42 protein-coding genes, 1 tRNA gene and 1 pseudogene are annotated in these 40468 nt (G+C 67.6%); 25 read left to right on the top strand and 19 right to left on the bottom strand.

What is annotated here, in order from left to right; translation table 11 throughout:
• The 3 genes from WS89_RS28290 to WS89_RS28280 form a co-directional block, all read right to left on the bottom strand.
• A partial coding sequence (locus WS89_RS28290) for an aldehyde dehydrogenase family protein (protein ID WP_156440623.1) occupies nt 1-338 on the bottom strand: 338 nt, incomplete at its 3' end.
• A 112-nt stretch (nt 339-450) separates the two neighbouring features.
• A complete protein-coding gene (locus WS89_RS28285; RefSeq protein WP_059502446.1) occupies nt 451-2157 on the bottom strand; it encodes an AMP-binding protein in 1707 nt (568 codons plus the stop codon).
• Between the two features lie 165 nt (nt 2158-2322).
• On the bottom strand, nt 2323-3456 hold the full coding sequence (locus tag WS89_RS28280) for an acyl-CoA dehydrogenase family protein (RefSeq protein WP_059795346.1): 1134 nt from the start codon (nt 3454-3456) through the stop codon (nt 2323-2325).
• A gap of 136 nt (nt 3457-3592) precedes the next feature.
• On the opposite strand from WS89_RS28280, the gene WS89_RS28275 reads away from it, so the two are divergent.
• The 3 genes from WS89_RS28275 (at nt 3593) to WS89_RS28265 (ending at nt 7039) form a co-directional block, all read left to right on the top strand.
• Complete coding sequence (locus WS89_RS28275) at nt 3593-4624, top strand: AraC family transcriptional regulator (RefSeq protein WP_059795343.1); 1032 nt, start codon at nt 3593-3595, stop codon at nt 4622-4624.
• A 121-nt stretch (nt 4625-4745) separates the two neighbouring features.
• Complete coding sequence (locus WS89_RS28270; protein ID WP_059795358.1) at nt 4746-6269, top strand: NfeD family protein; 1524 nt, start codon at nt 4746-4748, stop codon at nt 6267-6269.
• On the top strand, nt 6266-7039 hold the full coding sequence (locus WS89_RS28265; protein WP_059502441.1) for a slipin family protein: 774 nt from the start codon (nt 6266-6268) through the stop codon (nt 7037-7039). Before WS89_RS28270 ends, WS89_RS28265 begins: the two co-directional genes overlap by 4 nt.
• 81 nt (nt 7040-7120) lie before the next feature.
• On the opposite strand, the gene WS89_RS33315 is transcribed toward WS89_RS28265, so the two are convergent.
• Nucleotides 7121-7411 (bottom strand): type II toxin-antitoxin system RelE/ParE family toxin, encoded by a 291-nt coding sequence (locus WS89_RS33315; RefSeq protein ID WP_082741996.1) that lies wholly within the window; start codon nt 7409-7411, stop codon nt 7121-7123.
• A complete protein-coding gene (locus tag WS89_RS28255) occupies nt 7399-7671 on the bottom strand; it encodes a CopG family ribbon-helix-helix protein (protein ID WP_059502436.1) in 273 nt (90 codons plus the stop codon). Before WS89_RS28255 ends, WS89_RS33315 begins: the two co-directional genes overlap by 13 nt.
• A 279-nt stretch (nt 7672-7950) precedes the next feature.
• Between WS89_RS28255 and WS89_RS28250 the strand changes: the two genes are divergently transcribed.
• The 5 genes from WS89_RS28250 to WS89_RS28230 all read left to right on the top strand — a co-directional run bounded on the left by WS89_RS28250 (nt 7951) and on the right by WS89_RS28230 (nt 12630).
• Entirely contained in the window at nt 7951-8850 is a 900-nt protein-coding gene (locus tag WS89_RS28250) for a M24 family metallopeptidase (protein WP_059502434.1), read from the top strand.
• Nucleotides 8851-8894: 44 nt separating this feature from the next.
• Entirely contained in the window at nt 8895-10682 is a 1788-nt protein-coding gene (locus WS89_RS28245; RefSeq protein WP_059795339.1) for an SDR family oxidoreductase, read from the top strand.
• A 29-nt stretch (nt 10683-10711) separates the two neighbouring features.
• Complete coding sequence (locus WS89_RS28240; protein ID WP_059795336.1) at nt 10712-11614, top strand: metal-dependent hydrolase; 903 nt, start codon at nt 10712-10714, stop codon at nt 11612-11614.
• A 102-nt stretch (nt 11615-11716) separates the two neighbouring features.
• A complete protein-coding gene (locus WS89_RS28235; protein WP_059502430.1) occupies nt 11717-12004 on the top strand; it encodes a hypothetical protein in 288 nt (95 codons plus the stop codon).
• Nucleotides 12005-12255: 251 nt separating this feature from the next.
• Nucleotides 12256-12630 (top strand): DUF2917 domain-containing protein, encoded by a 375-nt coding sequence (locus tag WS89_RS28230; protein WP_059795355.1) that lies wholly within the window; start codon nt 12256-12258, stop codon nt 12628-12630.
• Between the two features lie 172 nt (nt 12631-12802).
• On the opposite strand, the gene WS89_RS28225 is transcribed toward WS89_RS28230, so the two are convergent.
• Nucleotides 12803-13081, bottom strand: a complete 279-nt coding sequence (locus tag WS89_RS28225; protein WP_034186190.1) for a hypothetical protein — start codon at nt 13079-13081, stop codon at nt 12803-12805.
• An 805-nt stretch (nt 13082-13886) separates the two neighbouring features.
• Here WS89_RS28225 and WS89_RS28215 point away from each other — a divergent pair.
• Entirely contained in the window at nt 13887-15188 is a 1302-nt protein-coding gene (locus tag WS89_RS28215; RefSeq protein ID WP_034204332.1) for an NCS2 family permease, read from the top strand.
• A gap of 249 nt (nt 15189-15437) precedes the next feature.
• Here the strand turns inward: WS89_RS28215 and WS89_RS28210 are convergent, their stop codons facing one another.
• Both WS89_RS28210 and WS89_RS28205 read right to left on the bottom strand, forming a co-directional pair.
• Nucleotides 15438-15725, bottom strand: coding sequence for a DUF1488 domain-containing protein (locus tag WS89_RS28210; protein ID WP_006480750.1), 288 nt, complete (start codon nt 15723-15725; stop codon nt 15438-15440).
• Between the two features lie 239 nt (nt 15726-15964).
• On the bottom strand, nt 15965-16240 hold the full coding sequence (locus tag WS89_RS28205; protein ID WP_249189237.1) for a DUF2964 family protein: 276 nt from the start codon (nt 16238-16240) through the stop codon (nt 15965-15967).
• Nucleotides 16241-16422: 182 nt separating this feature from the next.
• Between WS89_RS28205 and WS89_RS28200 the strand changes: the two genes are divergently transcribed.
• The 8 genes from WS89_RS28200 (at nt 16423) to WS89_RS28170 (ending at nt 21843) form a co-directional block, all read left to right on the top strand.
• Complete coding sequence (locus tag WS89_RS28200; protein WP_059795328.1) at nt 16423-18318, top strand: sigma-54-dependent Fis family transcriptional regulator; 1896 nt, start codon at nt 16423-16425, stop codon at nt 18316-18318.
• Nucleotides 18319-18400: 82 nt separating this feature from the next.
• Nucleotides 18401-18703 (top strand): 2Fe-2S iron-sulfur cluster-binding protein, encoded by a 303-nt coding sequence (locus WS89_RS28195; RefSeq protein ID WP_059502422.1) that lies wholly within the window; start codon nt 18401-18403, stop codon nt 18701-18703.
• Between the two features lie 58 nt (nt 18704-18761).
• Nucleotides 18762-19256 (top strand): SRPBCC family protein, encoded by a 495-nt coding sequence (locus WS89_RS28190; RefSeq protein ID WP_059795352.1) that lies wholly within the window; start codon nt 18762-18764, stop codon nt 19254-19256.
• 92 nt (nt 19257-19348) lie between these two features.
• Entirely contained in the window at nt 19349-19726 is a 378-nt protein-coding gene (locus WS89_RS28185) for a DUF2946 domain-containing protein (RefSeq protein ID WP_059795325.1), read from the top strand.
• A gap of 290 nt (nt 19727-20016) precedes the next feature.
• On the top strand, nt 20017-20382 hold the full coding sequence (locus tag WS89_RS28180; RefSeq protein WP_059795322.1) for a copper resistance CopC family protein: 366 nt from the start codon (nt 20017-20019) through the stop codon (nt 20380-20382).
• Between the two features lie 83 nt (nt 20383-20465).
• Complete coding sequence (locus tag WS89_RS28175; RefSeq protein WP_059795319.1) at nt 20466-20909, top strand: copper chaperone PCu(A)C; 444 nt, start codon at nt 20466-20468, stop codon at nt 20907-20909.
• 32 nt (nt 20910-20941) lie between these two features.
• Nucleotides 20942-21115 carry a hypothetical protein gene (locus tag WS89_RS34355; protein ID WP_006486739.1) on the top strand — a complete coding sequence of 58 codons (174 nt, stop codon included), beginning with the start codon at nt 20942-20944 and terminating at the stop codon, nt 21113-21115.
• Between the two features lie 98 nt (nt 21116-21213).
• The gene (locus tag WS89_RS28170; RefSeq protein WP_059795316.1) at nt 21214-21843 is read left to right on the top strand and encodes a LysE family translocator; all 630 of its coding nucleotides are present in this window, start codon (nt 21214-21216) and stop codon (nt 21841-21843) included.
• Between the two features lie 15 nt (nt 21844-21858).
• Here the strand turns inward: WS89_RS28170 and WS89_RS28165 are convergent, their stop codons facing one another.
• Nucleotides 21859-23172: a leucine-rich repeat-containing protein kinase family protein gene (locus tag WS89_RS28165; protein ID WP_059795349.1), complete on the bottom strand. Its 1314-nt coding sequence runs from the start codon at nt 23170-23172 to the stop codon at nt 21859-21861.
• 142 nt (nt 23173-23314) lie between these two features.
• On the opposite strand from WS89_RS28165, the gene WS89_RS28160 reads away from it, so the two are divergent.
• Nucleotides 23315-23399 (top strand) — tRNA-Leu (locus tag WS89_RS28160).
• Nucleotides 23400-23475: 76 nt separating this feature from the next.
• Here the strand turns inward: WS89_RS28160 and WS89_RS28155 are convergent.
• Nucleotides 23476-24348, bottom strand: coding sequence for a LysR family transcriptional regulator (locus WS89_RS28155; RefSeq protein ID WP_059795313.1), 873 nt, complete (start codon nt 24346-24348; stop codon nt 23476-23478).
• A 139-nt stretch (nt 24349-24487) separates the two neighbouring features.
• Here WS89_RS28155 and WS89_RS28150 point away from each other — a divergent pair, with 139 nt between their 5' ends.
• Entirely contained in the window at nt 24488-25729 is a 1242-nt protein-coding gene (locus WS89_RS28150) for an MFS transporter (RefSeq protein WP_059795310.1), read from the top strand.
• 181 nt (nt 25730-25910) lie between these two features.
• Here WS89_RS28150 and WS89_RS28145 read toward each other — a convergent pair whose 3' ends face one another.
• Entirely contained in the window at nt 25911-26795 is an 885-nt protein-coding gene (locus WS89_RS28145) for a LysR family transcriptional regulator (protein WP_059795308.1), read from the bottom strand.
• 78 nt (nt 26796-26873) lie between these two features.
• Between WS89_RS28145 and WS89_RS28140 the strand changes: the two genes are divergently transcribed.
• The gene (locus tag WS89_RS28140; protein ID WP_059795305.1) at nt 26874-28175 is read left to right on the top strand and encodes an aspartate aminotransferase family protein; all 1302 of its coding nucleotides are present in this window, start codon (nt 26874-26876) and stop codon (nt 28173-28175) included.
• Between the two features lie 88 nt (nt 28176-28263).
• On the opposite strand, the gene WS89_RS28135 is transcribed toward WS89_RS28140, so the two are convergent.
• Nucleotides 28264-29013: an SDR family oxidoreductase gene (locus WS89_RS28135; protein WP_059795302.1), complete on the bottom strand. Its 750-nt coding sequence runs from the start codon at nt 29011-29013 to the stop codon at nt 28264-28266.
• A 41-nt stretch (nt 29014-29054) separates the two neighbouring features.
• Here WS89_RS28135 and WS89_RS28130 point away from each other — a divergent pair, with 41 nt between their 5' ends.
• The 3 genes from WS89_RS28130 (at nt 29055) to WS89_RS28120 (ending at nt 31421) form a co-directional block, all read left to right on the top strand.
• Complete coding sequence (locus WS89_RS28130; RefSeq protein WP_059795300.1) at nt 29055-30038, top strand: AraC family transcriptional regulator; 984 nt, start codon at nt 29055-29057, stop codon at nt 30036-30038.
• Nucleotides 30039-30111: 73 nt separating this feature from the next.
• Nucleotides 30112-30969, top strand: a complete 858-nt coding sequence (locus WS89_RS28125) for an AraC family transcriptional regulator (RefSeq protein ID WP_059795297.1) — start codon at nt 30112-30114, stop codon at nt 30967-30969.
• A 44-nt stretch (nt 30970-31013) separates the two neighbouring features.
• Nucleotides 31014-31421, top strand: a complete 408-nt coding sequence (locus tag WS89_RS28120; protein ID WP_059795294.1) for a DUF2000 domain-containing protein — start codon at nt 31014-31016, stop codon at nt 31419-31421.
• Between the two features lie 51 nt (nt 31422-31472).
• On the opposite strand, the gene WS89_RS28115 is transcribed toward WS89_RS28120, so the two are convergent.
• Together WS89_RS28115 and WS89_RS28110 are read right to left on the bottom strand one after the other, a co-directional pair.
• Nucleotides 31473-31823, bottom strand: a complete 351-nt coding sequence (locus tag WS89_RS28115; RefSeq protein WP_059502399.1) for a VOC family protein — start codon at nt 31821-31823, stop codon at nt 31473-31475.
• 68 nt (nt 31824-31891) lie between these two features.
• Nucleotides 31892-32803 (bottom strand): annotated as a pseudogene (locus WS89_RS28110) (DMT family transporter); the annotation flags it as partial.
• A gap of 151 nt (nt 32804-32954) precedes the next feature.
• Here WS89_RS28110 and WS89_RS28105 point away from each other — a divergent pair.
• Complete coding sequence (locus WS89_RS28105; RefSeq protein ID WP_059795291.1) at nt 32955-33806, top strand: LysR family transcriptional regulator; 852 nt, start codon at nt 32955-32957, stop codon at nt 33804-33806.
• A 92-nt stretch (nt 33807-33898) separates the two neighbouring features.
• Here the strand turns inward: WS89_RS28105 and WS89_RS28100 are convergent, their stop codons facing one another.
• The 5 genes from WS89_RS28100 to WS89_RS28080 form a co-directional block, all read right to left on the bottom strand.
• Nucleotides 33899-34600, bottom strand: a complete 702-nt coding sequence (locus tag WS89_RS28100) for an ABC transporter ATP-binding protein (RefSeq protein WP_006484776.1) — start codon at nt 34598-34600, stop codon at nt 33899-33901.
• Complete coding sequence (livG, locus tag WS89_RS28095) at nt 34600-35373, bottom strand: high-affinity branched-chain amino acid ABC transporter ATP-binding protein LivG (RefSeq protein ID WP_059502395.1); 774 nt, start codon at nt 35371-35373, stop codon at nt 34600-34602. Before livG ends, WS89_RS28100 begins: the two co-directional genes overlap by 1 nt.
• Nucleotides 35370-36641 (bottom strand): high-affinity branched-chain amino acid ABC transporter permease LivM, encoded by a 1272-nt coding sequence (locus WS89_RS28090; RefSeq protein WP_034204314.1) that lies wholly within the window; start codon nt 36639-36641, stop codon nt 35370-35372. The genes livG and WS89_RS28090 overlap by 4 nt, the downstream gene beginning before the upstream one ends.
• Before the next feature lie 11 nt (nt 36642-36652).
• Nucleotides 36653-37579: a high-affinity branched-chain amino acid ABC transporter permease LivH gene (livH, locus tag WS89_RS28085; RefSeq protein ID WP_034204313.1), complete on the bottom strand. Its 927-nt coding sequence runs from the start codon at nt 37577-37579 to the stop codon at nt 36653-36655.
• Between the two features lie 173 nt (nt 37580-37752).
• Entirely contained in the window at nt 37753-38871 is a 1119-nt protein-coding gene (locus WS89_RS28080; protein WP_034204312.1) for a branched-chain amino acid ABC transporter substrate-binding protein, read from the bottom strand.
• A gap of 810 nt (nt 38872-39681) precedes the next feature.
• On the opposite strand from WS89_RS28080, the gene WS89_RS33295 reads away from it, so the two are divergent.
• Complete coding sequence (locus WS89_RS33295) at nt 39682-40305, top strand: hypothetical protein (RefSeq protein ID WP_156440622.1); 624 nt, start codon at nt 39682-39684, stop codon at nt 40303-40305.
• Nucleotides 40306-40468 lie beyond the last annotated feature (163 nt).

Here is a 40468-nt window from a genome sequence, read left to right as displayed (position 1 = left end):
TCGCCTTCGGCGTCGGGAATCGTCTTGCCCTGCTCGGCCGTCAGCGTCTTCGCGATGCGTTGCTGGTTCGCGCGCACCAGATCCTGGAACTTCAGCATGATGCGCATGCGCGCGGCGATCGGCGTGTTCTTCCACGTCGCATAGGCGGCGTGCGCGGCCTGCACGGCCGCGTCGACTTCCGCGACGGTCGCGAACGGCACGCGCGCGAGCACCTGCTGCGTCGCCGGGTTGACGACGTCGCGCCACTCGTCGGTGGCGGACTCGACGAAGGCACCGTCGATCAGCAGCTTGACCGTCGGCACGTCTTGCCCCGTACGGGGCGTCGGATTCGCGTTCATCAGAGCACTCTCCTTGCAGTGGGTCGCGGCGTAGCGGCATGCCGCCGCGCGACCGGTTCGATTCGGCTGCGGGCGACGGCCGCGGCATGCGGCTCGCATGGCCCGCGATCGGTCATTTCAGTTCGGCGGCGAAATCCTCTTCCCAGTATTCGCCGGGCATGCGCGCGGTCGCGTCGTCGCCGCGCTCGATCTCGCGGCGGCGCAGCTCGACGCGGCGGATCTTCCCCGAGATCGTCTTCGGCAGCTCCGCGAATTGCAGGCGGCGAATGCGCTTGTACGGCGCGAGCTTCTCGCGCGAGAAACGGAAGATCTCCAGCGCGAGCGCGGGGCTTTCCTCGTAGCCCTGGCGCAGTGTGATGAAAGTCTTCGGCACCGACAGCCGTACCGGGTCCGGGCTCGGCACGACGGCCGCCTCGGCGATCGCCGGATGCTCGATCAGAACGCTCTCGAGTTCGAACGGGCTCAGCCGGTAGTCGGACGACTTGAACACGTCGTCCGCGCGGCCGACGTACACGTAGTAGCCGTCGTCGCGACGCATCGCGATATCCGACGTGCGGTAGTGGCCGTCGCGCATCGCATGGGCCGTCGCGTCCGGATTGTTCGCATAGCCGTTCATCAGCCCGACCGGGCGCGCGGCGCCATCGCCGAGTGGCAGCGCGACCTCGCCTTCGCTGACGGGCGCGCCGTCCGGATCGAGCAGCGCGATCCGGTAGCCGGGCAGCGGCCGGCCCATCGACCCCGCGACCACCGGCTGGCCCGGTGAGTTGCCGATCAGGCAGGTCGTCTCGGTCTGGCCGTAGCCGTCGCGAATCGAGATGTTCCACGCCTTCTTCACGCGCTCGATGATCTCGGGATTCAACGGCTCGCCCGCGCCGACGATCTCGCGCAGCTTCACGTCGAACGACGCGAGCGGCTGCTGCACGAGCATGCGCCATACGGTCGGCGGCGCGCACAGCGTGGTCACCCGGTATTTGACGAGCGCATCGAGCACGACCTTCGGCTCGAAGCGCGCATAGTTGAACGCAAACACGCACGCCTGCGCATTCCACGGCGCGAAGAAGCAGCTCCACGCATGCTTCGCCCAGCCGGGCGAGCTGATGTTCCAGTGGATGTCACCCGGCTGCAGGCCGACCCAGTACATCGTCGACAGATGGCCGACCGGATAGGTGCGATGCGTATGCTCGACGAGCTTCGGCTTGGACGTCGTGCCCGACGTGAAGTACAGCAGCATCGGATCGTTCGCGTGCGTGACGGCGTCCGGCTCGAACGCGGCGCTCGCCGCATAGCCGTCGTTCATCGCGAGCCAGCCCGCGCGCGGCGCGCCGGCGACGATCTTTTGCGCGAGGCCGAGATCGGGTTGCTCGAACTTCGCGGTTTCGTTCTCGTCGACGATCGCGTATTTCGCGCCGCCGATCCGCACGCGGTCGCGCACGTCGTCGGGCGACAGTTGCGTGGTGGCGGGCAACACGATCGCGCCGAGCTTCATCGCGGCCAGCATCGCGTCCCACAGCTCGACACGGTTCGGCAGCATCAGCAGAATGCGGTCGCCGCGCACGACGCCGATCGAGCGCAGCCAGTTCGCGATCCGCGACGAACGCTCGGACATCTGCGCGAACGAATACGGATCGCCCGTGCCGGTCGCCGCATCGACGATCCACAGCGCGGGCTGGTCGTTGCCGCGCGCCATCGGGTCGAAGTAGTCGAGCGCCCAGTTGAACGCATCGAGCACCGGCCATTCGAACTCGCGGTACGCGGTGTCGTAGTCGGTGCGATGGCGCAGCAGGAAGTCGCGTGCATCCAGGAATGCCTGTACCGTCATGTGTCGTCTCCGTCCAGTCTCCATGCCCAGCGGTCAACCGGCGCATGTGCCGCAGCACATGCCCGGCTCCGTGTTGCACGGCGCACGGTCACGTCGTTGCGTGCCGCGTTCGCCGCGCTGCCCTCGTGCCCTGCGTGATGCCGTCGTCGGCGCGACCGTCGCGACTCAAAGCTGTCGCGCGATCACCATCCGCTGCACTTCGCTCGTGCCTTCGTAAATCTGCGTGATGCGCGCGTCGCGATAGTGACGCTCGACTTCGTAATCGACCAGATAGCCGTAGCCGCCGTGAATCTGGATCGCGTCCGAGCACACGCGCTCGGCCATCTCGGACGCGAACAGCTTCGCCTGCGACGCTTCCGACAGGCACGGCAGCCCGGCCGTGCGCAGCTTCGCCGCGTGATGCACGAGCAGGCGCGCGGCGTTGATCTGCACGGCCATGTCGGCGAGCTTCTGCTGGATCGCCTGATGCTCGGCGATCGGCTTGCCGAACTGCACGCGCTCGCCCGCATAGCGGCGCGCCTTGTCGAACGCGGCGCGCGCGATGCCGAGCGCCTGCGCGGCGATGCCGATGCGCCCGCCTTCGAGGTTCGACAACGCGATCTTCAGCCCTTCGCCGCGATTGCCGAGCAGGTTTTCTTCGGGAATCGCGCAGTTCTCGAACGTGATCGGGCAGGTGTCGGACGCGCGGATGCCCATTTTCTTCTCGGGCTTGCCGACGATGAAGCCCGGCGTGTCGGTCGGCACCAGGAACGCGGAAATGCCGCGCTTGCCGGCTTCGGGGTCGGTCATGGCAAAAACGATCGCGACGCCCGCGCGCTGGCCGTTGGTCACGAACTGCTTCGCACCGTTCAGCACCCATTTGCCGTCGCGCAATTCGGCCCGCGTGCGCAGGTTGTTCGCCTCGGAACCGGCATGCGGCTCGGTCAGGCAGAATGCGCCGATCACGCGGCCGGCCGCCATGTCGGCCAGCCAGCGATCCTTCTGCGCGGGCGTGCCGAAGCCGAGGATCGGCCCGCAGCCGACCGAGTTGTGCACGCTCATCATCGTCGCGCACGCGGCGTCGCCGGCCGCCACTTCCTCCATCGCCAGCGCGTAGGCCACGTAATCCGTATACGAGCCGCCCAGTTCCTGCGGCACGATCATCCCGAGCAGGCCCAGTTCGCCGAGCTGCGCGACGATCGCGTCGGGCAGGTGCGCGTCGCGGTCCCACTGCGCGGCGTTCGGCGCCAGCATCTCCGTGGCAAAAGCGCGCGCCGCATCGCGGATCATCCGCTGGTCTTCGGTGTAAAGCTCGTCCATGTGCTGCAGTCTCCCGCGGCCGCCGGGCGCGACCGTCCTTGCGTTTCGATGCAACAAGTGTAGGCAAGCACGCGCGACTGTTCGATGCTCGCGTCGCTCATTTACACTGAGCGTTTTTGCCATACCGGCGACACCGATGAAGCAGGAAGACAAGGGAACCGTCGCGATCGGCCTCGTCGCGTACAGCGTCGCGCTGGCCACGCGGCGCGGCGTCGCGGCCGAGCCGCTGCTCGCGCAGGCCGGCATCGCGCCCGCGCTGCTCGGGCAGCCGCGCGCACGCGTGTCCGCGCAGCAATATGGCGCGTTGTGGAACGCCATCGCGCGCACGCTCGACGACGAGTTTTTCGGGCAGGATCGCCACCCGATGCGCAGCGGCAGCTTCATCGCGATGAGCCAAGCCGCGCTGTCCGCCCGCGACGGGCTGCACGCGATGGGGCGCGCGGTGAATTTCATGCACTGCGTGCTCGACGACCTGCACGCCGAACTCGACGCGAACCCGCAGCGCGTGCGGCTGCGTTTCGTGCACCGCAACGGCGCGACGCCCGCGATGTTCACGTACGCGACCTATTTCATCATCGTCTACGGCCTCACCTGCTGGCTGATCGGCCGGCGCATTCCGCTGCTGCACGCGAGCTTCCGTTGCGACACGCCGCCCGCCGATCACGAATATCCGTCGATGTTCTGCGACGACATGCGTTTCAACGAGCCCGATTCGTATGTCGATTTCGATCCCGAATTCGCGACGCTGCCGGTCGTGCAGAACGCGAAGACGCTGAAAACGTTTCTGCGCAACGCGCCGGCCAGCTTCATCGTCAAGTACCGTAACCCGAACGCGCTCGCGCAGCGCGTGCGCGCAGTGCTGCGCGGGATGCCGCCCGCCGCGTGGCCGGGCGCGGGCGGGATGGCCGCGCGGCTGCACGTGGCCGAGGCCACGCTGCGACGCAAGCTGCACCAGGAAGGCCACGCGTACCAGTCGATCAAGGACACGCTGCGGCGCGATCTCGCGTTCGAGGCGCTGGCCGACCCCACACGCACGATCGCCGACGTCGCGGCCGCGACCGGATTCGCGGAGCCGAGCGCGTTCTACCGCGCGTTCCGCAAATGGAGCGGGCGCAGCCCGGCCGACTATCGCGACGAAGTGCTCGCGCGCGGTGGCGGCGCCAGCTGAATCCGGCCGGCGCGGCCGCACCTTCGCGCTTTGCCCCGAAACCGCCTAATCTTCAAGTATCGGGCCCACGCCCTTTCCGCAAGCCGGACGGCACGCGGCCGTGCGCCGCCCGGACGTCCCGATGCGCTTTCACCGTCATGAGCCGCCGCCGGCGCCTGCCGCGCCCGCCGGCCGCCCCCGTCACCCGCTGTCCGCGCGGGTCGCGCGCGCCGCGCTGTTCGCGGCGCTGCTCGTCGTATGCGCCGCGCTCGCCGCGCCGCCACCGGCCGACGCGCCGGCCGCGCGTCCGGTCGTCGTGATTCCCGTCAATGGCGCGATCGGCCCGGCCAGCGCCGATTTCATCGTGCGTTCGCTCGACCGCGCGGCCCGCGAGCACGCGCCGCTCGCGATCGTGCAGCTCGACACCCCCGGCGGCCTCGATACGTCGATGCGGCAGATCATCAAGGCCATCCTCGGCTCGCCGGTGCCGGTCGCCGCGTTCGTCGCGCCGGGCGGCGCGCGGGCGGCGAGCGCGGGCACCTACATCGTCTATGCGAGCCACTTCGCGGCAATGGCGCCCGGCACCAATCTCGGCGCGGCGGCGCCCGTGCAGTTCGGCATCGGCGGCGCCGCGCCGCCGGGCGCGCCCACCGGTGCATCGAGTGCATCCGCCACGGCCGCCGCGCTGCCGACCGACACGCAATCGACCGAGATCCGCAAGGCGATGCAGGACGCTTCCGCGTACATCCGCGGCCTCGCTCAGTTGCGCGGGCGCAATGCGGAATGGGCCGAGCGCGCGGTGCGCGAGGCCGTGAGCCTGTCGGCGAACGAGGCGCGCATACAGCACGTCGTCGACCTGATCGCGCAGGATCCGGCCGATCTCGCGCGCCAGCTCGACGGCCGCGCCGCGACGACCACCGCCGGCACGCTGCATCTCGCGACCGCGCACGCGCCGCTAATCGTGCTCGCGCCCGACTGGCGCAGCCGCTTCCTGGCGATCATCGCCGATCCGAACGTCGCGCTGATCCTGCTGACCATCGGCATCTACGGCCTCTTCTTCGAATTCGCGAACCCCGGTTTCGTGCTGCCGGGCGTCGCCGGCACGATCTGCCTGCTGATCGGGCTGTTCGCGATGCAGTTGCTGCCGGTCAGCTATGCGGGCCTCGGCCTCGTGCTGCTCGGGCTCGGCTGCCTCGTCGCCGAGGCATTCCTGCCGACCTTCGGCGTGCTCGGGTTCGGCGGAATCGTCGCGTTCACGATCGGCGCGCTGATGCTGATCGACACCGACGTGCCCGGCTACGGGATTCCGTGGCCCGTGATCGCGAGCCTCGCGCTCGGCGGCGGGCTGCTCGTCGCGGGCGTGTCGAGCGTCGCGCTGCGCGCGCGGCGCCGCCCGGTCGTGACGGGCGCCGAGGCGATGCTCGGCAGCATCGGCGAAGTCCTCGACGACGGCCTGCATCCGGACCAGCCGAACGACGCGGCCGGCGCGCCGCCGTCGGCCGCCGGCTGGGCGCGCGTGCACGGCGAGCGCTGGCGCGTGGCGAGCAGCACGCCGCTGGCCGCCGGCTGCCGCGTGCGCGTCACCGGCCGCCACGGGCTGACGCTGACGGTCGCGCCGCTCTACGACGTGCCCGCCCCCGCCCATCCCCAGGGAGAACCTCCATGATCGGTTACACGTTCGGCTTCAGCAGCGTCCTGGTCGTCTTCGTCGTGGTGCTCGTCGCGTCGTCGATCCGCATCTTTCGCGAATACGAGCGTGGTGTCGTGTTCATGCTCGGCCGGTTCTGGAAAGTGAAGGGGCCAGGGCTGGTGCTGATCATCCCGATCGTCCAGCAGGTCGTGCGGATCGACCTGCGCACCGTCGTGTTCGACGTGCCGCCGCAGGACGTGATCACGCGCGACAACGTGTCGGTGAAGGTCAACGCGGTCGTGTATTTCCGTGTCGTCGATCCGGAGAAGGCCGTGATCCAGGTCGCGCACTTCTTCGACGCGACGAGCCAGCTCTCGCAGACGACGTTGCGTTCGGTACTCGGCAAGCACGACCTCGACGCACTGCTGGCCGAGCGCGAGCAACTGAACGCGGACATCCAGAAGACGCTCGACGCGCAGACGGACGCGTGGGGGATCAAGGTATCGACGGTCGAGATCAAGCACGTCGACCTGAACGAGACGATGATCCGTGCGATCGCACGACAGGCCGAAGCCGAGCGCGAGCGGCGCGCGAAAGTGATTCACGCGGAAGGCGAATTGCAGGCGTCGGAGAAGCTGCTGCAGGCCGCGCAGCGGCTCGCGCAGCAGCCGCAGGCGATGCAGTTGCGCTACCTGCAGACGTTGACGACGATCGCCGCGGACAAGAATTCGACGATCGTGTTCCCGCTGCCGATCGATCTGCTGGGGGCGTTGCTGGAGCGGTTGGGGGGGAAGCGGGAGGATTAGCGGTGCTGATGTGCGTATGGACGATACCCGGCCATCGTGCAACGGAGCGTGACACGATGGCGGCAGGCGTGGCCCGGTCGCTCAATACCCGGCTTTCCGTTGATGCCTGATCGTCAGGATCGCGACGCCATCATCATCGACCCTGTACATCACCACGTATCCGCTGTCGCCGAAATCGATCAGCCATTCGCGAAAAACCGTATCGAGTTCGTCGACGGGACGGCCGAGCCGGGGCTGTCGAACCAGAACGTCGACGCCAGTACGAATCGCCTTGATCGCACGACGCGCGGCCAGCGGATCCTGGTCGGCGAGAAAACGATGAAGGCGAACAATCGCTTGCTGGGCAGTTCGCGTCCAGATCAGTCGTGACACTCGGGCGGCTCCGCTGCTTCACCGGCCTCGAGCTTCTCGAGATACGCGTCCATCTCCTCGTGCGTCACGTGCAGCCCCGTCGACTGATAGTCTGCCCATGCCTGCATCGCTTCCTGCTTGAACGACTCGCGCTTTTCCTCGCGCGCCACATATTGCGCGATCGCCTCGCGCATGATCCAGTGCGGCGTGCGCCGACGCTGTTCGGCCAGATGACGCACCCGCTCCTGAAGGGCCGGATCGAGTTTGATCGAGGTTGCCACGATAAAAAGTATCCAGAGGTATTACCTTTGAATATTGTAGGTCTGGCCTCGCTCGAAAAGCAATATTGGATCGACACCCCGGCCGCCAGTGCGCTAGAGCCTTCCTTCCATTTCGCCTCTCCATTAGGACAAATCCTCACCCCACGGGGCTAGCGCGTTTTCCGGAACCGTCTATTATCGTTACATTGCTCAATGACACATTAAATGCTGACTGAATAGCTCGTGGTGATGAACACTGGCGGGCGCGTTCCGGATCAGCACCCTCGACGGAGACGCATCATGACCGCCCACCACCCACTGCCGGAAGTCCATCTCGACGAGTTGCCGCAATTCCGCGCGGTCCAGCAGCTCGCGTACCGCTGCGTCGAAACCGTCGGCGCGATGCTGTATCCCGGCATCACCGAGAAGGAAGCCGCGCGCCTCTTGACCGAATGGCTGCAGGACAACGGCGTGCACGACTGGCTGCACAAGCCGTTCGCGTGGTTCGGCGATCGCACCGCGTTCGAGGGCTTCTCCGGCCTCAAGCACATGGGCGGCTTCAATCTCGCGTTCTTCCCGAGCAACCGCCAGCTCGAAACCGACATGCCGGTGATCCTCGACGTCGCGCCGGTGCTCGACGGCATCGTCGCCGATGTCGGCTACGCGCACTGCCTCGGCCGCAACCCGATCCTCGAGCAGTTGCAGGACGACCTGATGGACCATCGCGACATGATCGTGCGGCTCGTGAAGGCGCGCCGGCCGATGGCGGAAGTCGCGCAGGAAGTCGACGCGCTGTGCCGCCGCCAGGGCGTCGAGCCGCGCCACAAGGCCTACCCGTTCAAGGTGCTCGCGCATCGTGTCGCGAAGATCCACAAGCTGTCGAAGCCGCGCTTCGTCGCCCGCTTCGGGCTGAACGCGACGCGCAACCTGCTGCTCGACCAGGGCCGCGCGGCGAAGCAGCAAGGCTGGTCGCCGCTGTGGTCGATCGACCGCCGCTCCGAGCACGCGCCCGTGCCGGGCCTGTGGGCCGTCGAGCCGCATCTCGGCTTCGCCGGCGTCGGCGCGAAATTCGAGGAACTGCTGGTGATCACCGACGACGACGCGTACTGGCTCGACGACGATCTGCCGCACGTGCGCCGCTGGCGCCGCCGCCAGGCCGAACGCGCGCACGCCGCGGCGAACGTGCCGGCCGCCGCCTGACGCAACCGCTCCCGCCTCCCGACTCTCTGAACGACGGACTCACGATGCAGCCTCTTTCCGACGAAGCGCCGCTGGCTCTGTTCGAATCGGTTCACGCCGAAACGGCGGTCGCCTCCGGCGACCTAACGCTCGCGGTCAGGACCTGGGGCGATCCGGCCCGCTCGCCGGTCGTGCTCGTGCACGGCTATCCCGACGACAGCAGCGTCTGGCAGCACGTCGCGCCGCTGCTCGCACGCCGGCACTACGTGATCGCGTACGACGTGCGCGGCGCGGGCCTGTCCGGCGTGCCGAAGCGCACGGCCGACTACCATCTCACGAAGCTGACCGACGATTTCGTCGCAGTGATCGATGCGCTCTGCCCGGGCCGCGCCGTGCACCTCGTCGCACACGACTGGGGCTCGATCCAGGGCTGGGAATTCGTCACCGACCCGCGCCTCGCCGGCCGCATCGCGTCGTACACGTCGTGCTCGGGGCCATGCCTCGACCACGTCGGCTTCTGGCTGCGCGAGCGCGTGCTGCGCCCGACGCCCGCGTCGCTGGCCACGCTCGGCGGCCAGCTCGTGCGCTCGTGGTACGTGTATCTGTTCCACCTGCCGCTCATCCCCGAGCTCGGCTGGCGGCTGTGGCTCGGCCGCGCGTGGCCGGGCCTGCTGCGCCGGCTCGAGAAAACGCCCGCCGCGCCGCGGCCGACCCAGGCCGACGACGGCGCGCGCGGCGTACGCCTCTATCGCGCGAACTTCATCCGCTGCCTGTTCGCGCCGCGCGAACGCTATGCGCACGCACCGGTGCAGACGATCGTGCCGCTCGGCGACAAATACGTGAGCCCCGCGCTGTCCGAGAACCTGTCGCGCTGGGTGCCGCAGTACTACCGCCGCGAAGTCGCTGCCGGCCACTGGCTGCCGCTCGCCGATCCCGCGCGCTTCGCGGATCTCGCCGGGCAATTGATCGACGCGGTCGAATCCGGCAACGAACCGCCTGCGCTCGCTAACGCGCGCCGCCGCGCAACCAGCGGGCGCTTCGGCGGCAAGGTCGCGGTCGTCACCGGCGCGGGCAGCGGGATCGGCCGCTGCGCGGCGCTGGCCTTCGCGCGCGAAGGCGCGACGGTCGTCGCATGCGACATCGATCTCGCGAGCGCCGAGCGCACCGCGCTGCTCATCGGGCTGACCGGCGCGCACGCGCATGCGAAACGTGTCGATGTCGGGTCCGCGGACGAAATGGAAGCGCTCGCGACCTGGGTCGGCGGCGAACTCGGCGGCGCGGACATCGTGATCAACAACGCGGGCATCGGCATGGCCGGCGGCATCCTCGACACGGGCACGCGGGACTGGGAGCGCATCCTGCACGTGAACCTGTGGGGCGTGATCCATGGCTCGCGGCTGTTCGCTCGGCAGATGGCCGCGCGCGGCACCGGCGGGCACATCGTCAACACCGCGTCGGCCGCCGCGTTCGGCCCGTCGCGCGACCTGCCCGCCTATGCGACGACGAAGGCCGCGGTGCTGATGCTCAGCGAATGCATGCGCGCGGAACTCGCGGGCAAAGGCATCGGCGTGACGGCCGTGTGCCCCGGCTTCGCGGAGACCGGAATCATGGCGTCGACGCACTACGCGGGCGCCAGCGCACAGGACGAAGCGCGGTTGCGCAAGCGTGCGACCAGGCTGTACCAGATGCGCGGCCTGAAACCCGAAACCGTCGCGCGGGCGATGGTCGACGGCGTGCTGCGCAACCGCCCCGTCGTGGCGGTCGGCGGCGAAGCGCACGCGATGCGTTTCGTCGGCCGCTTCATGCCGTGGCTGGGCCGGATGATCGCCCGCGTCAGCATGGCATCGCATTGACGGCGCACGGCGCCGCACCGGGAGACGACATGACCGATACCGACTACCACAAGATCAAGGCCCGGCACGTGAAGTTCGACTTCAGCGATACGCCGATCACCTGGGTGCCGAACGATCCGGGCAGCACACACATCATCAACACGCTGAACCTGCTGTTCCCGGAAGGCGAGCTGTGGTTCTGCCGCGTGTACAACAAGGCGCTGCCGCTGATCACCGATGCACGCCTGCGCGACGAAGCCGAAGGCTTCCTGCGGCAGGAGGCCGTGCATTCGCGTTCGCACGGCGGCGTGCTCAAGCACTACTACGACCGCCACGGCATCGACACGAAGCCGTTCACGCAGAAGCTCAACCGGTTGTTCACGCGCGTGCTCGGCGAGCAGCCGCTGGGGCTGAAGATCGGCCATACGCGTTTCTGGCTGCGGCAGCAACTGGCCGTGATCGCGTCGCTCGAGCATTTCTTCGGCTATCTCGGCAACTGGGTGCTCAACGCGCACGGCCTCGACGAAGGCCGCGCCGACCCGACGATGGTCGACCTGCTGCGCTGGCACGGCGCCGAGGAAGTCGAGCACCGCACCGTCGCGTTCGACATCTACCGGCACATGGGCGGCACCTATCCGGAGCGCTGCGTGCACATGGCGTTCGTGATCGTGCTGCTGCTCTACTACATCACGACCGGCGCGAAATTCATGTACCGGCGCGACCCGGACGCCGGCCGTTACCCCGGCTTCGCGCGCGCGTGGCGGCAGGGTTCGCGACGCGGGCACCTGCCGTCGTTCTGGAAGGTGATCGGCGCGGCGCTGCGCTATTTCAAGCCGGGCTATACGCCGCACCACGAGGGCTCGACCGAACAGGCACTCGCCTACCTCGCGCGCTCGCCGGCCGCGCAGGCGGCTGCGCACGGCGGCAACTGGGGCACGACGAAAGGCGCGTGAGCGGATGCGCGGGCGGCGTCGCAAGCGGGGTTGCGATGGCGCCGCCGGGCGGCGTCCGCCGAAATGCGTACAATCGCGGCTTCAATTCCCGGAGGTGCCGCGATGGCCATGAAGAAAACCGATCTCGAAAAGAACAAGGCGCTCAAGCTGACGCACGCGATGAAGCAGTCGAGCTCCGCGCGTTTCGGCAAGGGCGCCGAGGAGGCGGCGAAGCTGGATCGCCGCGCGCAACGCAAGCTCGACCAGGAACAGGGCCTCGTGCCGTTCGCGTGCAAGCTCAACGCCGAGTTGGTCGAACAGTTGAAGGCGCGCGCCGCCGACCATCCGAACGGAATGACGGGCCTGCTGTCCGAACTGCTCGTGAACGGGCTCGCGCAACGCGACGCGTGATCGCCGTCCATCTCGAAAATAGTCGTTGACAACGCCGCACGCCGACAACAAAATCGTTCGCATGCCTACGTTCAAGCTCATCGCCATCGCGAATCATTGCCCGGTGAACATTCGAAAGAATGGATCACGGGAGGCGCTTGTGCGTTAGCAATCGAGCAGTACCGCATGTCACACAAGGCCTCGCCGGAAACGGATGAGGCCTTTTTGTTCTGGTGCACGTCATCCGTCCGGCTCACTGAATGGAGAAGACGATGGACCAGGCAAGCCCGCTGTTCGAACGCCGCGATCGGCGCCACGCCGGCACGATCGCGTTACCGACCGTCGTGATCCGCTTCGCGGTCGCGCCGCGCACGACACTGACCTGGCGCGCGCCCAGCGATGCGGAAATTCGTGCGCACGGCGCGCCGCTGTGGATCACGCGCCCACCGAGCGTCGACGACTACTGGGTGCGCCCCGGCGACGTGCTGCGCATCGCACGCGGCGATCGCATCTGGCTCGGCACCGATGATGACGCGGCGGCCGAAGCGTCGATTACGACGGCGTACGTGCGGCGCGGCGAGCGGCTGAGACGCGTGCTCGCGCCACTACGGCGTTTGCTCGTTGGACGATGGCGAAGAAGGGATTGATGCGGTGAGTTCGCACGCACGACGGCAAACCGTGGCGTGCGGCATCACGGTATCCGGAAACGGACACACCCGCGGCGCAACGCGCCGCAGGTGCGCATCGAAGGACGCGGCACGCCCGTGCGTGCCGCGAGCGATCGCGCGCCGTGCGCAGCGAGGGGATGCAGCAGGTGCATCAGGTGCTGGCGGCGAGACGCGGGCCCGTGCTTCGGGGCGTGGAATCGACGTCGGGACGTTGCGCGGCCTGCGAGGTCACCCACGGATCGATGCCCTGCTTCTGCACCTCTTCGAGGAATGACACACGTGTGCGCCAGTAATCCGCCTGTAATTTCGCATCGATGACGCGCTGTTCGGCTGCGAACAGTTCCATGCGCGCCGTCACGAGCATCGACGCAGCGGTTTTTTCCGGCGTGGGGGCGTGTCGCATCGCCCAGCGGCTGATCCAGTTCAACATGCTGACCTCCGTGATTACGGACGAACCCGCATCGGGCAATCGCAATCGGCCGTTCCTAACTGGCCGTGCCTGACCGGCCGTGCCTGCCCAAACGCGCAATGGCCTTGACCGCCATTCACCGCCTGGCCTGCACGGACTGCGACTCCCCGCGTCGGCAATGATCGGCCGGCGTGTGCATGCGCGGTGTATCTATCCTAGAAAGAGTTGCCGGTTTACGCGATGGGGTCTTGCAATCTTTTACACAGAAACCACAGTCGCCCCCGCATCGCGAAATGACAGTTGCGGACGGGACGGCTTCGGCGCACGATTGCCCGATACCCGCCACCGCCTGGACTGACGAATGACCGCTGCACGCCGCCGCGCGCACGTGCCGGCCGCGCACGTGCATTCGCGTGCATGCGCCGCCTGCACCGCGTTCGTGCAGCATGCGGTCGCCCCGTTTCAGTCGCATGTCATTGCGCACCGGCCGCGTGCGACGCTGCCGCCGTGCCGTTGCGCATGCATCGGCTGGCGTCGTGCGCCGGCCCCGCGCCCCTTCCGCTCGTTTCCCCCGTTTCAGCCATTTCTGCCGGCCCGTGCACCGCGAACCGGTAAAATGCGCGCCTTCGTCGCGCGGGCAGGCTGCCCGACCGTTCGCGCGCAGGCAATCGATCGCGCCCTCCAACTATATCGTCCGAGCTATCCGCGCTATTACAATCCGCCGATAGCCGGGCAATAGTGGCTGGTTACAGTTAGCCGGCCGCGCTGCCTTTACAACAAATCGGCACAACAATCAACACGACAACCCGACCGGAGAAACGCCTTCATGGAATCCATCAAGCGGTATTTCGGCTTCGCTGAAGCCGGCACCGACTTCCGCACCGAAATACTCGCGGGCGTCACCACGTTCCTGACGATGGCCTACATCATCTTCGTCAACCCCGCGATCCTCGGCGACGCCGGCATGCCGAAGGAATCCGTGTTCGTCGCGACCTGCCTCGTCGCGGCGCTGGCGTCGATCATCATGGGGCTGTACGCGAACTACCCGATCGCGTGCGCGCCCGGCATGGGCCTGAACGCGTATTTCGCGTACACGGTCGTCAAGGGCATGGGCTTCACGTGGCAGGCTGCGCTCGGCGCCGTGTTCATTTCCGGCTGCCTGTTCCTGCTCGTCACGCTGTTCCGCGTGCGCGAGGCGATCGTCAACGGCATTCCGAAATCGCTGCGGATTTCCATTACCGCCGGCATCGGCCTGTTCCTCGGCATCATCTCGCTGAAGACGTCGGGCGTGATCGTCGGCAACCCGGCCACGCTCGTCACGCTCGGCGATCTGCACAAGCCCACGACGATCCTCGCGATCGTCGGCTTCTTCACGATCGTCACGCTCGACCACCTGCGCGTGCGCGGCGCGATCCTGATCGGCATCATCGGCGTGACGATCCTGTCGTTCTTCTTCGGCGACAACCAGTTCCACGGCGTGTTCTCCGCGCCGCCGTCGATCGATGCGACGCTGTTCAAGCTCGACATCCGCGCCGCGCTGTCGACCGGCATCATCAACGTGATCCTCGTGTTCTTCCTCGTCGAGTTGTTCGACGCGACGGGCACGCTGATGGGCGTCGCGAATCGCGCGGGCCTGCTCGTCGAAGGCAAGATGCACCGCCTGAACAAGGCGCTGCTCGCCGACAGCACGGCGATCGTCGCGGGCTCGGTGCTCGGCACGTCGTCGACCACCGCGTATATCGAAAGCGCGTCGGGCGTGCAGGCCGGCGGCCGCACCGGCGTGACGGCCATCACCGTCGCGGTGCTGTTCCTCGCGTGCCTGTTCATCGCGCCGCTCGCCGGCGTCGTGCCGGCCTACGCGACTGCGCCCGCGCTGCTGTACGTGTCGTGCCTGATGCTGCGCGAGATGGTCGAGGTGCCGTGGGACGACGCGACGGAAGCCGTGCCGGCTGCACTGACCGCGCTGCTGATGCCGTTCACGTACTCGATCGCGAACGGCGTCGCGTTCGGTTTCATCGCATACGGCGGCCTCAAGCTGCTGACGGGCCAGGGTCGCACGGTCAAGCCGATCGTGTGGATCATCGCGGCCGTGTTCCTGTTCCGCTTCTTCTATCTCGGCAGCGAGTAAGCGAAGCGCATCGCTGCGCTGCGCTGCGCGGTGAAATGAAAGAACGCCACCTTCGGGTGGCGTTTTTCGTTTTCGCACGATTCGTCTGCGATCCTGACGAACCCGCGCGTACGCTCCTATCGACGCTCGATCGTCCCGCACGGCCCGCATACGAAAATGCCGCCCGGCCCCGCCGAACGGCATTGCGTGAAGGCAACGTCTTCGCGTGCGCCGCCCGGAGGCGCGCGCCGCCGGACGTGCGTCGTCGCGTCAGCGCCAGTTGGCCTCGTAGAAACGCACGTAGCCGCTGCGCAGCGTCACGCATTGCGCGCGCGTTTCCGACAGCAGGCGCCGCGCGGCCGCCTCGATGCGCTCGCGGTGCTGGTCGAATGCGCCGACCATGTCCTCGAAGCGGGGCGATGCCGCGCCGAAGTGGTCTTCCAGCGCCTCGGCGGTGATCTGACATTGGACGCGCTCGCCATTGACCAGAGCCGTGAACGCCAGCATCAGGTCACGCCCCGAATACTCAGGCTTCTCGTTCGTGAAATGGATCTGCATGGAAGCCGCCTCGACCGGTAGAAAACGAATGACCGCGTCCGTCGTCCGCCACCGGCCGGACGAAATGGATGCGGGCTCGCCGGCGGAGGCCCCGACCGCGGGGTGTCGCGCAGTCGAGGCATGCCGGTTGAATTCCACTTTAGACGGTTTCGCGCGGGAGACAAAAATTTCGGTGTGCGTCGTTCCGACGCGCATTTCGTCTGATCTGCGCGGCATCCGGCACCGTTTCGCAAACGGAGTCAGTGCGGATCGGTCGGCCAGACGTTGAGCGCGATCGCGGCGGTCGTGACGCCCACCGCAATCGCGGCCGCTCCGTATCTCACCGCGTCGGTCAGGTCGAACAGCAATCCGTGGATCGCCACGGCAATGCCGCCCAGCATGATGAAGGTGGCGATGGCCGCCAGCACGACTCTCAGTTCCGCCCGAACCATGATGCGTCTCCCGAACGGATGCATGTCGCGTCGCATGCTTGTTGCAGTGCGGAACACGGCGCGTGCGTGCTCCATTTCCATCATTGCAGGCGGGCGCTTAAAAGCAAGGGGATTTTGTTCGCGGTCGCACATCGCACGTGGCGCTTGTATGATGATGCGTACCCGGACGGACGACTGTCGCGCCGAATGGTGCACCGCGAGCGGAGCCGCACTCCGCCGATTCCGATCCGATCGGCCCCGACGGCCCCGGGAACAGGAGACAAACCATGCCGCAACCCTTCGTGCTGTCCGCCACCGCGGGGCGTACCGACCTGCTCGCGCAGGCGCATGCGCGTTCGACCGCGGTCGGCCTGCGCGCGCACGAACGCCCCGATTTCTCGCCGCTGTCGCGCGTCGCGCTGCGCGAACTGCTCGACACGAACCACACACTGTTCTCACATGCCCGCCCGGTGATGGAGGATCTTCACGCGCAGATCGCCGAGACGCAAAGCCTGGTGCTGCTGACCGACGCCGACGGCGTGATCCTGCACAGCATCGGCGACGCGGACTTCATCGAGAAAGCCAACCGCGTCGCGCTGTGCAACGGCGTGTCGTGGGCCGAAGGCGCGCGCGGCACCAACGCGATCGGCACCGCGCTCGCGTCGGGCCAGGCCGTCGTCGTGCACGGGTCCGAACATTTCCTGCGCGCCAACCACATCCTCACCTGCGCGTGCGCGCCGATCGCCGATCCGTTCGGCCGCACGCTCGGCACGCTCGACGTGAGCGGCGACCCGCGCGGCGCCAGCCCGCATACGCTCGCGCTCGTGCGGATGTCCGCGCAACTGATCGAGAACCACCTGTTCGCGAACCAGTGCAGCGAAGCGCTGCGGCTGCGCTTTCACGCACACGAGGATTGCGTCGATTCGCTGTTCGCGGGGCTCGTCGCGTTCGGCCCGGACGGCGGGCTGATCGCCGCGAACCGCAGCGCCCAGTTCCAGCTCGGCGCGTCGTTCGACGCACTGCAGCACCAGGCCAGCGACGCGTTGTTCGGCATGCGCTTCGGCCAGCTCGCGCAGCAGGCCGCGCGCGCACCGGGCGCCACGTTCCGCCTCACGCTGTCGACCGGCGTGCGCGTGCTCGCGCGCTGCGAATTCCCGGAAGCGCAGAAAGCGACCGTCGCCGTCAGGCCGGCCGCGCCGGCTGCGCGCGTGCGTGCGCCGGACCCCGACGCGATCACGTTCGCGACGCTCGACACCGGCGACGCGCGCATGGCCGCCGTGCTCGAACGCGTCGCGAAGATCCGCGGGCGCGACCTGCCGCTGCTGATCCTCGGCCAGACCGGCACCGGCAAGGAATGGCTCGCCCGCGCGCTGCACCAGGCGTCGCCGCGCGCGGACGGCCCGTTCGTCGCGGTGAACTGCGCGGCGCTGCCCGATTCGCTGATCGAGGCCGAGCTGTTCGGCTATGAAGACGGCGCGTTCACGGGCGCGCGCAAGCGCGGCAGCCCCGGCAAGATCGCGCAGGCCGACGGCGGCACGCTGTTTCTCGACGAAATCGGCGACATGCCGCTCGCGCAGCAGGTGCGGCTGATGCGCGTGCTGCAGGAGCGCGCGGTGATGCCGCTCGGCGGCGCACGCGCGGTGCCGGTCGACGTGCGCGTGGTCTGCGCGACGCACCGCGACCTGCGCGCGATGATCGCCGACGGCACGTTCCGCGAAGACCTGTTCTACCGGATCAACGGGCTCGCGGTCACGCTGCCGGCGCTCGCCACGCGCACCGACCTGCCGGCGCTCGTCGAGCGGATCCTCGCGCGGCTCGCGCGCAGCGAGCCGATGCCGCGCCGCCTCGCGGCCGACGTGCTCGACGCGTTCGCGCGCCACCGCTGGCCCGGCAACCTGCGGCAAATGACCAACGTGCTGCGTACGGCCGGCATGCTCGCCGAGGACGAAGACGAGATCACGCTCGCGCATTTGCCCGACGATTTCTGGCTCGACTGCGACGACGCCGCGGCTGCGCCGGAAGCAGCCACACCGGCCGGCAAGCGCGAAGGCACGACGCTGCAAAGCCACCAGGCCGCGATGATCGATGCGGTGCTCGCGCGGCATGGCGGCAACGTATCGGCGGCCGCGCGCGAACTCGGTCTCGCCCGCAATACCGTGTACCGGTATCTGCGACGGCACTGACGCCCACGGCTGGCGGCCGCCGGCCGCCGGCGGGTTCGGGTATGCTTGGCGCGTCGCCGCCGAACCGCTGCCCGCTTCAGTCATGACCGATCCAGAACACCCGTCCCTCGTGCGCATCGAGCCGCTCGGCGCAACCTTCGACGCACCCGATTCGCTGACGGTGCTCGAAGCCGCCGCGTTCGCCCGCGTGTCGCTGCCGCGCTCCTGCCGCAACGGCACGTGCCGAAGCTGCCTTTGCCGGATCGTCAGCGGCAGCGTACGCTACACGATCGAATGGCCGGGGCTGAGCCGCGAGGAAAAGGCCGACGGCTATACGCTGCCGTGCGTGGCCGTCGCAACGTCGGACCTCGTGCTCGACGTGCCCGACGCGGCCATGCTCGACTAGACGCGGCGCGCGAGCGCGCGCGTCGTCCTGCAACGCTCGATCCTGCATGGAGAACACGATGACCCAGCAAACCGATCGCATCGAAAAACAGGCGCTGCTCGGCGCAGCGCCCGACCGCGTCTGGGCAGCCGTCAGCAATTCCGGCGAATTCGGCCAGTGGTTCGGCGTCTCGTTCGACGGCCCGTTCGAGGCCGGCCAGCCGCTGTTCGGCCGCATCACGCCTACCCGCGTCGACGACGATGTCGCGAAGGCGCAGGAGCCCTATGCGGGCACCGTGTTCGAAATCGTCGTCGATCGCATCGAGCCGCAACGACTGTTCTCCTTCCGCTGGCATCCGTTCGCGATCGATCCGCACGTCGATTACGCGTCCGAGCCGATGACGCTCGTCACGTTCACGCTCGCGGCGCAGGCCGGCGGCACGTTGCTCACGGTCACCGAAACGGGTTTCGACCAGTTGATCGAAGCGCGTCGCGCGACGGCGCGCGCAATGAACGACCAGGGTTGGGCCGCGCAGATGACGCTGATCGCGAAATATCTGGCGCTGCACGCGTAGCGCGCCGCTACGCCGCACGTTCGTGCCGGCCGACGCATCGACGTGCGTGGCATAATCGGCGGCATCGTCGTCCACCCGCCGCCGTGCATCGCATGCTGAATCGTCGCCTCCGGAAGATCGGCAGTCTGCTCGGGATGCTCGCCATCCTGATGACGGCGCTCGCGCCGACGATCTCGCAGGCGCTGACCACGCAAGGCCGCGTCGACGCGCTGCTGGCCGGCTACTGTTCGTCCGCGCCAGCCTCCGGCGATCGCTCCGCCGATACGTCGACGAAAAGCCTGCAGGCGCATCTCCACGCATGCGGCTACTGCAGCCTGCTTGCTCATACTCCCGCGCTGCCTGCCCCCGAACTGACGTTCGCGGCCCACGTGCACGCGATCGAGCATCGCGCGGCGACCCGCTTCGAAAGCCTGCGCCGCGCGCTGCCGCTCACGGCCGCGCAACCGCGCGCCCCGCCGCTCGCGTCCTGATCCGTCGTCATTGCGCGTGATGCCGTCGTGCATCGCGCAGCCTGCGCACGCCGCCCGCGTGCGCGACGTGTCACGTTTCGAAGGACGATCATGTCTCACCATGCTGCGCGCGGCGCCGTGCCGTGCGTGCGGTTGGCCGCCGCCGGTTCGAATGACCGCGCCTGCATTCGCCCGCATGCGAATGTCCGACCGCGCACGGCCGCGCCAATCGCCGCCGACATCGATGCCGCTCGCGCAGCCGTCCGTCGAATCCGTCTTTTCCATCCGATTCGTCACTCGCTCATCCAGCCATGAAAACCACCCCTTTCGTTCGCGGCGCACTCGCCGCACTCGGCTTCGTCGTCATCCAGGCCGCCCATGCGCACGCGCTCCCGAAAACGCAGGACCCGGCCCCCGACGCCACGCTGTCGAGCGCGCCGCACGCAGTCACGATCGACTTCGGCGAGGCGCTCGAGCCGGCGTTCAGCTCGATCGCCGTGACCGATAGCCACGGGCAGTCGGTCGTCGACGGGAAGTCGGCCGTCGACACCGGCAACCGGAAGCGGATGCGCGTCGCACTGGCCGATCTGAAGGCCGGCACGTACACGGTCGCGTGGATCGCGGTGGCCAGCGACGGCCATCGCACGCACGGCCGCTACGCATTCACGCTGAAGTAACGCACGCGATGCGCATCGGCGCGCCGTGCCGATCGCATTCGCATCGATGCCCCCGGCATCGCACTCGATCAGGAGAACAAACGATGAAACGCCCGATTTCGACCGGCCTGCTCACGGCGCTGGCGCTGCACGTGTCCGCCACGTTCGCCGCGCCGGCCCTACAGGCCGATGCGTGCTGGATCCGCACGATGCCGGCGACGGTGCCGTCCTCCGGCTACTTCACGCTGAAGAACGACGGCGACGCACCCGCGACGCTCGTCGGTATCGACACGCCCGCCTACGGGATGGCGATGATGCATGAAACGCAGACGAGCGGCAGCACCGCGAAGATGGTCCACATCGACTCGGTCGTCGTGCCGGCGCACGGCACGGTCGCCTTCAAGCCGAAAGGCTATCACGCGATGCTGGAAGCGCCGCGCCAGGCCGTCGCGCCCGGCGCGAAGGTGCCGCTCCGGCTGCATTTCGCGGACGGCTCGACCGTGTCCGTGACCTGCGACGCGAAGGCGCCGGCCTACGCCGGCCAGTAACGCCGCCTGCCCCTCGACCGAAGGAGACGCTCATGAAAGACCGCCTGCCGCTCGCCGACCTGATCGTCCGCTACCGGACGCCGCTGAATGTCGCGGTACTGATCGTCTGCGGCTTATGGGCCGCGTGGATCGCATGGATGACGCGGCCTGCCGCCATCGATACACCGCCGTCGATTCCCGCGTACTGCATGCGCGACGCGCGCTGACGCGCGACGACGGCACGGTTGCGGCGGCGGCCCGCGCCATTATTGGCGTGGCATCATCGCTTCATCCCGACCGCCGCAACCGCCTTTCGGAGCGCCGCATGTCCATTCAGACCTGGATGCTGTTCGCCGCAGCCTATCTCGCCACGACGCTGTCGCCGGGGCCCAACGTGCTGCTCGTGATCCGCAACACGGTGCGCTACGGCACGCACGGCACCGTCGCGACGATCGTGGGCAACCTCGTCGCGCAGGGCGTGGTCGTGCTGCTGGTCGCGCTCGGTGTCGGCGCGGTGCTGGCGGCGATGCCGCCGCTGTTCGTCGCGATGAAGGTGATCGGCGCCGCGTATCTGATGTACCTGGGTGTCCGGCAGTTGCGCGGCGATAGCAAGACCGCCGCATCGAGCGGCGCGGCCGAGATCGTCGCGCCCGATCGCCGGAAACTGTTCCGCGAAGCGCTGTTCGTGTCGGGCAGCAATCCGAAGACGATGATCTTCCTGTCCGCGTTCATGCCGCAGTTCATCGTGCACGATCGCCCGCTCGCGCTGCAGTTCGTCGTGATGTACGCGACGATCGCCTGCACGGTCGTGATCGTTCACAGTGTCTATTCGGCCGGCGTGCGCCGCCTGCATCGCGGTTTCGGCATGAGCCGCGCGGTGCGCGCGCTCAAGCGCGCGAGCGGGCTGCTGTTCGTCGGGCTCGGCATCAAGCTGCTGACCGCGCGGCAGGCGTAGGCCGGCCCGATCCCGTCAGTGCATGCGCGCGGCCAGTGCGGCCGCGATCTCGTCGAACGACGGCCGTGCATCGACATCCTCGTTCACGCACGCCGCCGCAAGCGCATCGAGCGCGCCGGCATGCGATTCGCATCGCTCGAGCAATTCGCCGAGCAGATAGCCGAACGCGCGCACTTCGAGCCGCTCGAACCGGGCGCCGCGTGTGCGCTCGTTCACGTCGTACGGCGACGCCGCCCCGAAATCCCCGAGCAACGCGCCGCCTGCGCCGTCGTGCAGGATGTTGTGCGCGTACAGATCGCCGTGCATGATGCCGCGCGCGTGCAGATGGCCGGCCGCCGATGCGATGCCGTGCGCGATCCGCAGCGCCTGCGCCGGATCGAATCTCGCATCGGCGGCATAGACGTCGCGCGTGCAGGACGCGAAGCTCGGCGGCCCGGCGAGATTCGTCAGCGCGGGATCGACCAGCTCCATCACGAGGCCGTGCGTGCCGTCCGGATGCCCGCGCACCTTGCCGATCACCGGGATCAGATGCGGATGACGGCCGGCATGCAGGCATGCGGCCATTTCGCAATCGGGCAGGCCGTCGCTCGTGACTGCGCCCTTGAACAGCTTGACCGCGACCGTGCGCGGCGGATGGCCGTTCGCCCGCCATTGCGCGCGATAAATGACACCCGACGCGCCCTCGCCCAGTTTCCGTTCACACGAAAGCGCCGCCCAGTCGATCTCCGCGACGTCCGGCCCGGCAGACGCCGCGGCCTCCGGCGCCGCGCCGAACGGATTGCCGGCCACGGCGAGCCATGCGAGACGCGGCAGGCGCAGCAGCCAGTCGGGCAACGCATCCAGCCGGTTCGCCGACAGGCGCACCAGCTCCAGCGCGCGGCAGGCGGCCATTTCGGCGGGTAGCGTCCGCAACCGGTTGCCGGCAAGCATGAGCTTCTGCAACCGCGCACAATCGCCGATGTCGGCCGGCAGTTCGTCGATGGCGTTGTCGGTCAGGATCAGCCAGCGCAGCGCACGCGGCAGCGCGCCGCGCGGCACGGTGCGGATCCGGTTCGCCTTGAAGCCGATCATGTCGAGCCGATCGCATGCGCCGAACACGTCGGGAAAGGCGGTGAAGCGGTTGCCCGACGCGAACAGGATGCGCAGACGATGCAGCCGCGGCAGATCGTCCGGCAGCGCGGACAACGCATTGCCGGTCAGGTCGAGCACTTCGAGCGTGTCGGCCAGATCGAAGATCTCGCGCGGAAATTCGGTCAGCCCGCACGCGAGCTTGAGTTGCCGCGCGCCCGACAGTTGTCCGGCCTGCAGCTGTTCGAGGGTGTGTATCACGGGGAGAAAACGGGTGGCGGTTGCGGTGATCGTCGGGTCGATCGGACGAATTCTACCGGGATCGATCGCGTGCACGCACACGACCTTGTCACACCCCCTTCACAAACGCGCGATGTGACGTTAGAATTGCGCCCCTTGCAGTGCCGACGTGGTGAAATTGGTAGACACGCTATCTTGAGGGGGTAGTGGCGAAAGCTGTGCGAGTTCGAGTCTCGCCGTCGGCACCAGATGCGCTTCCAGCGCATTCCGAGCATGATCTGAAACCCGCGACAGCATATGGCTTCGCGGGTTTTTTGTTGCCGGCTACGCGAGCAACAGAAAATTGCGCACCACCGCCGACGGCTCGTCGCAGCGCGACGCGATGGCGAGCCTGGCGCGAAACCGGTTACCGGCGAACGGCCGGTACACGACCCCGGGCACCTGCACCTGCGTAATCGCTTTCGGCACGACCGACACGCCGAGCCCGGCCGCCACCAGCGTCACCGCGGACGCGATCTGCGGCGCCGGTTGCCCCATGCGCGGCTCGAACCCGGCGGCCTGGCACGCGGCGACGATGTCGTCGAACAGCGCGGCGCCGGCCGCGCGCGGCACCTGCACGAACGACTCGTCGGCCAGCTCGGCAAGATCGATGCGCCGGCGCGGCGCCAGCCGATGCGCGACGGGCAGCGCGACGAACATCGGCTCCTCGTCCCAGTCGGATACCCGCAGCGCCGCGGCGACGCGACGCTCGGGCCGCACGATCGCGACGTCGAGACGCCCGGCCTCCAGCGCCTCCAGCAGCACGCCCGAGGTCGCTTCCTGCAACGTCAGCTCCGCATCCGGATACGCCTCGCGAAAACGGCGAATCAGATCGGACACTTTCGGATTGAACGCGGCCGTGCCGGTGAAGCCCACCCGCAAATGGCCGGTTTCCCCGCGTGCGGCGCGCCTGGCCGCCCGCGCCGCTCGCTCGGCATCTTCCAGCACGCGGCGCGCCTCCTCCGCGAAGACCTCGCCCGCCAGCGTCAGCTCGGCGCCGCGCGCGGTGCGTTTGAACAGCTCCACGCCGAGTTCGCTCTCGAGCACCTTGATCTGCTGGCTCAACGGCGGCTGGCCGATGCCGAGCGTTTCGGCGGCCTTCGTGAAATTCGACGCGGCCGCGACGGCCAGAAAGTAGCGCAGATGCCGGAGTTCCATGCGTGACGTGACCTCGCGGTGAGTTGGGCTGGCCTGTCAGCCAGTGTTAAAACATATTGCTGCGGTTCATTTCATATATTGGACATATACATGACCGTGCGCAAGAATTCGTGTATTCCGTCGCACATCGAGTGCCCTCATGTCCTCCGCTTCGATTTCCCGATCCATGCCCGGCACGCAACCATCCGCACCCGATGCGCTGCCGGCCGGCGTGTCCCCGCGCTCGGCCGCGTACAAGCGCATCGCGCTCGCGCTTTTCCTCGCCGGCTTTGCCACTTTCTCGCTGCTGTACTGCGTGCAGCCGCTGCTTCCCGCGTTCGCACGCGAGTTCGACGTCGGCGCGGCGTCGAGTTCGCTCTCGCTGTCGCTGTCGACCGGGATGCTCGCGGTGTCGATCCTGTGTGCCGGCGCGCTGTCCGAACGGGTCGGGCGGCGCGGGCTGATGTTCGTGTCGATGACGCTGGCCGCGGTGTTCAACCTGCTCGCCGCGCTGTCGCCGAACTGGCACCTGCTGCTCGTCTGGCGTGCGCTCGAAGGCTTCGCGCTGGGCGGCGTGCCGGCGGTGGCGATGGCCTATCTCGCGGAAGAAATCGCCGCCGACGGGCTCGGCCTCTCGATGGGGCTCTACGTCGGCGGCACCGCGTTCGGCGGCATGATCGGACGGATCGGGATGAGCGCGCTCGAGGAGCACTTCTCGTGGCGAACGGCGATGCTGTCGATCGGCGTCGTCGACCTGCTCGCGGCGCTCGCGTTCGTGATGCTGCTGCCGGCCTCGCGACGCTTCGTGAAGCGCACCGACCTGACGCTGCGTCACCACCTGCGGCTGTGGCACGCGCAACTGCGTCATGCACGCCTGCCGTTCGTGTTCGCGATCGGCTTCCTGATGATGGGCGCGTTCGTGACGATCTACAACTACGCCGGATTCCGGCTCATGGCGGCGCCGTTCAACCTGAGCCCGACCGCATGCGGGCTGATCTTCGGCGCGTACCTGTTCGGGATGGTGTCGTCATCGAGCGCCGGCGCGCTTGCCGATCGTCTCGGGCGGGGGCCGGTCCTGGTCAGCGGCATCGTCGTCTTCGCGGTGGGCCTCGCACTGACGCTGTCGCACTCGCTCGCCGCGATCGTCGTCGGCATCGTGCTCGTGACGATCGGCTTCTTCGTCGCCCATTCGGTCGCGAGCGGCTGGGTCGGCGCGCTCGCAGGCGCCGCGAAAGGGCATGCGGCCTCGCTGTATCTGCTCGCCTACTATGTCGGGTCGAGCGTGCTCGGCTCGGTCGGCGGCGCGTTCTGGCAACGCGGCGCATGGACGAGCGTCGCCGCCTATGTCGCGGTGCTGCTCGTCATCGCAGTGCTGGCGGCGCGGCGCTCGAGCCGCGCGTGATGCGACGCCCGACGACAATCGCGGTATCGTCGGCGGCCCGAACCGACCGGTGAATATCAGGAAACCGAACTGAAGCTGTCGGGCATGCAGGCGGCGATCCGCGTACGCGATGCGACGGCGGAGATGCCCGGCTCCAGGCAGGTGTCGGCCTCGTCGATGGTCGACTGATTCGCGTCGCCCGTCACAGCAACGGCAGCGTTTGCCGGATATGGTCGGCGAATGCTGCCGTCAGGTGCGACGGCCGCTTCCGGTCGAACCTCAGCGTGATGCCCACGGCCGGCAACGGCGGCAAATGCGGATCGCCGTTGACGATCGCGAGGTCGGCCGGCACCGCCGTCTGCGTCATCACCGCGAACGCCTGCCCCGAGCGCACGAGCGCGATCAGCCCGGCGAGGCTGCTGCTCGCGTACGCGACGCGATAGTCGCGGCCGGCGCGGCTCAACGCGTCGCAGGCCGCGAGATGATCGAGCGTGTCGCGGTCGGACAGCGCGAGCGGCAGCGGATCGAAATGCGCGGGTTCGAGCCCCGGATAGCCGATCCAGACCAGTTGCTCGCGGCGAACGATGTCGTCGGTCGTGCCGTCGTCCGGCACGGAAATCATCGCCAGATCGATCGCACGCTTCTCCAGGTGTTCGACGAGCCGCGGCGTGGGCGCGCAGACGACTTCGACGATCGCCTGCGGATGCTGGCTCGAAAACTGCCGCAGCAGCGACGGCAGCCACACCTCGGCGTAATCGTCCGGGCAGCCGAACCGGATGGTCCCAGACAACCCCGTGCCGCACAGGTCGGCCATCGCCTCGTCGTGCAGCCGCAGGATGCGCTGCGCGTGCACGAGCAGCCGTTCGCCCGGATGCGTCAGCACCACGCCGCGGCCGGTGCGCTGGAACAGCGGCTGATCGACGGCCGCTTCGAGCCGCTTCATCTGCTGGCTGAGCGCGGATTGCGTGCGGCCGACCCGCGCGGCCGCGCGGCTCAACGCGCGCACCTCGGCGATCGCGACGAACGAGCGCAGCAGGTCGATTTCGAGCGAAAGCGCCAAGGTATTAGCTCCCTTTCTAGCTTGCATTAGAACTATTCGTTTCCATCAAACCAGACGCGCGCCTAGACTGCAAGCGATCCCCGCCCTTTTGCCCGGAGCCGCCCGATGTCCCTGAACGACGACGCAACCTTCTGGCGCAACGCCAGGCAGCACCTGGTCCGCTACGGCGGCACGTTCGAGCCGATGATCGTCGAGCGCGCGAAAGGCAGCTTCGTCTACGACGCCGACGGCCGCGCGATCCTCGATTTCACGTCGGGCCAGATGAGCGCGGTGCTCGGCCACAGCCATCCGGAGATCGTGTCCGTGATCGGCGAATACGCGGGCAAGCTCGACCACCTGTTCAGCGGCATGCTGTCGCGGCCGGTCGTCGATCTCGCGACCCGCTTGGCCGACATCACGCCCGCCGGGCTCGACCGCGCGCTGCTGCTCAGCACCGGCGCGGAATCGAACGAGGCGGCGATCCGGATGGCGAAGCTCGTCACCGGCAAGTACGAGATCGTCGGGTTCGCGCAGTCGTGGCACGGGATGACGGGCGCCGCCGCATCGGCCACGTACAGCGCCGGCCGCAAGGGCGTCGGCCCGGCGTCGGTCGGCTCGTTCGCGATTCCGGCGCCGTTCGCGTACCGGCCGCGCTTCGAGCGCAACGGCGCCTACGACCCGCTCGCCGAACTCGACTACGCGTTCGACCTGATCGATCGCCAGTCGAGCGGCAACCTCGCCGCGTTCATCGCGGAGCCGATCCTCAGTTCGGGCGGGATCATCGAATTGCCGGAAGGCTATATGGCTGCGCTCAAGCGCAAGTGCGAGGAACGCGGCATGCTGCTGATCCTCGACGAAGCGCAAACGGGCGTCGGTCGCACCGGCACGATGTTCGCGTGCCAGCGCGACGGCGTGACGCCCGACATCCTGACGCTATCGAAGACGCTCGGCGCGGGGCTGCCGCTCGCAGCCCTCGTGACGTCCGCGGCCCTCGAGGAACGCGCGCACGAACTCGGCTATCTGTTCTATACGACGCACGTGTCCGACCCGCTGCCGGCAGCCGTCGGCCTGCGCGTGCTCGACGTCGTGCAGCGCGACGGCCTCGTCGCGCGCGCGAACGTGATGGGCGAGCGGCTGCGGCGCGGCCTGCTCGACCTGATGGAACGCTTCGACTGCATCGGCGACGTGCGTGGGCGCGGGCTACTGCTCGGCGTCGAAATCGTCAAGGATCGCCGCACCAAGGAGCCGGCGGACGGGCTCGGCGCGAAGATCACGCGCGCGTGCATGAACCTCGGGCTCAGCATGAACATCGTGCAGTTGCCCGGCATGGGCGGCGTGTTCCGGATCGCGCCGCCGCTGACCGTCAGCGACGACGAGATCGATCTCGGCCTGTCGCTGCTGGAGCAGGCGATTACGCGCGCGCTGTAACGGCACGCGACAGCCCCGTTCCCGCGCGATCCGTCGCGCCGGTTCGACCGACCGGCACGGCGCGCTCATGCTTCGCATTCCGTATCGATCAGCGGGCTTCGGCGGCCCAAGCTTCGGCATCGGTGCCGGCAGGGATACGCATCGGGCTCGACGGATCGGTCGCCGCGCGCCACACGGCTTCGGCAACGTCCTGCGCATGGGTGATCGGCCCCGATGCATCGAGCATCCGCGCCACGGCCTTGCCGACGAAGTCCGCGTACGCTTCGTGCTCGAAGCCATGCATGTTGGCCCGTGCGTTGTCGGCGAAACGCGTGCCGGGCGCGCGGCCCGGCAGCACGAGATGCGTGCGCACGCCGAACGGTGCGAGCTCGACCGCCAGCGATTCGGTGAACGCATTCACGGCCGCCTTGCTTGCGCGATACGCGCTGACCAGCGGCAGCACCTTCAGCGTGACGCTCGACGTGACGTTCACGATCACGCCGGCGCCGCGCGTGCGAAATTGCGGCAGCACGGCCTGCGTCACCGCGATCGTGCCGATCGTGTTGGTGTCGAACAGCGCGCGCACCGTGTCGAGCGGCGTGAGTTCGGCCGGTGCGGCCGCGCCGAAGCCCGCGTTGTTGACGAGCACGTCGATCGGGCCGGCGGCATCGATCGCCGCGTGAATGCTGTCCGCGTTCGTCACGTCGAGCGGCAGCACGCGCAAGCGCTCCGACGGCGGCAGCACGTCCCCGCGCGGCGTGCGCATCGTCGCGACGACCTGCCAGTCGCGCGCCAGGAAATGGCGCGCGATTTCGAGGCCGAAGCCGGAAGAACAGCCGGTGATCAGTACGGTCTTCATGCGAACTCCTGGGATGTGTTGAGCACGTGTCCGTACGATAGATGGCCGCAGCCGTATTCGCTACAATCGAAAATCCGCTTTTCTTTTGCGAGAGTCCGGCGATGATCGACCCGCTGACCGAAGTCGTGACGCTGCTGCAACCGGCTGCGCGGTACTCCAAGTCCGTTCACGGTGCGAGCCCATGGCTCGTGCGTCGCACGGTCGCCGGCGAGCCGTTCTATTGCGTCGTTCTCGACGGCGGTTGCCGGATCGAGATCGACGGGCACGCGCCGATCGAATTGCGGGCCGGCGATTTCGTGCTGATTCCGGCGGCGTACGGCATCGCGACATCGAGCCTCGAACCGCCGCCGCCGGGCGTCGAATCCGCACCGCCGATGGCGCTCGACACCGGCGAATACCGGGTGGGCGATCCCGGCAACCCGGTCGACACGCGCATGATGCTGGGCAACTGCAGCTTCGGTTCGCCCGACGCGGCATTGCTGGTGTCACTCCTGCCGCGATTCGTGCACGTGCGCGGCGATCCGCGGCTGACCACGCTCGTGCAACTGGTGCGCGACGAATCGCGCGCGCAGCGGCCCGCGCGCGAGATCGTGCTGTCGCGGCTGATGGAAGTGCTGCTGATCGAGGCGTTGCGATTCACGGCCGGCACGCACGCATCGCCGGGCCTCGTGCGCGGGCTCGCCGACAGCCGCCTCGCGGCCGCCATCCGCGCCATGCATGCGCGCCCGTCGCATCCGTGGACGATCGTCGAGCTGGCGAAGGAAGCGGCACTGTCGCGCTCGACCTTCTTCGAGCGTTTCAGCCGTGCGGTCGGCGTCGCGCCGATGGAATACCTGCTGACGTGGCGCATGGCGCTCGCGAAAGACCTGCTGCGCCGCAACGAAGGCCGCATCGCCGAGATCGCGGCGCGCGTCGGCTACAGTTCCGCGAGCACCTTCAGCGTCGCGTTCGCGCGGCACGTCGGCCGGCCGCCCGCGCAATACGCGCGCGACGAACAGGCAGAACAGGCGGCGCACGAACCATGAGCCGCACCCGCCTTCCCTGTCCTGCCGCCTGTCACCTCGTTTCGTCACGCCACGACGATGTGCGAGGCGCGCGATGACGACCGACGCAAAGACCGTCGGCACGACCGACCACTGGCTCGTCGCGCGCCGCGATGCGGAAACCGGCATCGAAAGCCTGCACGCCCATTTCAACGGCCATGCGTACGATGCGCACGATCACGACGATATGCTGGTCGGCTTCACCGAACAGGGCGTGCAACGCTTCCAGTGTCGCCGTTCGCTGCATACCAGCGTGCCGGGCCGCGCGATCCTGATCGAGCCGGGCGCGATGCACGACGGCCACGCGCCCGAAGCCGGCGGCTTCACGTACGGGATGCTGTACCTGCCGCAGGCGTGGGTCGAGCGCGCCGCGCGCCGGCTGGACCTGCCGGGCCTCGGCAGCGTCGAAGCCACGTTCTGCCATACGCTCGTCGACGATCGCGGCCTCGTCGACGCGATCCGGAACGCCTTCTTCGCGATCCACGACAACGAAGGCCGGCTTGCGCGCGACCAGACGCTCGACCGCCTGCTGATGCGCCTCGGCAGCCAGCTGGGCAGCCCGCTCGCGCTGGAGAGCAGCGTCGTGCCGCCCGCGATCGCGCGCGTGCGCGACCTGCTGCACGAACACATGGACGGCAACATCGGCCTCGACGAACTCGCGAGCGTCGCCGGCATCGACCGGTTCCGGCTGACGCGGATGTTCCAGCGCGCGTTCGGCACGTCGCCGCACGCGTACCTCGTGCGCTTGCGGCTGCGTGCCGCACGAAAACTACTGGCGGCCGGCCGCACGCCCGCGCAGGCGGCCGTCGACGTCGGCTTCGCCGATCAGAGCCACCTCGGCCGCTGGTTCCGCCGCGCATACCGGATCACGCCGGCCGCGTACCGGCAACTCTGCACAAACGTTCCAGACTGATTGCGCACGATGTCCGATCATCGACGCTCCAACCGGGAGCAAGCATGTTCGATACCAAAGTAGCGCTGATCGTGCGCGACGATCTCGCCGCGTGGCAAAAACTCAACGTGGTCGCGTTTCTCGCGACGGGCGTCGCGGCCGGCGCGCCCCAAGCACTGGGCGAGCCTTACGAGGATGCGGCCGGGCGCCGCTACGGCCGGATGCTCGGCCAGCCGATGCTGGTGTTCGCCGCCGATTTGAACGGATTGCAGGCCGCGCACCGTCAGGCGCTGTCGCGCGAGCTCACGATCGTGCCCTACGTGCGGGCGATGTTTTCGACCGGGCACGATGCGGCCAACCGCGCGGCGTTTCGCGCCGAGGACGCGGAGCATCCCGATCTCGTCGGCCTGGCGTTGCACGGGCCGAAGAAGGCCGTCGACAAGGCGGTGAAGGGGCTGGCGTTGCATGCGTGAACGCCGGCGTGCCCCGCCCGCCGGCCGCCGGCCGCCGCACGCCACCGCCGCTCAGCGATGCGCGAGCACGTTGACGAGCTTGCCGAACGGGTCGCGCACGTAGAAGCGCCGCACACCCCATGGCTCGTCGGCCGGGCCGTATTCGACCGGAATGCCGGCAGCCTGAATGCGCGCGAGCGCTTCGTCGAGGTCATCGACCTCGATCGACAGATCGGGCGTCGGCGTGCCCGACCCGCCCTGCGACGCGAAGCTGATCTGCACGTCCATCTGCTCGGCATTGCCGTAGGTCGCGATCCAGCCGTGGTCCATCAGCAGGTCGAGGCCGAAAATGTGCTGATAGAAGCGCTTGGCGTCGTCGACGGATCGCGTGTCGACGTTGGCGACGATTCGTTTGACTTTCATCGGATTCCTTCACGATTCGGGCAGTCTCGCGAAGCTACACTGGAATCACGCGCGCGACCAGCACGTCGGCGGCCGGGCGTCTTCATGTCCGCGCAGCGCGGCCGTGCGCCGTGCTTGCCGGCCAGCCAGACGCCGAGCGCGACGACGACGATACCGACATAGGTCGTCACCTCGATCCGGTCGCCGAACATCCACGCGGCCCACATCAGCGTCACCGGTGGTTCGAGATAGACGAGCGTCGCCACGCGCGTCGCCGGCATCCGCCTGAGCAGCGCCCACAACGACAGATAAGCGACGAACGTCGAGAACACCGTGAGCCACACGACCGACACCCACACGTTCGGCTGCGTCGGCACGTGCAGGTCGCCCGTGACGATCCCGCCCGCCGCGAACAGCACGAGGCTCACGCAGCCCTGCACGAACAACGGCAGGATCAACCCGTCCTCGTTACTGCGCACGTCGGTCAACGCGCGGCGGCGCTGATAGATCGTCGCGATCGACAAGCCGAACGCGGACACCAGCGGCAGCAGGTACATCACGATCCCGACCGCCCCGGCCGGCAGCGCGTATTGCCCGCCGATCACGATACCCACGCCGACGAACCCGACCACGAGCCCGGCCCACTGGCGCGCTCCGCTGCGTTCGCTGCCGCCGAACGACGCCATCGCCGCCGTGATGAGCGGCTGCAACGCCGCGACGATCGCCGCGATGCCCGGTGGCAGCCCATGCTGGATCGCAACGTACACGCAGGCCAGATAGAGAAACTGCGACAGGAAGCCGATCACCGCGTGATAGCGGATTTTTTCGAGCGTCAGACGCCCGATCCGCCGATTGACGACGATCGCGACGCACAGCGTGACGAGCAGGAACCGCCAGAACAGCAGGTTGAACGCGCCGGCCGTCTCCGCGCCGAGCTTGGCGCCGATGAATCCGGAACTCCACGACAAGACGAAAACGAGTTGAAGCAGGAATAGCTGCATGGAGCGACGATTCTCGGAAGGTGGCAGGAGACCGGCGCGGGTCGCAGGTCCGCCGGGCGAATCGGTTCGAGCCGTTGACCCGAGAATATGGGTTGCTCAATAATTCCGTCAATCGACATTATCTGAATCATCGATTCGGAAAAACCAAATCATGCCACGTACCTTGGACGTCGACCTGCTGCGTACCTTCCACGCCGTCGCGAAGCTTGGCCGCTTCAAGGATGCGGCCGTTCATGTGAACCGCAGCCCGTCGTCCGTCACCGCGCAGATTCAGAAGCTGGAGGAGATGGTCGCGCAGCGGCTATTCACGCGGAACAACCAGGCGGTCGAACTTACGCAGTTCGGCCACAAGCTGCTGAGCGACACCACCGAGTTTCTGCTGAGCCACGACCGGCTCGTCGAATCGCTGTCGCCGCAGATGCTGACCGGCAAGCTGCGGCTCGGCATCCCCGATTCCTACGCGGCGCACTTCATGGCGGAATTCCTGCCGCGCTTCGCCGCCGACCGGCCGCTGCTCGAACTGACGGTCGAAGCGCGCTCCAGCGACGAGTTGCAGCAGCTGTTCGCGCGCGGCCAGCTCGACATCACGATCGCCGTGGTACCGAAAGCGCCGCCGCACGCCGAGCTGCTCGGCAAGACCCATCCGGTGTGGGTAGCGGCGCGCACGTTCAAGTTCAATCCCGACACACCGCTGCCGATCGCGGTGCAACTGCCGGGCTGCCCGTACCGCGACACCGCATTGCGTGCGCTGAAGAAGGCGAAGATCGCGCACCGGATGCTGCTCGAAAGCGCCAGTTCGCCGGCGGTGGAAGCGTGCATCGCGAACGGCCTCGCGGTCGGCCTGATCGAGCATGAGCGCGTGTCGGGCAACCTGACGAGCCACATCGCCGGAATCGCGCTGCCCGATCTGCCGCCGCACCTCGTCACGGTGCTGACGGACGACAGCAATCGCGCCGCGCTGCATCTGCGCGACGTGCTGAAAAGCACGTTCAGGATCGGATAGGGAAGACAAGGCCGGGAACCGGCCTTGCAAACGAACGCGAACAGTCCCGCAAAACTGCTGCCGGCCCGTTGCAGGCCGGCGGCTTTCTCTCGTCAACCGCCGAGATACGCCTGCTTGATCCGGTCGTTCGCGAGCAGGTTCGCGCCCGTGTCAGCCAGCACCACGCGCCCCGTTTCGAGCACGTAGCCGCGATCGGCCACGCCGAGCGCCTTGTTCGCGTTCTGCTCGACCAGGAAGACCGTGACGCCTTCGTCGCGGATCGTCCGGATGATGTCGAAGATCTGCGCGATCACGAGCGGCGCGAGGCCAAGCGTCGGCTCGTCGAGCAGCAGCAAACGCGGCTTGCTCATCAGCGCGCGGCCGATCGCCAGCATCTGCTGCTCGCCGCCCGACATCGTGCCGGCCCGCTGCGCCGCGCGTTCCTTCAGGCGCGGAAACAGCTTGAACACGTGCTCGATGCCGTCGTCGATCTCGTGGCGACTCGCGAAGAAGCCGCCCATCTTCAGGTTCTCGAGCACCGTCAGGCTCGGGAACACGCGCCGCCCTTCCGGCGAGATCGCCATCCCCTGCCGCATGATCTGGTGCGTCGACATCGCGGTGATGTCATTGCCTTCGAACAGCACGCGGCCCGACGATGCGCGCGGCGTGCCGCATACCGTCATCATCAGCGTCGTCTTGCCGGCGCCGTTGCTGCCGATCAGCGTGACGATCTCGCCCTTGTTCACCTCGATCGACACGCCCGCGAGCGCCTCGACCGCGCCGTAGTGCGTATGGACCTGTTCCAGCTTCAGCATCACTCTTCCCCCAGGTACGCCTTGATCACGCGCGGGTCGTTGCGGACCGCTTCCGGCGTGCCGATCACGATCGGCCGGCCGTGCTCCATCACGAGGATGCGGTCGGACACGCCCATCACGAGGCTCATGTCGTGTTCGATCAGCAGCACCGATACGCCGAACTCGCGGCGCAGCTTGTCGATCAGATGCTGCAGCTCGATCTTTTCCTGCGGGTTGAGGCCGGCCGCCGGCTCGTCGAGCATCAGCAGGCGCGGCTCGGTGATCATGCAGCGCGCGATCTCCAGACGCCGCTGGTGCCCGTACGACAGCGTGCCCGCCGGCCGGTTGGCGACCGACGTCAGCCCCATCCGGTCGAGCCACACGGCCGCACGTTCGAGCGCTTCCTTCTCGGCGTGACGATACGCGGGCGTCGCGAACAGGCCGTGCAGCAGCCCCGCCTTCACCTTGCGATGCTGCGCGACGAGCAGGTTCTCGACGACGGTCAGCGACTTGAACAGGCGGATGTTCTGGAACGTCCGCACGAGGCCCTTCAACGCGATCTTGTGGCTCGGCAGCCCGGCGATCGCGTGGCCGTCGAGCACGACGTCGCCGCCGGTCGGCTTGTAGAAGCCGCCGACGCAGTTGAACACCGTGGTTTTGCCCGCGCCGTTCGGCCCGATGATCGCGAACACCTCGTCGCGGCGCACGTCGAAATCGATGCCGTCCACCGCGAGCAACCCGCCGAAGCGCATCTGCAGCCCGGCGACCTTCAACAGTTCTGCATTCACGCTCATTGCGGCAGCTCCACGTGGGGACGGCTCGCGGGCAGCAGGCCCTGCGGACGCCACATCATCATCAACACCATCACCAGGCCGAAGATCAGCATCCGGTACTCGGCGAACCCGCGCGCGACTTCCGGCAGCACGGTCAGCAGGATCGCCGCGAGAATCACGCCGAGCTGCGAGCCCATCCCGCCGAGCACGACGATCGCGAGGATCAGCGCCGATTCGATGAAGGTGAACGATTCAGGATTCACGAGGCCCTGACGCGCCGCGAAGAACGCGCCGCCGATCCCCGCGAACGCCGCGCCGAGCGTGAACGCCGACAGCTTGATGCGCGTCGGGTTGAGACCCAGCGAACGGCATGCGATCTCGTCGTCGCGCAGCGCTTCCCACGCGCGCCCCATCGGCATGCGGATCAGGCGGCTCGTCACGAACAGCGTGAAGCCCACCAGCAGCAGCGCGATCAGGTACAGGAAGATCACCATGTGCTCGCCGCTGTATTCCAGCCCGATCAGTTCATGGAAGGTCTTCGCACCTTCGACGCTCGCCGAGCGCGCCATCTCGAAGCCGAACACCGTCGGCTTCGGAATGCTCGAGATGCCGTCCGGGCCGCCGGTGAGGCTCGTCAGGTTGTTCGCGAGCAGGCGAATGATTTCGCCGAAGCCGAGCGTGACGATCGCGAGATAGTCGCCGCGCAGGCGCAGCACCGGGAAGCCGAGCAGGAAGCCGAACGTCGCCGCGGCGATCGCCGCGATCGGCAGACACTCCCAGAACGACAGCCCGAAATACTGGTTCAGCATCGCGTACGTATAGCCGCCGACCGCATAGAACCCGACATAGCCGAGATCGAGCAGCCCCGCGAAACCGACCACGATGTTCAGCCCGAGGCCGAGAATCACGTAGATCAGCGCGAGCGTCGCGACGTCCACCGCGCCGCGCGAGCCGAAGAACGGCCACACGAGCCCCACCGCGAGCAGCACCCAGATGATCGCGCGCTGCTGCCGCGCGCCCATCGCAGGCGCCGCCGGCAGCTTCACGGCCGCTTTCGCGCGCATCAGCCACGGCTTGAACAACTGGAACAGGAATACCGCCGCAACGGCGATCCACACCGGGCGCCAGTGCGGCGTCAGCACGACCTGGTAGCCGTCGAGCTTCAGTTGCAGCCCGAGCACCGGAATCGTGAGGATCGCCGTCAGGATCGCGGCAGCCACCGCATTCTTCAACGCCTGGCCGATCGAAGCATCGGCAGCCGGGCGGCGAACGGAAATGACTTGACTCATCTGCGTCTCCCTCAAACCTTTTCGATGTCCGACTTGCCGAGCAGGCCGGTCGGGCGGAAGAGCAGGATCAGCACGAGCAGGCCGAACGCAACCACGTCCTTGTACTCGGCCGGCATGTAGCCCGCGGCGAAGGTTTCGGCCAGGCCCAGCAGCACGCCGCCGAGCATCGCGCCGGGGATGCTGCCGATCCCGCCGAGCACCGCGGCGGTGAACGCCTTGATGCCCGCGACGAAGCCGATATACGGATTCAGCTTGCCGATCGTCAGCCCGATCAGCACGCCGCCGACGGCCGCCAGCATCGCGCCGAGCACGAACGTGAACGAGATCACACGGTTCGTGTCGATGCCGAGCAGGTTCGCCATCTTCATGTCCTCGGCGCACGCACGGCACGCACGGCCCATCCGCGAATGCGAGATGAACAGCGTGAGCGCGATCATCAGCACGAGCGTCACGCAGACGATCAACAGACGCGCATACGGGATCGTCACGTCGTAGTCGCCGCCGAGATGGATGTCGAACGCGCCGGAGATCAGCACCGGCACGGACACGTCGCGCGCGCCCTGGCCGATCTGCACGTAGTTCTGCAGAAAGATCGACATGCCGATCGCCGAGATCAGCGGCACGAGCCGCGGGCCGCCGCGCAGCGGCCGATACGCGACGCGCTCGACCGCGAAGCCGTACAGGCCCGTGACGATCACCGACACGATCAGCGCGGCGCCGAGCACGAGCGGCAACGGATAGCCGGCGGAGATGCCGATGGCCGTCAGGGTCACGAGGCCCACGTACGCGCCGATCATGTAGATCTCGCCGTGGGCGAAGTTGATCATGCCGATGATGCCGTAGACCATCGAATAGCCGATGGCGATCAACGCATAGATCGCACCCAGCGTCAGGCCGTTGACCAGTTGCTGGGCGAATTGAGGAAAGAAGTCAGTCATGTGCGGGAAGCTCCCGTTGGCGCTGTGTCGCATGCCTGCGCCGGATCACGGCGGTCGGCCGCGCGCAACGCACGGTGTCGTCTCGGGCCGCCCGTTGGCCGCGGAACGGCCAAATGCGCACGCGCTCCGCCCGGGTGACGGGCAGAGCGCGTGTGCGGGGCGGGTACTCCGTATTACTTGGCGGCGGTCTTCGTCGCGTCCTTGTGCCACGTGTAGACGACGAACTTGAACGCCTTCAGGTCGCCCTGTGCGTCATACGCGACCTTGCCGATCGGCGTGTCGAACGTCGTCTTGTGCATGTACGCGGCGACCTTGGTCGGATCCGTCGTCTTCGCACCCGCGATCGCGTCGGCGATGATCTTCACCGCGGCGTACGACGGCATCTGGAACGGGCCGTTCGGATCGCGCTTCTTGTCCGCGAACGCCTTCACGAGCGCCGCGTTGGCCGGATCGGCCGAGAAGTCGGCCGGCAGCGTGACCAGCATGCCTTCCGAAGCCGGGCCGGCAATCGCCGTCACGTCCTTGTTGCCCACACCTTCAGGCCCCATGAACGTCGCCTTCACGCCCTGCTCGCGCGCCTGGCGCATCAACAGGCCCATTTCCGGGTGGTAGCCGCCGAAGTAGACGAAATCGACGCCTTGCGACTTCAGCTTCGTGATGATCGCCGAGTAGTCCGAATCGCCGGCGTTGATGCCTTCGAACAGCACGACCGGGATCTTCGCGGCTTCGAGGTCCTTCTTCACCGACGACGCGATGCCCTGGCCGTACGACTGCTTGTCGTGCAGGACCGCGACCTTCTTCGGCTTCACGTTGTTGATGATGTAGTGCGCGGCGGCCGGGCCTTGCTGGTCGTCGCGGCCGATCGTGCGGAAGATGAAGTGGCGCTTCTTGCCTTCGGTCAGCTGCGGCGCGGTGGCCGACGGCGTGACCATCACGATGCCTTCGTTCTCGTAGATGTCCGACGCGGGAATCGTCGAACCCGAGCACACGTGGCCGATCACGTACTTGATCTTCTGGCTGACGATCTTGTTGGCGACGGCGACGGCCTGCTTCGGTTCGCACGCGTCGTCCATCAGCACGACTTCGAACTTGTTGCCGCCCGCACCGCCTGCCGCGTTGATCTGTTCGATCGCGGTCAGCGCGCCGGCCTTCACCATGTCGCCGTATTGGGCGACCGAGCCGCTCATCGGACCAGCGATGGCGATCTTCACGGTTTCCGCTTGCGCGGCGGCGGCGCCCGCGGCGAACAGCACGGCGGCGACGGAAATGGACGTAAGACGGGACAGCGTCATCTGGGAGCTCCTCGATGTTGTTTAGTCATACGGGCAAAGGCGGCATGACTTGCGCAATCGAACAGCACCCGGGGCGAGGACATGGGACACGCCCGAGACACATAGAAGACGGAACTCCGGCGGAATGTTGCGTAGCGGGGCCCGGCTCTTGCAGTCCCCGAAGGGGACGTCTGGTTCGGAAAGACATCGTGATGCGTCTTGCATTGCGCAAGCGTTTCGCCTGCCCCGCTTGCCAAATCGCTGGCTCGGAGGGATGGTCCGACAGCTGTTGGCAAGGCAGCCGAAATTATATGGGCGTTTTTCAATCGTCTGTCAAAAATGCCTGTCGATTGAGGGAAAACACGTACGTTTTTGAGATGGGTGGGTGGCGATGGGAGCGCAACCTCGGCGAGGCGGGAACGTTTGCTTCGAGTGCAATCGGGTTGCTATTCGGCACGGGGATCGGGGCGGATTCCTTGCTGGGCGGGGTGTTCGGCGATGGGGAGGTCGCGCCGGCGCATTTTTCGAGCTACCGACGGCCCGGATGTTGGAAATCAATCGACTGATGATTGTGAGCGTGCGCACCAGGACGGGGCGCTACGCGAGGCGGGAAAAATTTCCGTTTAGCGGAAAAACCAAACATATTGAAAGCTTTTTGATATATCCGTGAAATAATGCGAACTCGCTTCCGCAATCCAGCCAGCCTTCGTGCAAGTCGCGCCCGCCGCGCGTCGCAATCGCCTCAGGGCCGCGTCGACACCCGCTCGTCGCCCCGTCGCCAGCCAGTGATCTGCCGTTTTGTTCAATGCACATCACCTGCTTTGGATCGCCATGAATTGCCCTTTCCGCCTGTGTTCCGCCGCCGCGATCGCGTGCGCGCTCTCTGTTTCGACTTCCCATGCTTCGGAACGCGATACGCTGACCGATCGATCGGCCGGTGCCAATGTGTTCCGCTCGGAGCGGCGTGCGACTGCTCGGGATGACGGACATGCTGCGCGGATGAGCCGTCGACGCGTGCAGTTCGCCGCCCCCACCGAACGTAGCCCGTTCGATACACCGGATACGCGGCCGTTGCGGGTGACAAGCGATGCGCTCGTGGCATCGCCGCCTTCTTTTAAACACGAACCCGATTTTCTCTCGGCTCCGAACCGCGTCGCGCTTGGCGCGGGCGGGAGCGACAGTTTGGGTCGCGCAGTGCCCGGGTATGAGCAGCGCGAGCAGCACTGGAACGAATACCTGCGCGCGACCGGCTCTCGATCAGTTGGAAGTGCGGGTGCGCATGCGCCCCAGCGGCCGTACGATGCGCCTCGCGGTCCGCACGGCGCGCCGAATCCGTTCGATCCGTCGGTGCCGCAACCGGAGACGCGGACGTTCTACGACAACGGATCGGGGACGAAATGCACGGCTACCGGCGGTGCGGGGACGTCGCGGTCGTCTTGCGATATTGTTTGGTGATGCGGGGTTTTGGGTGGCTGGAGTTACGGCTGCTCTACCCTGTCCGGCGCGCTGCGGACGTCGCGCAGCGCGGCCGCCCCGGGCGCCCCCCCGGCCGCTCAAACCCTTATCAATTTGAGAGTCGCTAGTCTCGCACGTAGCGAGGCCGAGGGGATCGAACTCG

This window comes from Burkholderia sp. MSMB1072 (assembly GCF_001524725.1).
Classification (GTDB): domain Bacteria; phylum Pseudomonadota; class Gammaproteobacteria; order Burkholderiales; family Burkholderiaceae; genus Burkholderia.
This window is presented reverse-complemented; position numbering and strand designations above follow the sequence as displayed.

Coding starts and splice junctions, on each gene's coding strand:
- WS89_RS28270 (WP_059795358.1), top strand. CDS start 4,746: ATGCGCTTTCACCGTCATGAGCCGCCGCCGGCGCCTGCCGCGCCCGCC.
- WS89_RS28190 (WP_059795352.1), top strand. CDS start 18,762: ATGACCCAGCAAACCGATCGCATCGAAAAACAGGCGCTGCTCGGCGCA.
- WS89_RS28225 (WP_034186190.1), bottom strand. CDS start 13,081: ATGTTGAACTGGATCAGCCGCTGGGCGATGCGACACGCCCCCACGCCG.
- WS89_RS28265 (WP_059502441.1), top strand. CDS start 6,266: ATGATCGGTTACACGTTCGGCTTCAGCAGCGTCCTGGTCGTCTTCGTC.
- WS89_RS28285 (WP_059502446.1), bottom strand. CDS start 2,157: ATGACGGTACAGGCATTCCTGGATGCACGCGACTTCCTGCTGCGCCAT.
- WS89_RS28245 (WP_059795339.1), top strand. CDS start 8,895: ATGCAGCCTCTTTCCGACGAAGCGCCGCTGGCTCTGTTCGAATCGGTT.
- WS89_RS28205 (WP_249189237.1), bottom strand. CDS start 16,240: ATGATGGAAATGGAGCACGCACGCGCCGTGTTCCGCACTGCAACAAGC.
- WS89_RS28115 (WP_059502399.1), bottom strand. CDS start 31,823: ATGAAAGTCAAACGAATCGTCGCCAACGTCGACACGCGATCCGTCGAC.
- WS89_RS28235 (WP_059502430.1), top strand. CDS start 11,717: ATGGCCATGAAGAAAACCGATCTCGAAAAGAACAAGGCGCTCAAGCTG.
- WS89_RS28090 (WP_034204314.1), bottom strand. CDS start 36,641: ATGAGTCAAGTCATTTCCGTTCGCCGCCCGGCTGCCGATGCTTCGATC.
- WS89_RS28080 (WP_034204312.1), bottom strand. CDS start 38,871: ATGACGCTGTCCCGTCTTACGTCCATTTCCGTCGCCGCCGTGCTGTTC.
- WS89_RS28240 (WP_059795336.1), top strand. CDS start 10,712: ATGACCGATACCGACTACCACAAGATCAAGGCCCGGCACGTGAAGTTC.
- WS89_RS28140 (WP_059795305.1), top strand. CDS start 26,874: ATGTCCCTGAACGACGACGCAACCTTCTGGCGCAACGCCAGGCAGCAC.
- WS89_RS28125 (WP_059795297.1), top strand. CDS start 30,112: ATGACGACCGACGCAAAGACCGTCGGCACGACCGACCACTGGCTCGTC.
- WS89_RS28250 (WP_059502434.1), top strand. CDS start 7,951: ATGACCGCCCACCACCCACTGCCGGAAGTCCATCTCGACGAGTTGCCG.
- WS89_RS28200 (WP_059795328.1), top strand. CDS start 16,423: ATGCCGCAACCCTTCGTGCTGTCCGCCACCGCGGGGCGTACCGACCTG.
- WS89_RS28185 (WP_059795325.1), top strand. CDS start 19,349: ATGCTGAATCGTCGCCTCCGGAAGATCGGCAGTCTGCTCGGGATGCTC.
- WS89_RS28195 (WP_059502422.1), top strand. CDS start 18,401: ATGACCGATCCAGAACACCCGTCCCTCGTGCGCATCGAGCCGCTCGGC.
- WS89_RS28100 (WP_006484776.1), bottom strand. CDS start 34,600: ATGCTGAAGCTGGAACAGGTCCATACGCACTACGGCGCGGTCGAGGCG.
- WS89_RS28210 (WP_006480750.1), bottom strand. CDS start 15,725: ATGCAGATCCATTTCACGAACGAGAAGCCTGAGTATTCGGGGCGTGAC.
- WS89_RS28275 (WP_059795343.1), top strand. CDS start 3,593: ATGAAGCAGGAAGACAAGGGAACCGTCGCGATCGGCCTCGTCGCGTAC.
- WS89_RS28135 (WP_059795302.1), bottom strand. CDS start 29,013: ATGAAGACCGTACTGATCACCGGCTGTTCTTCCGGCTTCGGCCTCGAA.
- WS89_RS28175 (WP_059795319.1), top strand. CDS start 20,466: ATGAAACGCCCGATTTCGACCGGCCTGCTCACGGCGCTGGCGCTGCAC.
- WS89_RS28120 (WP_059795294.1), top strand. CDS start 31,014: ATGTTCGATACCAAAGTAGCGCTGATCGTGCGCGACGATCTCGCCGCG.
- WS89_RS33295 (WP_156440622.1), top strand. CDS start 39,682: ATGAATTGCCCTTTCCGCCTGTGTTCCGCCGCCGCGATCGCGTGCGCG.
- livG (WP_059502395.1), bottom strand. CDS start 35,373: ATGAGCGTGAATGCAGAACTGTTGAAGGTCGCCGGGCTGCAGATGCGC.
- WS89_RS28155 (WP_059795313.1), bottom strand. CDS start 24,348: ATGGAACTCCGGCATCTGCGCTACTTTCTGGCCGTCGCGGCCGCGTCG.
- WS89_RS28230 (WP_059795355.1), top strand. CDS start 12,256: ATGGACCAGGCAAGCCCGCTGTTCGAACGCCGCGATCGGCGCCACGCC.
- WS89_RS28130 (WP_059795300.1), top strand. CDS start 29,055: ATGGCCGCAGCCGTATTCGCTACAATCGAAAATCCGCTTTTCTTTTGC.
- WS89_RS28145 (WP_059795308.1), bottom strand. CDS start 26,795: ATGCAAGCTAGAAAGGGAGCTAATACCTTGGCGCTTTCGCTCGAAATC.
- WS89_RS28170 (WP_059795316.1), top strand. CDS start 21,214: ATGTCCATTCAGACCTGGATGCTGTTCGCCGCAGCCTATCTCGCCACG.
- WS89_RS34355 (WP_006486739.1), top strand. CDS start 20,942: ATGAAAGACCGCCTGCCGCTCGCCGACCTGATCGTCCGCTACCGGACG.
- WS89_RS28105 (WP_059795291.1), top strand. CDS start 32,955: ATGCCACGTACCTTGGACGTCGACCTGCTGCGTACCTTCCACGCCGTC.
- WS89_RS28280 (WP_059795346.1), bottom strand. CDS start 3,456: ATGGACGAGCTTTACACCGAAGACCAGCGGATGATCCGCGATGCGGCG.
- WS89_RS28150 (WP_059795310.1), top strand. CDS start 24,488: ATGTCCTCCGCTTCGATTTCCCGATCCATGCCCGGCACGCAACCATCC.
- livH (WP_034204313.1), bottom strand. CDS start 37,579: ATGACTGACTTCTTTCCTCAATTCGCCCAGCAACTGGTCAACGGCCTG.
- WS89_RS28215 (WP_034204332.1), top strand. CDS start 13,887: ATGGAATCCATCAAGCGGTATTTCGGCTTCGCTGAAGCCGGCACCGAC.
- WS89_RS28180 (WP_059795322.1), top strand. CDS start 20,017: ATGAAAACCACCCCTTTCGTTCGCGGCGCACTCGCCGCACTCGGCTTC.